Below are 57,671 nucleotides of genomic sequence, written 5' to 3'. Positions count from 1 at the left end.
ACCAGAAAACGGCCAAATCTATTCGGTAAATGAAGGCAATTATTCACATTTTCCGCAAGGCGTTAAAAACTACATTAAATATTGCCAAAAAGAAGAAGAAAACCGCCCATACACCTCTAGATATATAGGCTCCCTAGTTTCCGATTTTCACAGAAACATGATAAAAGGCGGCGTTTATTTATACCCAAATTGTGTAAAAAATAAAGCAGGGAAGTTAAGATTGTTATATGAAGCAAACCCAATTGCCTTCATAGCCGAACAAGCTGGAGGGAAGGCGACCAATGGTCATAAACGTATTCTAGATATTATTCCAACAGAACTCCATCAACGTATTCCATTATTTTGTGGAAGTTCAAATATGGTTGAAAAATTAGAATCCTTTCTTTAATTTCAATACTTACACTTTAACTAAAAAGCTTCTGTAAAACAAACACTTAATTTAATAAGTCATTTGTTTTACAGAAGCTTTTTTATATACTATTTCGAGGTATACTAACTTTATTAATTTTAGTTAAAAGCGCGTTTAATAGCTTCTACTGTTACGCCAAACAAAGCTTCGATAATCGGGTTTAAACTTGCTTCATCACCTTCAAGATGACACGTTAATTGTACATGAGTACCTTTTTCTCCTGCTTTTAAATCTAAAGCAGGCGATGATGTTTCTAATTCGTAAAAAGGTCCTAGAGGTTTTTCTCCAGGTTCGGGAGCCCCATCGTTATAAGCATTGATCACGTCACCTTCAAAAGGTTTATCTTGCATTTCCCACATGGAATTCACATAATCGGTAACCCCTTCTGGTTTATTATATTTTACTATGGTTAAAATACCGTTTTCAGAATCGTAAGACCCTGCTAAGCTTTTAGCTCGCATAGGAGATAATCCTATTTTACTTCGGTATTGTCCATCACCTTTAAAGTAAATTACGCCTTCTTTCACAACTAACCTGTCTGCTGGCACTTTTCCAAAATAATTATCATTAACCACCTCACCTAATTCGGCGTCATCACCCTGAATATAAGGCACTAAAACGGTGGTATGTGGTGAATGATTAAACATCCCAAGCATCCACATAGAAAGCAATCCCGTTTCCTTTTTCCAATCGGCATCACCTCTATTAATCATCGAATTCGTAGTTTGATAGGCCACCGTTTTAACAGCCGACGAAAGTGACGCTAATCCCAATTCCTTTTGAATATTTTCTGAAGACAAAATGGCGATTTCACGTTCGATTCCCATTTTGAATTCGAATCCAGAATAATTCTTCAAAGAAGCTTCCTTTACAAACACTGCTTTTTCTGCAGATACACTTTTCACCTCAAAAGGTTCTAAATCGATAAGCTTAGGCGCATACCAATCATCTAAAGTAAACTCTGCTCCTTTTTTAAAGAAAATTGAATATTGCCCACCTTCTGGCCCCAACCAAAAACGCTCTTCTCCACCAAAAACATTAATATGTTCTTGTATTTTACGAGAAGCAAACAATTCGCGGTTAATCCAACCATAACTTCGCCCCTTGGTCCCAAACGCACTACTCGTCATAACACGGCCCTGCAAAGCTGCAGATAATGCTACTTTCGATTGGTTTGAGGCATCGGTTAATTCGATTAAATCGATATAATCGGCCATGAAATTTACATCGTCGCCGTATGTTACTGGTTGTTCGTTTATTTGCGTGTTATTTATAGCGTCTGCTGAATTGTTTTCTTTTTCCATTTAAGGTTTCTTTTATTGCATGAGGTTCTCGTGTTTATAAAAAAATAAACATGAGCCCAGGTTCCATACAATAATACCAATTCTGCTATCAACTAGTTTTACTCAATTCAAACATAAAAATGTATTATTCTAACATTATGAAAATTCATCTCATAATTTTGAAATTTGTAATAGAAAAATGATTCCACAGCCATTATGCCACTCACCCTCAAACATAAATAAAAAAGTAAAAATTTATAAGGCCATAAAGTGCGCCGTCAGATTAATAAAATTATGGAATATGTATTGTGGGATTAAACTAAATTCAATTTGAAATTTGATTTAAATATTTTTTTCTGAATTGCAGAGGAGAACAACTCATAAATTTTTGAAACTGCTTGTAAAAATATGGTAGGCTTTCAAACCCGCATTCGTAAGCAATTTGACTTACTTGTTTATTAGTTTCTATAAGCTGTTTGGTCGCCACATTAATACGGTATTCATTAATAAAGGTAAATAAGGACTTGTTTAGTGTTTTTTTAAAGAAACGACAAAATGCTTCATCTCCCATAGACACCAATGATGCAACCTCGTGAAGCATTATTTTTTTATTAAAATTACTGTGAATATGATTGTAAATTTTATCTATTCTAGCATTAGCTTTAATATTTAATGAACTTGAAAAATGCTCCGAAGACAGCAATTCACAGTCATCGATTAATGCCAATTTATTTAAAAGTTGAATAAAACCTATTAATTTCTCAAAAGCAGGTTTTTTAATGATATCTTTAAGCACATCGGCATATTTTAAACCTATTTCATCACTAAATTTTAAACCTCTAGTAGACTGCGCTAATAAAGTTTTAATGGGGGCAAATTCAGATTTATTAATCCAATTTTCCCCTAGTACATGTTCATCCCATTGAAAAACTAAAGATTTCACGCCACTAGTTACATCCAGTGAATTTTTCCAACAATGTGGCAAATTACTTCCCAATAACACCAAATCGCCAGCATTAAATTTCTGAACGCTATTAGCTACATACCTAATGCCCTCTCCTTTTTCAATATATGCGAGCTCAAATTCTGGATGAAAATGCCAAGGCGCAGAAAACCTGGCCCCTTCATAAACAAAAGCTTTAAACGAAGAATGAATGGGTGCCGATATTTTTTCAAATTGTGCTTTCAATGGTTGTAAATAACAGGATACTTAATTAAACAACTAAAATTTACAATATTACGAAAAAACACTCTTTTTTAACAAAAAATATCCTATTACAAAATAAACAAATCAAAATAAGCACTCTTTATGCTAAATATGGACACTTTTCCTCTAAAATAATTTCACAATTTTGCTTTTCATTACCAAATATTAAAACAAAACCACTACCAATGGAAAAAAGTAAATTCGACGATCCGTTTAAAGAGGCGCGTCAAGACCAAGGTTTCGGTGAAATGAACGATCAAAATGACCCTGTAAAAATTATTTTGGGACATAAAGATGTTCGCAAATGTGCGCACAACTGGAAAACCTTTCAATCGGGTGGCGAAGAAATTGGTCGAATTGTAGTGCCTTCCGAAGTTCATATTCGCAACACGCGACAAATCCCTTTCGAATTAGATCCACCAAAACATAAAACCTATCGCGATCTTCTTGAATCTTGGTTTAAGCGACCGCTAGAAGCGGAATACCAAGCTGAGCTCACAAAAATCATTAAAGAAATTGTTGATGAAGCTATAGCAGAAGACAGCGTAGAAGTTGTTGAAGCATTTGCCTTAAAACTACAATCTACAGCATTAACTTTATTACTAAATATTCCTTATGAAGCCTCGGAATTATGGATTTCTTGGGGCACTCATGTTTTTAGAAGTGAAAACACGGCTTTAGATAGCGATAAAGCCAATATTTTATACGATTATATTGACGCGCAAATTGATAAAACCATAGCTCACCCCGACGACAGTTTATATGCCTTATTATTGAATTCTGAAATCGACGGTAGAAAACTAACTAAAGAAGAAGTCAAGGGTGTTCTAATATTAACTTTTGCGGGTGGTCGTGATACAGTAATTAATGCAGTAACCAATTCGATTGCCTATTTTGCAGAGCATCAAAATTCTTTACAACGTTTACGAGAACAACCCGAAATTCTAAATACGGCCATTGAAGAATTGATACGTTATTTCTCCCCCTTAACCCAAATGGGACGTGTATCAACAGAAGACACACAAGTTTGTGAACATGCCGTGAAAGCACAAAGTCGAATCTCGATGTGCTGGGCTTCAGCCAACCGCGATGAGCGTGTATTTGAAAAAGCTAACGAAGTCGTTTTAGACCGAAAAGTAAATCCACATGTCGCCTTCGGTTTTGGTACACACAATTGTTTAGGTGCAACACATGCCCGGCAAATCATGAAAATTTTATTAACTACCCTAAGCGACAAGGTAGCTTCTATGGACATAATTGAAGCCAAAGAAAATATTGAAGACTTAGACCAATTTAAACGTAAAGTTGGATTTGATAGCCTTCGAGTTAAATTTAATAGCTTATAAAGCATTACCAACATTTTAAAACAAAACCAATGAAAAAAATAACTTTTATAACAAGTGATAATCAAAGCATTGTAACCGAAGCAAATTCCGGCAATATTATGGAGTTAGCCGTAAAAAATAAAGTAAAAGGTATTGATGGCGATTGTGGAGGCGTTTGCTCTTGTGCAACGTGTCATGTCCATGTAGAACCATCATTTTGGAATGCCATAGGAGCACCCGATGAATTGGAAAACGACATGTTAGAGTTCGACGATCATGTGAGTGAATTTAGCCGACTATCTTGTCAGTTACAAGTCAGTGAAGTTCCTGATGGTTTAGTTTTAAAGGTGGCGAAATAAAATGACCCCAGCAAACAACAAACAAACCTGTGTAATCATTGGTGCCAGTCACGCGGGTATAAACTGTGCTTTTTCCTTACGGAAAGATGGCTGGGAAGGCAACATTATACTTTATGATGGGGATCCGGAGTTTCCGTATCATCGTCCGCCGCTGTCTAAAGCCTACCTCACTAGCGAACCCCATACACCACAGAGTTTATTATTTCCGAAGGAAAATTATATTGATGATGACATCACTTTAAAACTCGGACATCGTGTAAACGCGATCGACCGAAAAGAGCAAAACATCACTTTGGAAGATGGTACGACACAGGCATACGATAAACTGGTAATCGCAACCGGTGCACGACCGTTTATTCCTCCAATACAAGGCATTGAAACAGCAAAAAACTGTTTTGCCATGCGCACCGCTTTAGATGCGGTAAACATCAGAGAAGCTTTTAATCAAACTGCAAAAAAACGTGTGGTAGTCATTGGTGGTGGCTATATCGGACTAGAAACTGCAGCCTCATTAAAAAAACTAGGAGCACAAGTAACCGTAATTGAGCGAGAAAATCGTGTTTTGGCTCGGGTAACAACTCCTGAAATGTCTGCTTTTTTTACTGAATTACATCAAAAAAATGGTGTTCATATTCTCACTTCAAAAACTGTCATTACTGTAGAAAACAAAGGCGATTACAACGTAGTAACCTGTGATGACAATACAACTTTGGAAGCCGATATCATCGTGGTTGGCGTTGGTATTATAGTTAACACTGAATTGGCTCTCGAAGCTGGTTTAACCATAAAAAATGGCATTCAGGTCGATGCATCCATGAAAACCAACGACCCGAATATTTATGCCATTGGTGATTGTTCTTTTCATTATAATCCGCATTACAAAACAAATGTACGTTTAGAATCGGTGCAAAACGCCGTCGACCAAGCCAAAACAGCAGCCCAAGCCATTTGTGGCGATGCCAGTATTATTTACGACAGCATTCCTTGGTTTTGGTCCGACCAGTTTGATATCAAACTACAAATGGTAGGCCTTTCTACAGGATATACCGATATGGTTATCCGTAAGGAAGCCTCTGAAAACAGTTTTTCAGTTTGGTATTTTAAAGACCTAACTCTACTTGCAGTAGACGCTGTAAATTTTGCTAAAGCTTATATTCTAGGAACACGATTTATAAAATCGGGACAAATTCTCGATAAAACCAAAATTGAAGATGCCTCCACTCCTTTTAAGCCTAATAATTTTCTAAAAAACGAAAACTAACGAAACGAACCCTATGTCCATACTTTCTAAAAGTGCTATCGCCACTGGCGATGGAAAATTTATTATAGATACCGTAAAAATTTCAGAACCACAAGCTGACGAAATTATTGTAAAAATTAAGGCTGCAGGCTTATGTCATACCGATCACGATTCTTTAACCTGGGGAAAACCCATTGTTTTAGGTCATGAAGGTGCCGGAATTGTTGAACAAGTAGGTAGCGCCGTTACCGATTTCAAACCAAACGATCGCGTAATTTTAAACTGGGCAACGCCTTGTATGAAGTGTTTTCAGTGCCAGGAAGGGAACCAGCATATTTGCGAAAACAATTCACCTGTTACCGCTGGCGGAAATGGCTACACCCCTGGTCACGCGCATTTAGAAGGTACCCTTTGGAACGATGCGCCCATTGAACGCTCTTTCAACATTGGTACTATTGCCGAATATGCATTGGTAAAAGCTTCTGCCTGCGTGAAAATGGAAAGCGATATGCCTTTTACTTCGGCAAGTATTATCAGTTGTGGCGTGATGACGGGTTATGGTTCTGTGGTAAATTCCGCAAAACTACAAGCAGGGAGTTCCGCTGTAATTCTAGGAACAGGAGGTGTTGGTCTCAACGTTATTCAAGGGGCCAAAATATCGGGAGCTGCTAAAATTATCGCGATAGATATTAACCAAGAACGTTTGGAAATGGCCAAAAAATTTGGGGCAACAGACATTATTTTGGCCGACAAAAATGATGTTGGCTTAAAAAATGCTGCCGAAACCGTAAAACATTTAACCAACGGAAGAGGTGCCGATTATGCTTTTGAATGCACCGCGGTTCCTGCTCTAGGGGCAGCGCCATTGGCTATGATACGAAATGCTGGAACTGCAGTTCAAGTGAGTGGTATTGAAGAAGAAATTACCATAGACATGAATTTGTTTGAATGGGATAAAATTTACATCAATCCGCTTTACGGAAAATGCCGTCCGCAAATTGATTTTCCGAAATTAGTATCACTGTACGACAAAGGCGATTTGATGCTGGATGAAATGATAACCAGAACCTATCCTTTAGAAAATTTACAACAGGCTTTTGATGATATGCTGGCCGGAAAAAATGCTAAAGGCGTAATTGTTTTTGATTAATATTAACCAAACCGAACCCCATGGATTCCAAATTTAAAACCACTGAAATTTCCAACCCTGAATTTGAAAGTAATAACCTGAAGTTCATTACTGTAAAAACACCAAATTTAAAGGGGCGTGGAGACATTTGTGTGTTTGTCCCCCCGTTTAAGAATCTAAAAAACATTCCAATAGTTACTTTACTTCATGGGGTTTATGGTAGTGCTTGGATTTGGGCGCATAAAGCAGGTGTTCACTTTACGGCTTTAAAAATGATGGAAGCTGGATTGATAAAACCCATGGTTATCGCGATGCCTTCCGATGGCCTTTGGGGTGATGGCTCGGGCTATCTACCGCATCAAAATGCCAATTATGAATCTTGGATTGTAAACGATGTTTTTGATGCCGTTACCGAAAATATAGATTGTACCAGTAAAGCTTCTCCCCTTTTCATTTCAGGCTTATCCATGGGAGGCTATGGCGCTTTGAGATTGGGTGCAAAATATGCCGAAAAATACAGCGGAATTTCAGCACATTCTTCCATAACCAACAGCAATCAAATGCATTTATTTGTAGAGGAAGACGACTCCAATTATCAGCTAAATAATAGAAGCTTAGAAGATGTTTTCCAAGTGATCCTTCAGAATAAAAAAAAACTACCTCCCCTTCGGTTTGACTGCGGAAAAAATGATTTATTAATTGAATATAACCGTAGTCTACATCAAAATTTAGTATCTAAAAACATTCCGCATAGCTATGAAGAGTTTAATGGCGCTCATGAATGGCCTTATTGGCAAGAGCACGTGAAAGATTCGCTTTTATTTTTCAACAAATGTATTTCGAAACAAACCTAAAAACCGTATTGTTTTTAAGCAGTTACGGCATCATAACCCCTGATTTTACTGTCTTGTTTAGTTTTAGTCTAGTCTAGTTTTTTATTTGGTTCTCGTTTTTTTTCAACCTTTAAACTTTACCAATCTATTTAAATTTAACCATGACTAAATTAAACTATTTAACAAAACTATTATTTTTATTTGTGTTAAGCACACAAGCTCAAGACTGGTCGGGAATTCCGGTACCAGCAAACGCAGGATCAGGAAACATCTGGGAGCTCCAAGACAATGTTTCCGATGATTTCAATTACAACTTTAATGCTTCCTCTTGGTCGAATTTTGGCGACAATAACAAATGGTATAACTTTTACCACAATGGTTGGGATGGCCCTGGCTACACTTATTGGAAAAATGGAAACGTTACCGTTGATGGTAGCGATTTGGTAATTAACGTTGGGTATACAACCGAAAACAGTAAAGGTGGCAGCTACGGCGTTGCTTCTGGATGTGTTACTTCCAGCAATAAAGTGCAGTACCCTGTATATGTAGAATCGGCTATTAGTGTGGCCAATATTTCTTTGGCTTCCTGTTTTTGGCTGTTAAGTCCAGACGATACCGAAGAAATTGACATTATTGAAAACTATGGTGGTGTTGCCAATTGGAAACATTTAACACACATTAGCCATCACTCTTTTGTCCGTAGTCCTTTTACCGATTACCAACCAAGAGACAGGAATTCTTGGTATCCAGACAGTAGAGTGTCTACAAGTTACGGATGGGGAGACTGGTGTTACAATAATGGCGGAGATCGTCGTTATATGCGCATGGGCGTAAATTGGATTAGCCCTAAACACTTTGAATATTATATAGACGGCGAACTCGTTCGTGTTATGTACTACAACGCCATCGCTACAAATTATAATGGCACTTGGCAGTACACCTATTTCAATTCTATGAATTGGGATGTAAACGGTTATAAGTTACCGACAAACAATGGTTCTGGATATACCGATGTTACAGTACATACAACATCTAGTACGTATAATTTTGACACATTAAAAGCAACATCAAACGCGTCTAACGGCTATAATGTAATTGACCCTGCTTGGTTTCAAGGCGGTGATGATAATGATGAAGACGGAAATGGTGTTACTGTGGAAGCAAGAGGTTTTACCAAAGAAATGGACATTATCATCAACATGGAATCTCAAAGTTGGTTGACTGGTTCTACACCTACTCAAGCAGATTTAAACAACCCTGCAAAAAACCAAATGAAAGTAGACTGGGTACGTGTGTATAAACCAGTAAGCGACCCTGCATCAGGTGGTGGATCTGGAGGTTCTAACTCCCACTCTTTAATTATAGAAGCAGAAGATTTTCATAATACCGGAGGAACTTTTGATGATGGTTTTGTTCCTTTTGGAGTAAACAATAACACAACCACTATTAACTATGTAAACAAGGAAGATTACGCCGAATACAAATTAGATGTTACCACAGCAGAAGCTGGAGAATATGAAATTAATTACCAAATTTCTACTCCTGCAGATAACGCTGCTGTTTCTATATATTTAAACGGCGTATTAATTAGTGAAGATGCCGTACCTAATAACGGTGGATGGGACAGCTACCAAGAACTCACCGCAAGCACAACCATAACGCTCCCGGCTGGAACCCACGACATAAAGATCGTTGCTTCCGGATCAAACGATTGGCAATGGAATATGGACAAAATTGAGTTTGGATCTTTAAACTCTTTAAGTGCAGATCATGCAGAAATAAAACAAGTAAAAATATTTCCTAACCCTGCTAATAATGTAATACATATTCAAAGTGAGACAGCATTGACAAGGATTGAGATTTACAATATTTTAGGGGCTAAAGTTTTAGAACAACAGAACAACATGAAAACGGTTTCTATTGAACATTTAAAAAGTGGTAGTTATTTTATGAAATTAATTGCTCAAAACAGTAGTATCACTAAGCACATCATAGTGAAACATTAAAAAACTGAATATCCGTAAACACCTCAAAGGTGTTTACGGATATTCAAAAAAATAATTACTGTTCGCCAATGAGCGATTTTATCGCATTTGAAGCTTCGAATAATTTATCTACGAAATTAGCTCCAGATTTGTTTTTTTCATTGATAGAAGTTAACGATGAAATTGCTAAAGCGCAGTAAGTAACTAAATCTGGATTACCAACAGGAACCGCTATATCGGTCACTCCCATAGTGAGATCACTTTCGGAAATTTCATGACCAGTTTTTTTTATGGTTTCTAATTGCATCAAAAATAGCTTCTGATCCTTTTTGGATAAAGCAGAAAATTCAGCGTCACTCTTTAAAAGATGCTGGGTTTTATCCGAATCCAAAAAAGCTAACAACACCCGGCCAGAAGCCGTTTTTGTTAGAGGGAATAAACTTCCTTCTTCTATAGATAAAGAAACAGGACCAGGACTTCTCATTTGAGAAATCACCATGAGTTTACCATGGTAAATCATACTTAAATGACACGATTGGTTGGTCACATTGGCCAATTCTTCAATTACAGGTTTGGCCGATTTTAATAAACCATCAATAGGACTGTGCCTATGAGACAATTGATATAATTTTAAAGATAAAGCATATTTACCCGAGCTCAGACTTTTAATTAAATAACCTCTTTGCTCTAAACAAACCAGCATACGGTACAATTCGTTAGGCGACTTATTAAGTCCTTGTGCGATTTCCCCTTGGGATTGTGGAATTTTTATCTCAGATAAATATTCTAAAATATCCAATCCTTTATCTAAGGCCGGTGCTACATATTTGCTCATAGTATCTTTTTAATTGGTGGCTAAATTAAGATTCTTGAAGTAAAGATACTATTTTTAACAAATTAATTCAAATATAAATATTATATTTACCAATGAATAACAATTAAACTAACTATGAATACAAAACTCTTAAAAGTTATATGGTGCTGTTTATGCCTCTTCGGGAGCTCCATGATAACATTCGCCCAACCAAACACGACATTTTCTCACGACGAAAACAGTCAATCGGTTAGAGACTTTAGTGGTATGAAGTGGCGCTTTAAAATGATGCTTCCTGGCGAAGGCGTGAAACGTGGCTTACACAAACTCCCTTCAGAAGACATTGAAACATTAGTATGGAACAACGCACAAGTACCGGGCGACGTGTACACCGATTTATGGAAAGCCGGCGTAATTGAAGACCCGTATTTTGGAAGAAACAGCGTCAAAGCTCAATGGGTACAACAGTACGAATGGTGGTATGCTTATCAGTTTCAAGTCAAAGAAGGTGTAGAAAACCAATTGGTAGACCTCGTTTTTGAAGGCGTTGATTACAGCTGTGAAGTTTGGCTAAACGGCCATTATTTAGGTAAAAACGAAGGAGCCTTTTCAGGCTTCTCATTCAATGTTAATGAATTTTTACGTGTTAGTGGGCACGATTACCTTAAGGCTCAAAACATGCTAATTGTTAAGATTAACCCTGCTCCACAGGTCAATGCATTCGTGGCTGGTAAGAAAACACCATGGTTTGGTGATTACTGGCGTGATGTAGCCCCTATGGGCATCTGGCGTCCTGTAAAAATGGTACGCAGCGGCAAAGTGCGTTTTGATGATGTGTATGCCAACAATAAAATAAACGACGATGGTTCGGCAGACGTGAACTTAGAATTAACGGTTGAAAACAAATCGGGAGCAACCAAAAACATGGACTTTGTAGTGTCTTTAGAAGGTAAAAACTTCGAATCTAAAAAGATAAACATGAAGTTTTCTAAAAATGTTGCCCCTGGAAAACACCTTGTAAAACATACCATTCATTTAGATGAACCAAAATTATGGTGGCCTTGGGACTTAGGTGATCCTAATTTATACCAAATGAAAATCTCCTTAAAAGATGGTGATGTTAATCAAGATGTTAACGAAACTACTTTTGGTATTCGTGAAGTGACCTCTAAATGGAATCCTGGCTTTAAAAAAGATGTTGATGTGACCTTCCCGCGTTCAACTTATATCAACGGGAAATTTCACTTTATCCGTTCGGCGTGTTGGGGTGGCCCACCAGATATTTTCACAGGAAGAACGAGTAAAGAAGAATACTTTGAGCTGATTCGTTTAGCGAAAGAAATGAACATGAATAACATCCGAATTTTTGGATGGCACCCACCAGAAATCCCAGAATTCTATCAGTATGCTGATGAAATGGGAATGACCATCTGGCAAGATATGATTCCGTTAGGAACAGGAAATATTCCTATGGAAGAAGAAAACGTTTCAGCCATTTTTAATGAAGGTGTTAAAGTGATAAAAGAACGTCGTAACCACCCATCGCTTATCATGATGGAAGGTGGTGAAGAAATGATGTTCCGTACACGTGACCCTATTGCTGGTAGAGAATTCCTTGAGCGTTTAGGTGATTCTTTACAGGCTTATGCACCACTTCCTTATGTGCCTGATTCACCAATGACCGACCATGTGGCTCAAGAAGCTGGTTTTAAACCTAGAGAAGCGGTTCATGCCTTACGTTATTTCTACGATATGGGCGAATGGCTACACGAAGACTGGTACCAAACCAAAGCCGATGGCTACCCTATTGTTCCGGAGTTTGCTATTACCTCGGTGCCTTCCGTAGAAAGTTTAAAGAAATTTATTCCTGAAGAAGAACTATGGACACCAGGTTTAAGTTGGGGACACCACTGGGCCGATTTAACCCGTTTACGTATGCAGAACTGGGATGTATTTGGTAGTGAAATGAAAGGTTCGTTAGAAGAATTTGTGAACGCTACTCAAGATGCCCAAGGAATTATTTTCCAAAATGGTATTGAGCATTTCCGAAGAGATAAACCAAGTTTAAGCGCCATCGCTTTATGTCACTACATCACCTACTGGCCTGATATGAAATGGGGTATTGTTGATAATTACCAAAAACCTAAAAACTCCTACTATTTTGTTCAAAAAGCCTACCAACCTTTATTGGTCAACTTTGAATTCAAAAAGCGTAGATGGCATACCGATGAACCTTTTACAGGAAACATTTGGGTGGTTAACGATTTCTATGAAACTTATAAAAACTGTAAAATCAATTTTAAAATCTTAAATGATTCTAAAAAGGTTTTATTCAAGGAAAGCTACAAAGTTTCTGAAATTGAAGAAAATAGCGCCAAACAATTCTTCGCTATTAACGAAGATGTTTTAGGTAAAGTTGATGAAAAATTCTATGTAGAATTAGAGTTACTAGACAAAAAAGGCAATCAGATTTCGCATAACGACTACTTCTTTTTAATTGGTGATCAAGCTGAAGCCACAGCACATTTCCAAGCATGGAAAGAGAAACGCTTAGAGCAAGAAAATGCTGAAGGCCGTGGCGGATACGGTTCGTATTACTTCTTCTTTGATGAATTTACCGGACAGAACGGCAAAAAGTACGAAAGTGGTACCCAAACGCCTAGAGCTAGAGGATTTGAAGAATAAAAATGTATTAATTTAAAAACTATGAAACGGTCTCAAAAACAAACCTGTCGTCAACCTGAACTTGATTCAGGTTCTCACAACTACTAAAAATCAGTTTGATGAGATTCTGAAACAAGTTCAGAATGACGTATCGAAGCGTTTTTGAGACCGCTTCTATCATATAAACATGTCACAAAAAAATATTCAATTAAAAGGCATTACTTGGGATCACAGTCGCGGATTTACCTCTGCGGTGGCAACTGCTCAACGCTTCCACGAATTAAACCCACACGTAGAAATCACTTGGGAAAAACGTTCGCTACAGGCTTTTGCTGATGAACCGATTGACCAATTAGCTAAACGTTACGATTTATTAATTATAGACCACCCTTGGGCGGGTTTTGCAGCACGTACAGGTGTTATCATTCCTCTAAACGAGCACCTGCCTAAAGCTTTTTTAGACAACCAAGCGGCGAATTCAGTGGGAAAATCACACGAGAGCTACTGCTTTGACGGTTATCAAAGTGCTTTGGCTATTGATGCGGCTACGCCTGTTGCTGCATCTCGTCCAGATTTATTAGAAAAAATTGGAAGAGAAACACCAAAAACCTGGGAAGACGTGATGGATTTAGCCAAACAAGGTTTGGTTGCTATTCCTGGAATTCCGCAAGATACTTTAATGAGTTTTTATATGATTTGCTCTACTTTAGGTGAAGATGTGGCTTTAACAAAACAATATTTTGTTTCTGAAAAAATCGGGTTAAAATCTTTAGAAATTCTCGGTGAACTAGGAAAGTATATCGATCCATCATGCTACGACATGAACCCCATTAAAGTTTATGAAGCCATGACACGTACCGATAAGTTCGCCTACTCCCCTTTTGCTTACGGTTATACCAATTATTCAAAACGTGGTTATGCCAATCATATCTTGAAATTTCACGATACGGTAACTTTAGAGAGGCAACACTTAATCACAACTTTAGGTGGTACAGGCTTGGCCATTTCTTCGAGTTCAGAAAACAAAGACATGGCATTACAATATGCTGAATACGTCGCCTCTCCAGAAGTACAAAAAACCGTATTTTTTGATTATGGCGGACAACCAGGGCACCGAGAAGCTTGGTTAGACACCACAAATAATTTTGTGGCGCTAGATTACTTTAAGGACACCCTACCTACTTTAGACAGAGCTTTTTTAAGACCGCGTTATCACGGGCATATGTTTTTCCAAGATCGTGCTGGAGCACCAATTCGTGCCTTTATGAAAGATGGAGGTAATGCAAAACACGTTTTAGAAGGTTTAAATAGCTTATACATGGAATCTCTTCAAAAATAAACTAAATCGATGTAAGTATACCAGTTGCTACTGTGATTGTCATTCAGAAGGAAGTGAAGAATCTTTTAATTATCATAGAGGTTCGTCGTTTCCTTGGGGTGACATAAAATATTAAACACTATACAGTGAATCAGAAAAACAATAATAAAACACTATAAATGTTACCATTAGAAGGAATAACAGTTCTTGAATTTGCGCAGTTTATGGCAGGGCCTTCAGCAGGCTTAAAAATGGCCGATTTAGGGGCACGTGTCATCAAAATTGAACGCCCAGGAACTGGTGAAGCTGGCCGAGGCATTGCGCTTAAAAATATTTTTATTGACGAAAGCAGTATGGTTTTTCATACCGCCAATAGAAACAAACAATCGTATGCAGCGAACCTTAAAGACCCCAAAGATTTAGAGCGTATCAAAAAATTGATTGCTCAGGCCGATGTGATGACGCATAACTTCCGCCCTGGCGTTATGGAAAAAATTGGCTTAGACTATAACACCGTAGCGGCTATCAACCCGAAATTAATTTATGGCGTGGTATCCGGTTACGGCCCTGTAGGACCTTGGGCTAAAAAACCAGGACAAGATTTGTTAATTCAGTCCTTGTCAGGTTTTGTAAACCTCAGCGGAAATGAAGCAGACGAACCTACAGCTTCGGGCTTAGCAACATCTGATATTTTTACAGGTGTCCATTTGGTACAAGGCATTTTAGCCGCCCTTATCGAAAGAAACAAAACCGGCAAAGGCGCTAAAATTGAAGTCAGTTTATTAGAATCGACCTTAGATATTCAATTTGAAATGCTCACCGCCTTTTTAAATAATGGTAAACAATTACCTAAACGAGCAAAACAAGGAAATGCTCATGCTTACATTGATGCACCATACGGCGTTTACAAAACCAAGGACCGTTACATCTCAATAGCTTTAACGCCTTTAGACCAATTAGCCAAAGCCATTGGTGTTTCGTTACCAGCTGAATTTGTAGACCAAACAACTTGGTTTGACAAGCGTGATGACATCATGAATTTCTTAGCTGCTGAATTAGTCAAAGAAACCACAGCACATTGGTTATCGATTTTTGAGCCTATGGATTTTAGAGTTTCCGATGTTTATAATTACAAAGAATTTTTAGCTCACGAAGGCTATCAAGCCCTTCAAATGGACCAAGACGTCCTTACTTCTGATGGTATCACCATGAAAACGACACGTTGCCCGATTCGTATTGACGGCAAACGAATTTTTAATAAAAAATCGGCGCCAAAAGTAGGAGAAGATAATCGAAGTATTGATAATGAATTTAATCTAAACGCGTTATGAGTAAACCATTGGAAGGCATATTAGTTGTCGATTTTAGTCAGTATTTATCTGGTCCTTCAGCAAGTTTAAGATTGGCTGATTTAGGAGCCCGGGTTATAAAAATAGAAAAACCAGAAACGGGTGATTTGTGTCGAGACTTATATTTCTCAAATCTTGTTTTAGATGACGAATCGTCTATGTTTCATGCGATCAATAGAAATAAAGAAAGTTATGCTGCTGACTTGAAGAATGATGTTGAACGGCAAAAAGTTTATAAAATCATTGAAAAAGCAGATGTTTTAATTCATAATTTCAGACCTGGTGTTGCAAATCGGTTAGGTATTGATTATGATAAAATAAAAGCACTTAACCCCCAAATTATCTACGCTGAACTAACGGGCTATGGTAAAGAAGGGGTTTGGAAAGACAAACCAGGTTTAGACTTACTCATTCAATCGCTAACAGGCTTAACCACTTTAAACGGAAACGATGGTGCTGGCCCCGTCCCTATTGGATTGGCCGTTGTTGATATTTTATCAGGTGCGCATCTCGCACAAGGCATTTTGGCAAGTCTGTATCAAAAACAATCACAGCATGTTGGGGCTAAAGTAGAAGTGAGTATGCTAGAATCTGCTATTGAATATCAGTTTGAATCGATTACCTGTTTCTTTAGAGATGGTGGGCAGCCAACACTTAGACCTAAAAGTAATTCGGCACACGCTTATTTAGGCGCACCTTACGGGATTTATGCTACCAAAAATGGCGCGATTGCCTTGGCTATGGGGTCTATTCCATTTATTGGAGAATTAATTGGCTGTGAAGCTTTAAGTAATTACCCAGAACCAGAAAGTTGGTTTACTAAGCGTGATGAAATAAAAGGCATTTTAGCACAACACCTGAAAACAAAAAAGACTAAAGATTGGTTGGCGGTTTTAGAGCTTGCTGATATTTGGTGTGCCGAAGTCATGGATTGGAAAACATTGTTTGACCAAGAAGCCTTTAAAATCTTAGAAATGGTTCAAGAAGTAAATAGAACCAACGGCTATACATATAAAACCACCCGCTGCCCGATTCAAATTAATGGTGACTGGTTAACTTCAGAAATTGGCAGTCCTATTTTAGGAGAACACACCGAAGCGATTAACGAAGAATTGGTAAATTAAACAATACGCACATGAGCAGTAATCCATCATATTTAATTGTAAAAAAAACACTTGGTTTAGTCACGATTAGTCTAAATAGACCTAAAGCCAATAGTTATTACAAAGGCTTTTTAGAGCAAATTAGCGCAACAGTGAACCGAGCCAGTGCAGACGATGCTGTTAAAGTGATATTGATAAACAGTACTTCGGAAAAATTCTTCTGCGCGGGTGCAGACATCAAAATATTTAGTCAAAACACTACGGAAGAAAATGCCGAAATGGTATTAGCTGCACGAGCCGTCTCTGAAGCCATTTCCAGGAGTCCGAAAATTGTCATTGCAGCGGTGAGCGGACATTGTTTAGGCGGTGGTTTAGAACTTATTATGGCTTGCGATATACGTTTGGGTGCCGAAGGCAACTACCTCATCGGATTACCAGAAGTGAAACTAGGCCTGATGCCTGGAAACGGCGGAACACCAAGAATGATTGATTTACTTGGCGCTAGTAGAGCCATGGAATTATTGGTAACCGGGAATAACATATCTCCTCAAAAAGCTTACGACTTTGGTTTATTCAATCAATTATATCCAGCAAATGCCTTTGAAGCAAAAGTGGCTGAATATATTCATGAATTAACACTTGGAGCCGGAGAAGCCATGGCGGCAATAAAAAAATATGTGCAAATGCATAAAGGCATGACCTTGCAAGAGTCGTTAGATTTTGAAACCGACTCTGTCCATGCGCTTTACGATACGCATGACGCCAAAGAAGGCTTTTTAGCCTTTGTTGAAAAAAGAAAACCGAACTATAAATAATACCATTTTAACCGTACAATGTCGCATATAATTTGTTTCCTTTTCGCTCATATTTCAATATAAAATAAAACCGTAGCTATAGCTATGCTTGAATTTTCTATTTCATCTGAACAAAAATTAATTCAAATTAAAAACACAACATTATACAATTAAATTGGTATAACTAAAAAAACACATCCATTATGGCACAAGACATGACACATTACCCGGTTTATATAAATGGCGAATGGTTAGATGCTTCTAAAAGAGAACGTTTTGAAGTGCAAGACCCCGCTAATAATGAAACCTATGCCACGGTTACGGCCTGTACAGCCGATGACGTGCAATACGCATTAGAAACTTCAGAAAAAGCACAGTTTGCTTGGCATTTAACTCCAGCACAAACTCGAGCCAATTACATTTTTGCTTTATGTGATAAACTAAAGGAACAAAAAGAACACTTTGCTACCCTTTTAGTAAAAGAACAAGGAAAAACCTATGCCGAAGCCCTAGCGGAGGTTGATGATACCGTGCGTTACATGCAGTATGCTGCAGAAGCAGGACGCCGTATTCAAGGTGCTATTTTTCCTTCTGAAAATCCTAACGAAAGACTAGAAATTCACAAAGTGCCTTTTGGCGTGACTGTAGCCTTATGCGCTTACAATTACCCTCTAGCTTTAATCGGAAGAAAACTCGGCCCTGCTTTAGTGACCGGAAATACGGTTATTTTAAAACCACACGAACTCACCCCTACAACCTGCTCTGAATTCTGTAAACTCGTAGAAGCCGTAGGGATTCCAAACGGGGTTGTAAACATGGTAGCTACGACCAATGCTCAAGCCGCAAGTTTATTGGTTGAGAGTCCGATAACGAGATTAATTAGCTTAACGGGAAGTACCAATGCCGGAAGAGCCATGTACCGAGCTGCGGCAAATAATATCACGGGGTTGATTTTAGAATTAGGAGGCAAAGCGCCTTTTATCGTCTTAGAAGATGCCGATATTGATAAAGCCGTAGAAGCTGCTGCAATCTCTAGATATGCCAATTGCGGACAAGTATGTATTTGCAACGAAATGGTGTTTGTTGATGGTAAAATTGCTGATGAGTTCACCGAAAAATTAATTAAACGTGTTCAACAAATTAAAGTAGGTAATCCCTTTGATACCTCGGTGAATATGGGGCCAAATGTAAGTGCACCAGGTTTAGACCGTGTTGATAGTTTGGTAAAACAAGATATCGCAAACGGAGCTGAATTGGTTATGGGTGGTCGCCGTCCAGAAGGCGCTGCTTTTGAAAAAGGAAACTGGTATGCTCCAACCATTTTAACTAACGTAAAACATGATGGCGCAACAACGACTCAAGAGTTATTTGCCCCGGTACTCCCTATTGTTAAGATTGATGGTTTTGATGAAGCCTTAGCGATTAATAACAGTCGTGAAGAAGCTTTATCGGCTTATTTATTTACCAATGATTATAAAATTCACCAAAAAGCAATTGATCAATTACAAATAGGAACCATCTTTATTAATAAACAAATTACTGGCTATATTCAAGGCTATCATTCTGGACACAAAACCGCTGGTCTTGGTGGCGAAGATGGTGTATACGGTATAGACCAACATTTACAAAAGAAGACCATTTACTTAGATTATTAATCTACTTTAAAGGCCTTCAACAGCAAAAAAAACGCGCCATCTTAAATTTAATAAACGCCTACTTATTCTATTTAAAGTCGCGTTTTATTAGCTTCATAAAAAGCTAACAAGACCTTACCTTGATTTTCGGTAAGGTCTTGTGTTTTTAAAAAATAATACACTTCACGTGCTTTTAAAAAATCATTCTGATGTAATAGTTGTACTAATTGTTCCATCGCAACGCTGTCAATCTCTATTTTGCTGCGGAACACTTCTAACAGTAAATGAATTTCCTGAAAAGATAAATCAGACACCTTTATTTTAACGACACTAAAAAAATCAGCAGGATAAACCTGTTCAGATTGAATCATCGATTTAAAAAACTCCAAATGATTACATTCTGGCAAACCTTGGTAAAAGCGTTTAATCGCTGTATCAAAGTCTTGTTTTGGTAGGGTTTCTAGATAAGCTAAACTGGTTCTTAAAAGTTCTGGCCGTACTTGGTTTACCTCAATAATAGCATTCAATAAACCTTCATTATAAACGTGACGGCGTGATAGCTGTTCTATAGCAAACTTTTGATAACCCTCTTGTTCTAATAGTTGTTCTAAGGCTAAATTAGAATAGTCATCACCAGTTATAATCCGAATGATGTCGTTAATATCATTATGAGCCCAATGCCAAAGGGTATAACAGGTCCAAACAGCACCTTCCACATAAGCTGATTTTTCTATAAACACAGTTGCTCCAGACAAGGCATCTACGCCTTCTCCTCCAACGGTACTAACTAATTCATGCTTATAAAAATCCTTTAATCCTGAATTTTCATCTTTTAAAATCATCTCTAATTTTAAATAATCTGCTGTAGAAAACTGAAGGCCCTGAGCCTTTTCTAAATGTACCCCGTGAGGCAATTCTATACGATTAAAACGACCTAAATCATCCCAATACATTCTAACGCGGTCTACACGACACTGACTATCACCACAGGTCACTGACTCTACATCCATATAATAAGAAAGGGCGTGATTTTTAGCATCTTTAACTTCAACCAACACTGTGTTTACTGGTTGGGTTAAACTAATGCCCTTATGAATAATATTCACGGCGTGGGTTTTGGTCTTTTGTACTGCTTTAAAATCGTGATACCACAGCACCAAAACACTTAATAACATCGCGTGACAAACAATATTTATAGGCCTAGCTAGCATAGCACCTCAGCTCAAATAATTTCACGTTTTCAGCACCGTAAGTTTCCTTCAAATTTAATCGAATAGCTGTAGCTTGTACAGGGTCAAAATCAAATTTAATTAATCGTGTTCGGTTTTTGTCCAAACTACCAACCTTCTGCCAAGTCCCTTTAACACGTACTTCTACATCTAAAGCCTTCAACAATTCTTTAGGAATGCCAGTGGTATAAAAATCATTTTCTAAACTATCACGACGTAGCATGATATTTCGCTTAACATTGGTATCACATTTTATTTCAATTTTAGAAATTTTCACGTTCTCATTCCATTCCATTTGCACTTTAGCTGGTAAGCCCTCCGATTCCCAGTGATGAACAGTGTTATTATAATCTCTTGACCAACCATCGGTCAATAAATTTGCTGCTCCAGACGATGTACTCGAAGCAAAAATAAGTTGTGCTTGTTTAGCTATATCTGTATTATCGACTGCTGGTCGATTAGGAATAAAAGCATCATCTCGTAAAAGCTGTTCTTGTAAATCATTAATATAATTTTCACCTAAAGTTCGAGGTAGAACATTGTGTTTCACACACAGGGCAGTTGCAGTTCCAACAGCTTGCCCTTCTAAGGCACAGGTTGCCATAATACGTGACGAAGACAAAGCCATGTGCGTCTGGCTGATATTTCTACCTGCAAAAAGTAAGTTGGAAACATTTTTAGAATACAAACTACGAAACGGAATCTGGTAAGGTTCCTCAAAATCTTCATGAAAATAACTTGGCGGTTCACTTAAATTCTCAATACCTCCAGGGTTGTGTTCATCTAAAGACCATCCACCAAAAGCCACCGCATCAGGAAACTGTTTATTAGACAGCAAATCGGGCTCACTTAAAATATAATCCCCTATAAAACGGCGACTTTCACGCTTTCCGGGTAAAGAAGACACCCAGTCTAAAGCATAATTTTCGGTTTCAGGAAATTTTCCTGAGTTTTTCAAATAATCCCAAACACCATAGGCATGGCCCATAAGTGTTTCTTTTATGTCTTCATATTCCCCAATAATATCATCATCACTTCCCATTTCAACCCACCAAAAGCCTAATTCAAAAGGGATTAAATTACGCCCCTTATGCGATTTTTCAGCATCATATTTAATAGTAAAATGTGGCGGTTCAAAGGGCATTGGGCGCCCCATATCTTTAGCCCCCAATAACACGGTAGATCCCATTTGCCAACCATCGGCTTCTTTTGGCGCAAACTTCTCATTAAATTCTGATGCTGCTTCCCGGCCTGTTCTGTATAAAGCCCCAGCAGTAGCTGCTAATAAACCATCTCCAGAACAATCGATAAATTGTTTGGCCTTAATGGTAAATTCAGTTTCGGTAGTCATTTGCCAACAGTAAGCTGCTTCTATAGTATCACCATTCATAATGGCGCGCATGGCCGAGGTGTTTAACTTCAAGTCAATATTGGTTTCACGCGTAATAAAATCAAAAAGCACATGATCCCAAACCGGGTAAGCGTCTTGCGGATTATGAAAACGGTTATGCAATAACATTTCTTCTATAATCCCTGTTTCACGTTCTGGCAAACCATCTTTTAATTGATTAACCCCATTTAAATGCACTCTGATTTCACTAGACGAATTACCTCCCAAAACAGGTCGGTCTTGTATAAGAACCACCTGCATACCATTACGCGCAGCTGCAACAGCAGCGCACATACCCGCTGCCCCACCACCTATTACTGCAACATCGTAGGTGAGCGTTGTTGCTCGATTAGGACGCCGTTTTTTACCCGTGCCCATTTGATGCCATTGTTCAGGATTGGTGTTGCCATAGGGTTTCTCTTGTTCAGAATTAGGTAGGACACTAGCGGTACTTGAAGATGAACAAGACAAATTAGTCATTGGAATTAATGTCGCCCCCAAAGCACCTTTTACAGTGTTTTTAAAAAAATTTCTTCGTTTCATGACTATATTATTTTTAATTATTTGGATTTCTCACCAAACCTTATTCAACAATATCTAAAGGATACAAGTTATCATCATAGGTGACACCATCACTAGTAGTAAAGGATGCTCTTATCATATAGAACTGACCTTCAGGTAAGTCTTTAGTTGGCGTATAGCCTTTTAGAGAAAATGTTTTCTTAATTGTTCCTGAGGTTTTGTAAAGTGCGGTTTCATCTACCAAAATGGCATCTTTTATAGGAATCCATTCGTTTTTAAAATGACGTATCCAAATGCGCACACCACCTTCATCTGCACTAATCACTTTATTACCAGACCCCGCTTGATAGGCTGCAGAAACGCTCAAGTTCTCGCCTACTTTTAAAGTTTTGAATTTGTTTTTATTCAAAATTGTAATAGATGGCATTATAAAAGCCTTTACCTCTAAAACCAACTGGTCTGAAGCCTTAGGGTTAGACTCTGACACAACAGTAATGGTGGTTTTTCCAGCCTTTAAAGCCTTAACTACTCCATTTTTATTGACCTGAGCCACCTGCGGTTGACTGCTACGCCATAACAGTGCTGTATCATCAGCAAGGCGAGGCGATTGTTTCACCTGCAAAGTGATGCTGTCGCTTTCAAACAATGACATGGCATCTTCTACGATTTGAACCGTTTCTATAGGAATTGCATGCCAATCAACGATTTCAATTTCTTTAGAAACCAACACACCATTAGCCTGACTAGACGCTGTAATACGTGCTTTTTCGCCTGGTTTACCGACTGCGGATACAACACCGTCTTTATCAACCTTTAAAATATGGCTATCACTAGATTCCCAGGTCACGTTTTTATTAGCATTTTTTGGTTGCGTTTCAATTGAAAGCGCTATGGAAGACTTGGCTCTTATGGTTTTAACATCGGAAGTTAAACGCATAGATTCTGGATCAAGCTTATTGGTATCTAAAAGCCTATTGGTTAATTTATTTTTAAACACCACCTGCTCCCCATTTCTCCAACGCACCACAACCTCTTGAACTGTTTTTGTATCACCTAAACCAAAATGCAGCATATGCATCAAACTTTGAGAAAACACTTCACCGGCAGATCCTACACGCTTTCTATAGGTTTGATTTTCGGTTTTAACAAAAACCTCAGCCGAGATAGCATCTACATGAGATTTAGGCGCATATCCTACACGCACCGTTAGGAAATTCCCTTGACTTGAGGCGTTGTTTGCATACAAATACCATTGTCCGCCCTCACTACCATTAAGCAAATCGAGATCCCCGTCGTTATCAAAATCAAAAGCCTGCCCCATATCACCATTCCCGGGTCCGTCAACATCATTAGCCCCGTGCATGGTTAAGGTTTCAAAATGCCCGTTACCTGTGTTTAGCAACATATAATCTGAAGTTCTAGAATCAATAAAACCCCAGCGGTATACAAAAATATCTTGATGACTGTCATTGTTAAAATCGCCAACAGTAACCCCTAACGCATTACCACCTTTTGGAATATTCCAAGCTTCAGAAGCATCAACAAACACACCGTTATCGTTTTTCAACAATACATCTTGTTCGTTTCTATTTAAGGGCACAAATTCAGGAAACACCTCGGTGACACCTGATAAACTGAATTTATAGGACCAAAACAAATCATTATCTCGAACCAATACGGCTTTCCAGCGATTTTTTCCAATAGCTCCAATATAGAGTCCGTTTTCTGAAATATCTTCAGGCCATCCTTGCGCATTATCAGCTTCAAACTGAAAATCTTCCCCCGAAGCCACCAAATGTTTTTCTTTATTTTTTCCTAAGAAAATAGGATAGGTTTTTCCGCGGTAAGCGCCTTGAGCTAAGTAATAATATTCCTGCAGTTTAATGGTATCTTCACCAATAAACTCAAAGGTATCAACCCCTTCAAAGCCTCTAGATTTTACGGCTATTTTTTTATTATTAGGATCACTATCAAGCATTGGTGCCTCCCCTTTTCCGCCTTCAAAAGCCTTTCCTCTAGCTAGGTATAAATCCAAATCGCCATCATTATCAATATCAACATCGGCTATGGCCATGACCTGCATATATTCAGGGAGATCTTTAAGCATTTTATCTGTTACATTGGTAAAAGTAAAATCACCATGCCCTTGCCAAATAGATAAAGGCCCGTAAAGAATGATATCATCAATTTGATCGCCATTAATATCGGTTACCAAGGCTCTTGAAGGGTGTACATCTTGAATTCCGGGAACGGTTTTAAACTGAAAAGTGCCATCACCTAAATTTTCATAAAAGAAATGTTGAGGTTTCTCTTTTTTTAAGCCTTCTTCGTTGACCAGCATGAGATCTAAATCACCATCTAAATCGAAATCACCCCAACGGGCTCCGCGACCTCTACCACCACGATTGATGCCCACATCACCAGTATATCTTATAAATTTTGAATCGTCATTTTTATAGAAATTGGCTTTGGAAGGATTGGCACCATTACCACCACCTTGGGTAACTACCAAATCTAAATCACCATCGTTGTCGTAATCGCCCAAGGCCGTACCGTGCAAATCATGCATGTACCATCTTGCGAGATCCTGACTGTGTTTTGCGACCGTACCATCGCCATTATTCCAATATAATTTACTGGATTCTATGTTATGATTGTTTACTATGAAATCATAATAACCATCCTGATTGATATCTGCGATGGTAGGCCCACCGTACTTAATAGAATTTACCTTATCTAATCCCGCTTTAACGCTAATATCTTCAAAATGAGGTACCGATAAAGCTTCTACATCTTGAAGGGTGATCGTATTTAGAGTAATTTCGGCATCACGAACAGCCACTTTAAAATCTAACGCTCCTAAGGCTTTAAAATTAACCAGCACGGCTATCTTTTGAGGACCTTGCTTAGGGATATTTAAATTATCAGCCAGTAATTGATTGTTAGCCAATAAACTGATGCTTCCGTAGGTGTTTTTATTTTCTAAATCGAAAATCACCTTTTTTACCCTGCTTCCTTTTATTTCCGAAGAAAAATTAAGCGGTTTTAAATCTGTAACCACATGTGAGTCACTTAATAGCAAAACACGCGCTTCTGTATTTTGCTCCTGACAGGATTGTATAAAAACAATGCTAATAAGGACTATTAGCATGGTTTTAAATGTATTGCAAAATTGATTTTTGTTAAACATACAAGTGTTGAATTATTCTGGTTTATAAACACGAATCCAATCGACCCGCATAATAGTACGCTCGGTTTTTGTTACCGATGGATCGGTTAAGAAATCAATACCGCTATTACCTTCTCTCCAAGATTGAGCCGCCGCTGAAATAATCATGTGCATAGGTTTTACTAAACCTGTACCACCGGTATAACCTTCAGGGTCAATTTCATCTACAGGTGTTTCACGAACCAGTTCTCCGTCAACATAGTATTTTAAAGTCCAAGGATCTAACCAAAGCACCCCATAATTATGATAATCGTCTCCCCATTGTGTGCCTTTACCATCAGTATACCAGGTTTCTTGGCCTAGCGGTTGATAATCTTGAAAAGGTTCACGAATAAACACGTGATGGCTTAGGTGCAATCGTTTAGAGAAATACTCATTCTCCTTTTCTCCAAAAGCTTCGAGGTTATCAATTTCCTGTGTAGAATCCTCACTTAGCATCCAAACGGCAGAAGATAACACGGAGTTACTCAGTTTTACTTTAACCTCCATATACAAAGGGTACACCGCTTTTTCTTTAGAAGTCACACAACCTGTTTGAATGGTGTTCCCCACCACATTAGCTTGATAAATAAGTTCGCCGTTTTCAATTTTAGATTGTTCTGGCGTGTAACGTGTTATGCCAGGACCTGTCCAACCATTGAAAAATACATCTTGCCAATCGTTGGCGAATTCTGGAGCGTCCTTCCCGCCTTCAAAGTCAAACTCATTAGAGACTTTTGGCTGAATCGTCCAAGATTTCCCCGCTCCAGGGTCTGGTAAAAAAGGCAGGTCATTTTCTACTTCAGGTGGCTCCGGGTTTTCGGGAGTTTCAGGGTTTTCAGGAGTCTCTGGAGTTTCAACTCCCATATCATCATCAGAATTTGAATCTGAATCACATCCTGATATTGAAGTCATTACAAACACTAAAAAACATAGTGGTATTAATTTCATACCAACTCTTAATCTGGTGTACTTCATGCTATTAATTTTTAGATTTTTCATTATATACTATTTTTTATAAAACTCAGTTAATCAACTGAATATATTGTTCAAAAGAGCAGTTTCAGCTTAAAATAGATTGTAAAAAAACCCCAAAGATTTGACATCATATGGGGTTTTAAAACAAACCGTCTTAATAAACTAAACTAAATTAAGGTCTTAAATTCGCTTCTAATAGCGTTAAATTATCCATGTAAAACTTAAGTGCTTCTGGATTGTTTTGGTTATCTGCTCGAATGCTAATCGTTGTTGGTCCTGATTCAGCAAAGGTTACAATTTGAGAACTGTACACCCACTCTCCAACAGGGTAAGCCGTATCAAAGGTTGGATTACCTGAAACCCCCCAATTAGTAGCTGGAGCCCAAAAAAAACGTACATCTGGCGGATTCACTCCTGGTAAAATTTGTCCTAAAGATTCCACATAAATCCAAACACCTAATTCGTAAGATTGTCCTGCAACAACTTGAAAAGTAGCTGCATTACCAGCATCATCTACCTGACCTACAATCATTCCTCCTCCTGGGTTAACAACTACATAACCACTATAGTCTCCTTCATAAGCTTGCGTTGAAGAAACACTAAAGGTATAATCATCCCATGGTGCTCCCCACCATTGGTAGGCCCAATTACTATCCATAGAGTTTTCAAATCCGAAATCATAGGTACCATTATCGAAGAAATTATCACCAACAAATACCATTGGCGCATCTGTAATCTGACCTACAGCCACTTGATCTAATGTTTTTAAAGTACCTGGTGTATAAGTTATAGTCACTAGATCATCATTGTAAACAACACCTGCTAATTCTAAAATAACAATGTTACCTTCATTTGAATCTACACTAGCAGAAGCTATTGTAGACGTATAAACAGTGCCACCATTGGTTGCTGTCACAGTAAAAGCTGAAGCATTTAAAGTTGCTGCATCAATTTCTCTACTAAATTCTACATTTAATACACCTCCTGAACTATCACGATTATAAGCCGCATCTAAAGTCACTGGATCTGTAGAAGCGATAACGGTAACTAAATTTTCAAAAGCTATCATATCTTCACCAAAAGGGCGATCACGTCCAGCTAATAACTCCACCCCATAGGTCCCCATTCTACTATATTTCACATCAACGATTTCTGTGTTATCAATCGTACCTGGCTTACCTCCTTCAAAAGTCCAAGTCGAATTGGCAGGTTCTCCTGCTACCGCATAAGAATATCTAATAGAACGCCCTGCTTGTAATTCATTTTGGGCGTTATCAGCTAAATTTAAATCAGCCCCTAACGTACCATCTGGGTTAATATACTGCGCTGAAACCGATAATTTAACAGGACCCAAAACACGAACCGCAATGGTTGTATCTAATTCCTTACCCCTTAATTGGTCGTCAACATAAGCATCACCTTTAAAGACTTGGTGTAATTTTACATCATAGTCCCCAGGTGTATTGAAGTAAGCCTTAACGACACCATCACTTGACTGATTGCCTTCAACACTGGTTACATTTTCAGGAAAGCTCCATGTTCTAGCGGTTACCCCTGGAGACACATCTCCGAAAGTGATGTAGTTCCCTACTTCAATTTGATTTTCAAAATCCATCTGACTCGTATAGATTACTCGATGACTAGGTTCTACAAGTTGCAAATCATTGTCATCGCTACACGCCGTAAACGTTAAGGCGGCTATACACAGATATTTAACTATGTTTTTATATGTATTCATTGGTCTTTTTTTTAGTTGTTTAACTGATCGTTAGTCTGTTGCTCTTGCACAGGAATTGGTAAATAATCATGCGCTGCAGATTGGTAATTGGCACTAGATAAATTAAAATCTGGTCGTACACGTTCCTTAATAAACAATGGGGCTATACCATCACCTGATATTTCTAAAACATCTTGATTGTTTTCTCTCCAAACTTCATCTGCACGTAATTCATCAAACACTTCTTTTACAATACCCCAACGTACTAAATCTTTCCAACGGTGTCCCTCGAAGGCCAATTCTAAAGGTCGTTCAACACGTTGAATATGAGTCAATACAGATTCTTTACTAGGTGCTACCATTGGATGAGCTCCATGCACTTGTTTACTTACATGTAATTGAGGAAACGATCCGCCGTTGTTCGTCATGTATTGGTCTAAAGTTACTACAGCTGCACGCTCACGTACCATATCGATATATTTAATGGCTTCAGACACATTACCAGTACTTTCTAGAACAGCCTCAGCGTACATTAAATAGACATCGGCTAAACGGATGTGACGGAAATTAATTCCGGAACGACTGTTAGCATCTTCCTGCTTCAAATGGTACCAGTTAGAATGCTTTTTAATGTAAGCACTTTGCCCAAAAGCCCAACCTCCACGTTCACCAATTGGTAATAAATAATACTCACTCTCTCCGTTTATTGGTACAATGGTAGCGGTTAAACGCTGTGAGTGTAAATTTCCTTGGTTTATTGAATTTGTTGGATCTATTTCATCACTAGTATACAATTCATGTAAATAATATGAACATAATAAAGTGTTATATCCGCCATAATTTAATTGTCCTACTGCAGTTGCCATAGTGGTTGCTTCTGCACCTGTTTCATTTACATTATCATCTACAATGGCACCGTTAGCTCCAGGATTTACTTCTGCATTATATGCGACTTCAAAAATAGATTCCGAATTAAGTTCATTTTCATCGGTAAAGTTGTCCATAATATTAGGAACCAGACTATACACACCAGAATCGATAACCTCTTTAAATAATTTTGCTGCTTCAGCGTAATTTTCATCAAATAAATAAGCCTTTCCTAACATACTTTTAGCAGCCCCTACTGTAACACGTCCTAAATTATTAGAACTCCAAGATAGTGGTAGGTTTACCTCAGCATACTCTAAATCTGGAATAATAATGGTCGATGTTACCTCATCCATAGAACTAAAAGGTTTAGAAAAATCATCTTTATTTTTTGCGACTGTTGTATGTATTACCGCACCACCATAAGTGTGTACCACTTGGAAATAGAAGAATGCTCTTAAAAAACGAGCTTGCGCTTCAATACTTTCTCTTTCTCCAGCTTCAAAAGTAACTTGTGTTGTTTTTAAGTTTTCGATTACTTGATTGGCCCTAAAGATACCTATGTATAATTCGTTCCATTTATCTGTTACATAATAGGTACCGTCATTATACGTTAAATTTCTGAAAGTTAACGGACGGTACCAAGATTCTGTACCTCCAATATCTCCCATAATCATTTCATAAACAAGCCCGCCACCACTAATATTCTGAAACTGTAAGGCTCCATAAACAGTGTTCAGGCCCGTTTGAAATTGACTTGAAGTATTCCAAAAAGTATCTGTTGTTATCGTATTGGGATTGGTTTGATCTAGAAATGAATCTTCATCACAACCTGTAAGCAAAAAGGCGCCTATAACAGGAAGTATTATATATTTTTTTATTTTATTTTTCATGTTTCTTCTTACTTAATAAATTAGAAATTTAGTTGTACTCCAACAATAAATCGACGCGATACAGGGTAGTTTCCACGATCTACACCACGTGTAAAAATTCCGTCTCCTCCAACCTCTGGATCATAACCATTATAATCTGTAAAAGTGAATGGGTTCATAGCAGTAAAATATAATCTTGCTTTTTTAAGAATTGATGTATCTACCATAGGAATAGTATAACCAAGAGATATGTTTCGAATTCTCAAATAGGTTCCATCTTCTAAGAAATAATCAGAACGTGCTCTAATGCTGTTATCAAAGGCATTTTCTCTAAATGTTGGCACACCAGAATTAGAGTTCTGTGGAGACCACATATAGTATTGTTCCTCATGTCTACCTTGCGTATAAGCATATAAACGTGCTCCATTATAAATTTCGGCACCATGCGAATAATAGGTTTGCACGTATAAATCGAATCCTCGATAGTCTAAATTCAAACTTAAACCTGCTTCATAATCGGCTTGACCAGAACCAGCGTATACACGGTCACTATCATCAATTTTACCATCGTTATTTTCATCAATGTACCTCATATCTCCCATTGCAGCACTTGGTTCAATTAACCTGTAATCATCTAACTCTGCCTGAGTTTTAATAATACCGTCATGTTGAACTAGGAAAAAAGCACCAGCTTCATAACCTTCTGCAAGGAAAGTCGTATAATCAACATTTTCTCCTAAAGACACTACAGGTCGTCCGTTTGCATAACCACGTTCAACACCATTTAGATTAGTAACCTCATTAACATTTTTAGTAAAGGTTCCTGCTAACGAATAATTTAAGTCTTGACCAATTTTACCTTTAAAGGACATGCCAAGTTCTACACCTTTATTGGTCATATTTCCAGCATTGGTAACACGTACATCGTAAACACCGAGTGCTCTTGGATGGTATGTTCCTGAAGAAGCAGGCAAACGCTCTTGAATTAACATATCTTCTTTATCGGTTTGATAAAAATCTGCAGAAAAGTTTAATTTATTTCTAAACATCCCTAAATCAATACCTATATTTTTAGAAATACTTGTTTCCCATTTGATGTTAGGATCGGCATAACGACGTTGGATAGCACCTACGTTTATTTCCTCATTAGGACCAAATGGATAGTTCATACCACTTTCTATTTGAGAAGAAAATGAATATGCTGGAATATTTTGGTTTCCAACCTCTGCCCAACTTGCTCTTAATTTCAAGCTATTGATAGCATCAACATTAAAGAAATTTTCTTCACTAATGTTCCAACCTCCTGAGAACCCTAAGAAATCTCCATATCTGAAATCTTCACCAAAATTAGAAGACCCATCTCGTCTATAACTTGCTGAAAACAGATAACGTTCATCATAGTTATATTGCACTCTAAATAATTTACCAGATAGTGTGTTTACATAATCGTAGCTACTAGGTTTTAAGGCATCTGTACCCGCTCCTAATACAGGTGTGTCATTACTCAATAAACCAATAACGCCTGTGCTTAGTGTTTTTGATGAAAATTCTTCATAAGAAAGCACCCCTAGTAAGTTCAAATTATGCTTACCAAAACTCTTATTATATTTGAATAAGTTTTCTATAATACGACGCTCAGATGAAATAAAATCTTCATTTAACTGCGCATCTACTCTTGAAGCTGTAGGATTAAAATCTCCCTGGTAATCATAAACCAGGTATTGTGGTCTAAAGAATTTTCTAGCATAATCATAAGTATTACGACCTAAGTTTAATTGGTAGCTTAAACCATCTAGAAATTCATACTCTAAGTTAATAGCTACATTTGAAGTATTTACTTCACGATCATCTTCATTTTCTAACTCTCTAGATAAATAACTGTATTGAATTGAATTTCTTACAGGGATTTGAACAGAATTCTCACCATTGCTCTGAATTTGATTAAGCGCAGGTTGCCAAGGGTTTTGAGCAATAGCATACTCATAAAGCGCCCATGGCTCTTGTTGTCTATTTTCTTGTGTTAGCGCAAGACTAGCGAAGGCTCTAAATTTTCCCTTTTTAAACTCACCATTTAAACGCGTACTTAAACGATCGAATCCTGAATTAATTAAAATCCCATCTTGATTGAAATAATTAGCACTTAAGTTTAAGGTTAAGTTTTCAGACCCTCCTGAAATTCCTAAATCATAATTTTGCATGCCCGCGTTGTTATTTTGAACATCACCTACAAAATCGCTATCATAATCTAAAGCATCTGGATTAAAGAAGAAGATTAAAGGATCTCTACCTAAAGCATCCAGTTTCACTTCCTCGGCATACATTTGCTGTTGTGTATTCATTAAAGGCGTTCCAGAGGTAATGTTTTGCACACCACCATAAGTACTAAAGTTCACATTAAATGTTCCTGCTTTACCTTTTTTAGTAGTAATAAGGATAACCCCGTTAGAAGCACGTGTACCATATACAGCAGCTGCCGCACCATCTTTTAAGATGTCAAGTTTTTCAATTTGTTCTGTTGGAATGTTTGGATTCCCTTGAAACGGTATACCATCTACAACATATAAAGGACCTAGTGCACCTGCACTCACAGATCCCAAACCTCTAATTTGAATATTTGCAGCCTCACCTGGTCTACCGCTACTAGACTGTACATTCACACCAGCTACTTGTCCTTGAATAGACTCACCTAAATCGGCTACTGGCGCTTTCGCGATGACATCTGAGGTCACTATCCCTACAGCACCCGTGACTTCTTTCTTCTTTTGAGTACCGTAACCCACAACAACAACCTCCTCAAGGCTTTCTGTATCGGCTTGCAGACTTACATTTAAAAAAGTTTGATCTGCAATTTTAATTGATTGTTTCTGGTAACCTAAAAATGAAAACTCAAGGTTATCTCCAGTTTTAGCTTCAATTGAAAATTCTCCATCAAAATCTGTAACAGATCCCGTACTTGTACCTTTAATCAATATGGAAACTCCTGGCAAAGGGATTCCATTTTCATCTAATACTTTTCCTTTAATGCCCGTTTGAGCATACGCATTAGTCATTGTTAGTAGTAAGAAAGAACAAACCAGTAAAAACCTGTTCCTCCATAATTTTAGCTTTTGTTTCATATTTAATTAATTAGAATAGTTAGTTTAGTCATCTTGAATTAAATCGAAATACAGTAATTATCTATTTGACACTTACAGAAGTAGTTTATTAACAATTCTTCAAGTTAACTGATGCTAATTTATAAATACAACAACACCACACCCCAAATTGATACTAGACTTAAACTAGACACACCTAAAAAACACTGAAATACAAGCAATTACAAACCGCAATTAATCTATTATGTACAGTTAAATTGAGTGAAAATCTATTTATAACAACAGAAAAACTAGAACTTAGTCCAACTTTTCGCGAATACAATCACTATTTCCATACACTTTATTTTTATTGCATTTGCCATTTCGCTTAAAACACAACATAATTTTAACTAAAAAATCAAAATAGAATCTGTTTTTTTATCAATTTAATAAATTCAAGCCATTTAAGTTTGAAATACTGATGATAAATACATGCTACGGAAGAAAAGATGACAGGATGCAACCGTTAAATAGTCACAATGGGGTGTACAGTTAAAAATTATAAGTTATTTTAATAGATTACTCTATTCTTATTGTGATTACTCTTAAAATTCTTACGATTCGTCCCTTTAATAATGGATTATAATGAAATTTCCAAGTGTAACAATAGATTAGGGTAAACCTTAAGTCTATTCCTTAAACAGAAATATTCAAATTTTGAATGCGAACCAACGCTAAACATGAACTTTAAACTTCTAAAAAACGCCAGTTTAAATCTATGATAGTAAATACAAGCTATATTTTGGAATAAAAAGCTAAGAAACAGACAGAAAACGAATACTTTAATAGTGATTCTATCCATTTTTAAAACAAAAAAACCTTCTAAAATTAATTAGAAGGTTTTTTTATAAAGTTGAGAAATGTACTACTGACTATTTTCTCCTTTGGCTACATGTGTTGTTTTCCTGTGTGACTCAAAACGCATAATACTCTGATAATCATAAGAATTATAAATATGTGATAATCCCCAACGTAAAATTTCGGTTGGTTCTTTTTCTACATCAGCCGTTCTATTTAATCCAATCGCGTGAGCGCTAACACCTGGAATTACAGACATAATTTCAAAGTTGACACCATCTGGAGCCCACTGAATCGTATTTTTTTCAGGACCATCGGTAGTGATTAAAGAAGCTACACCACCGTTATACGGCCAAACACAAATTTCATGTCCGCTATTACTTATTGGATTGTATGGTGATTTCACATATGGTCCTTTAGGGCTATCAGCAATAGCAACACCATGACGAATTTGGCGACCACCAAAGGTAATGGCTTCACCCATTTGTTCGCCTTTGTAATACAAGTAAAACTTCCCATTATAAGGAATAATACATGGGTCATGTACCTTATGGCTATCAAAATCGCCTTTCTTTTCGACTTTAAAGCGGTTATCTGAATCGCCTTTCCAAACCCCATTATCAGCAGGACTTAAAATAGGTTCAGCACTTTTAGTCCAAGGTCCGTTTGGTGACTCAGACCAAGCCAAACCTATTTGATTCTTAACACGCACGTTATAAGGTGATTTTACGGTTTGGTAGCTTAAATAATACATGCCGTCATGCTCCATTATTTCAACAGTAAACACCGAGCGGTCATCGTAAGCCCCTTTTTCACCACGAGCTACAGCGATGCCTTCTTCTTTCCATGTCCATCCATCCTCTGAAGTGGCATACCAAATATCACAACGGTCCCATGGGAAAACTTTGTCATTTTCAATATCACCAGCAAACCCATCAGTTTTGCCTACAGATTTAGAGTACCATACGTAGTACTTGCCATCATGTTTAATCATAGCACTTGGGTCACGACGCACAACGCCTTCCTCATAGGCTAAATCTCCTTTTAGTGGTTGCAAATTGGAGAATTCAATAAACCAGTCATTACCTAAATCTGTTGGCCACTCTAAAGCGCGTTTTGATGCAGCACTCAAGTGATTAACATCGGTAATTCCTAAAAAATCAATTTGTTCGGCAGTTGGTGCTTTTTCTTTATTGGAAGTTTCAGAAACCACCGTTTTTTCAGCCTGTTTTTGGCAAGAACTCATAATAAGGAGGATTAATAATGTCGATAAACTAGATATGTATTTCATTGTCTTTATATTTTAATTTGTTGGATTATAATTATAAAAATGCGGTTACTAAAACACCTATAATCATAGATGATAGGCCAAGATACAGCGATGTTTTTGCTTTTATAGGAGCTAGAGTCCATTCGTTGGTAACAATTCCCGCAACAACTGCAACTACAACCGATAGTGTATTAAAGATAGCATAACCTATAGAACCGCCATGCTCACCTAAAACAAAAGACGAATATGCAAAAATTATAGAAGCCGTAAAGTTTAACACCGCCATTAGCAAGGTTAACGATACATTTTTTCCTGCACCTGGCACTTTAAAACTTCCCCATAATTTCTTTTTGGTTAGCATGATGATAAAGTAAGGAATTACAAATAATCCTCCAGACACATAGACGATAAACATAGAAGCTACCGATGACAACCAGCTAGAGTTACCATTATTAACAACCATTTCACCAATAATATTTTTGGCAGCTTGCCCATCAATACTAATCTCTAAAGCCACATTAAAACCTGTTGCAAGAACACCACCGATAACAGCGATTAAGATTCCTGAAACCATTGATGTGTTTTTTGTCGTTTCAGATTTATTCTCTTCCTCTTGGCGTAACATACCAGCTCTACCATTAAAGATAATACCACATAAAATAATGGCAATACCTAATAAAATCGAAGCTAAAGTATTCCACTCAGGTATTCCGTGAAAAAACCATGGCAGCATCGAGCCCACACAGATAATGGTTCCTATAAACAAGGAAAACCCTAAAGACAAGCCAATGTGATCAATGGCTTTACCCCATAACATCATACCTACACCCCATAAAAACCCAGGAATAAGCATACGCATTAACACAGGACTACCTATATCGACCAAAACCTGACCAAAATTATCAATCATTGTAAAAGCTACAATAAAAGGTATTATCCATAGCATAAATAAATAACACAGTCCCCATGCATTCTCGAAAGCATAATTTTTAATATACTTTTCTGGCATGGCCCAAAAACCGAGCATAATCCCTGCCGATACGGCTAAAAGAATTCCTATCATAATTTTATTAGTTTAAGTTAGATTTAGTTTTTTTGTTTTAAAAATTGAATTTAAACACTGTTGTGCTATTAAAAACGTCTTCAGCTTTGGTAATAGACCTTGGTGATCCATCTATATTTGGTCCGTTTGGATATCGGTGTGTTTCACAACAGAATCCGCGAAACTTCCCAAATTTTTGACCATTTTCACGTAGCAGAGCATCAGATGTATATTTACCCGTATATAATAGCATACAAGGCTCTGTGGTGTATACATCTAAACTTCTATTAGTTTTAGGATCGCCAATGGTAGCCACGTGATTTAATTCTGAATTCTCGTTATCGAAAATGTAAAAATGCTCAAAACCGTCGTTCATTTCATTATGAACACTTCTAATTTGTTTTGCTGTTGTTAAATCATCTGCCTTTCCTGCAACATTTAAAACCCTTCCTGTGGCCGCACCAGTTTCATCGGTTTCTAACCGTCGATTTGAATTCACCTTTGCAGTGTGGTCCTCTATAGATTCTGAAAAACCGGATAAGTTAAAATACGTATGATTTGTTAAAGACAAAGGGGTGTCTTGATCTGGCACAGCATTATAGTTAAGGTGTAATTCATTATCATTATCTAAAATGAATTCAACACAAACTTCAACATTACCAGGAAAACCTTCTTCTAAATCTTCACTTAACAATACCATTCCAACGGCTGAAGCATTTTTAATATCAACATCAAAAGATTTCCATATTTTTTTATCGAAACCGTTAACTCCCCCATGCAAATTATTTTCTCCTGCGTTTTTAGACAATTTAAATATCTTTCCGTTTAAAGGAAACTCAGCATTTTTAATTTGTGAAGAATACCGTCCAACGGTACCTCCAAAATAAGGTGAGTTGCTAACATATTCATCAGAAAAATAACCTTCTAGGGTATTAAAACCACAGGTAATTATTTCTGGATTTCCATTGGCATCCGGAATACTAATCGAAGTTATAGTAGCCCCATAATTGGTGATTTTCACTTCAACACCGTTATCATTTGTAAGTGTAAACAGTTCTATACCTTGTCCATCTAACTGACCAAAATTCTTTTTTGTTGTCTTCATAACTTCTGTTTATTGTTGTTCGTACGGACTTAATTTTTCCCAATTGAAAATAACACCTATTCCTGGGCAATCTGGAGCAACTGCCCTGTAATTCTCCACCACTAATGGACGCGTTGTATATTGATCGATAGGAAAACTATGCACCTCTAACCACCCTGAATTGGGTTGAGCAGAGACTAAACTCACATGCAGCTCTTGCATGCCGTGAGAACAAGCTGGGATACCGTGTTTATCGGCTAATCGTGCCGCTGCTAACCAACCAGTCACCCCACCACAATTGGAAGCATCAGGTTGAATAAAAGATAATTTAGACAGCTCAAAAGCATATTCAAATTCATGTATGGTATGTAAATTTTCACCCATTGCTAAAGGAAAACCTGTTGCTTCAACGATTTCAGCATAGCCTTTGTAGTGATCTGGAATTATAGGTTCTTCAAACCAAGTAATGTTTTGGTCTTTGAAGCCTTCAATAGCTTTAATAGCCTGCTCAACAGTCATGGAATAATTAGCATCTACCATAAAGGTCACATCTGGGCCAATATATTCACGAACCGCTTTTATACGTTCTAAGTCTTCTTCCAAATTATCACGGCCTATTTTAATTTTCACAGCGTTAAATCCGCTTTCTAGGTAACCTTTCATATTTCCTAAAAGTTTTTCAATAGGAAACATTAAATCGATACCACCACAATAGGCTTTACAAGTATTTCCTGCGCCTCCAGCCATTTTCCAAAGCGGTTGACCTGCTTTTTTACAACGAATATCCCAAAGGGCAATATCTACCGCTGAAATCGCGAATGAGGCAATTCCACCACGACCTACATAGTGAATATGCCACTCTAGAAAATCATAAATGCCTTCTACATCTGTGCCGTCTTTACCAATTAAAGCTTCAGTAAAGTCGTGCTCTACCATAGCTTTAATGGCAAATCCGCCCTTTCCACCAGTATAAGTATAACCTGTTCCTTCACTACCGTCTTCTAAGGTTATTGTAACCGTAACTAATTCAAAATGATAATGATCACCGTGTTTGGCGTCAGACATCACTTCTGGCAATGGCACGGTAAATAATTGGGTTTTTATGTTTGATATTTTTGTACTCATATTTTTTAATTTTTATTGCAATTTAATAGCCAATTCAGAGGGTTTTGCTGCCCCTAGATCAGCACTACGCTTGCTGGGTAAGGCATTGGATATGGCTAACTTGTAGTTGCCTTTTAGCCACGCTTTTTTTCCTTCTAAATTGGTTTGATAAAAATCTTGATCGGTTAACGTAAATTTTAAATCTTGCGTTTCTCCTGATTTCAGTTGAATTCTTTTAAAGGCTTTTAAAGCGTATTTTGGTAGAAAACCTAAATCATCTTCAGGAATTAAATAAACCTGAATCACATCTTCCAAGTCTATAGCGCTTTCATTTTTTACAGTGACTGAAAAGCTTAAAGCATCGCCTTTTTTAATGTTTTTTGTTGTGGTTTTAGCATTTTTTAATGAAATTTCACCGTAACCCAATCCGAATCCGAAAGGGTACATAGGCACTTCATCCATGTATTTATAAGTGCGTCCTTTCATGCTGTAATCATCAAAAGGAGGCAATTGCGACACGTTTTTAGGAAAAGTAATGGGTAGATGCCCTGAAGGCGAAACGTCTCCAAAAATAACATCGGCAACTGCATTTCCACCTTGCTCTCCTGGATACCACATTAATACAATGCCATCAACATAAGGCTCTATTTCATCTAAGGCCACCGGACTTCCAGTACCAATGACTAAAATTAAAGGGCCGACCTTATTTTCACTAATTTCTTTGATGTAGTCAATCTGACTTTGTGGTAATTTTAAATCTTTGCGATCTCCTTTATGCTCTGATGCAATGGCATCAACCTCTTCGCCTTCAATTTCATTAGAAATTCCGGCTACCAGAATTGTTGCCGTAGTCGTTTTTGCCACCTGAGGGGCCCAGTTTAAAGGGTTTAAGTTCTGCTGAAAAGGTAAAACACCTAAACGGTATTCCACAGAAGTTCCTAAAGACACCTTGTCTATAACCCCCTCAAGGACGGTCACCATATTTGGTGACATACCATAATAATTTGCTATTAATATTTCTGTAGAAGCCGCAAAAGAACCGGTCACATACAGTGATTTTATATCTTTTTTTAAAGGCAATACGTCGCCCTCATTTTTCAATAATACGATAGACTGCTGTGCAGCTTTTCGAGCTATGGCTTGATGTTTCTCAGAATTGATTACATCGGTGCCAATTTTGGTATATGGGTTTTGAGCATCAGCATCAAAGAAGCCCAATTTAAAACGCGTTAGAAATAAGGTCTTTAGGCGCTCATCAATCATTTTTTCTGAAATCAGACCCTGCTCTACTGCTGAGAACAATTTACCATACACCCAACCACAGTTTAAATTAACGCCCGCCATCATGGCTAAGGCAGCAGCTTCTTCTTGTGTTTTGGCTTTTTTATGTCCTTTTAGAATATCTCCTAAAGCACCGCAATCTGAAACGATATAGCCATCAAAGCCCCATTCTTTTTTCAAAATATCATCTAAAAGAAAGGTACTACTCGTTGACGGTTCGCCATACACCGCATTATAAGCGCCCATAACCCCTTGAACTTGGCCTTCTTTAACCAAAGATTCAAAAGCAGGTAAATAGGTTTCGTGAAAATCTAATTTTGACGGACTCGCATTAAAACTATGTCGTAAGGCTTCAGGGCCAGAATGTACCGCAAAATGCTTGGCACAGGCTGTAGATTTAAAATATTTAGGATGGTCACCTTGTAGCCCTTTAACAAAAGCTACTCCAATTTGAGACGTTAAAAAAGGATCTTCACCATAGGTTTCTTGGCCACGACCCCAGCGTGGATCTCTAAAAATATTAACATTAGGCGACCAATAGGTTAACCCTGCGTACATACCTCGATTTCCTATGGATTTAGACACCTCAAATTTAGCGCGTCCTTCATCAGATATGGCATTGGCAACCTCTTGTATTAAGTCTGGGTTAAACGTTGCGCCCATGGCAATACCTTGCGGAAAAATAGTCGCCTTACCATTTCGTGCAATACCATGTAAGGCTTCATTCCACCAGTTATATTCTGGCACTCCTAAGCGATCAATCGCTGGAGAATCAGACATAAACTGACTACATTTTTCCTCCAAGGTCATGGCGTCCAATAGTAAATCTACCCGTTCCTCAAAAGGTAAATCGGTTTGAAACCACGGTTGATTTTGTCCGTTTACAAACTGAATTGTGCACAGCAAACCAAGCCATAAACACTTAAGGCTATATGTGTTTAAATGAACCATTTAATTTTCTATAATTTATTTAAGTTCTAATTCGTCTAAACTTGAATAGGCATCTCCTCGTAACTTTTTAAACTGTGTAATCATATTTTTAAGTTTTGAAGGATGAGATTGGGCTACATTAAATTTTTGTCCTGGGTCTGTTAACAAATTATACAGTTGAAAATCTGTAGACAAACCTATCTCAATTTGCACGTCTTCATAAAAAGAACGCCCTTCATAAGGTGGTATAAGCAACCAATCACCTGAGCGTAAGGCTGTTTTAGTATTGGCTTCAATGATTAAAGCATTTCTACCGTTTTCAGTATTACCCATAAAAACAGGTAACAGGTTCTGACTATCATTTTGATCTGTAACCTCTGCATCAATTAAGTTAGCTAAAGAGGCCAATAAATCAATTTGACTTACAAGAGCTGAAGATGTTTTTGGAGTAATTTTTCCTTTCCAATAGGTAGCAAACGGCACACGGCTTCCAGCTTCATACAAACTGTATTTTCCACCACGTAGACCGCCTTTAGGATCATGGTTTCCTATTTTTTCAACAGCATCATCATTGTAGCCATCGTTTAATACAGGACCATTATCACTAGAAAAAACGATTAAGGTATTTTCTAAAACACCTTCTTCTTTTAAAGTTTTCATGAATTCACCTATGACCCAGTCAGCCTCTAAAATCACATCACCACGAGGCCCCATTCCTGATTTACCCACAAAGCGTGGATGTGGTGTTCTAGGTACGTGTGGTTGCTGTAAAGCGTAGTACAAAAAGAACGGTTCATCCTTGTGATTTTTTACATAATTTTGAGCCTTTACTAAAAAGTGATCGGCCATATCTTCATCGCTCCACTTTGCAGCTTCGCCACCCTTCATATAACCAATTCTTGGAATACCGTTTACAATACTGTTATTATGCCCGTGATGCCAAGTCATTTTCAACAACTCCGGATTAGAAATGGCTGTTGGTTCTCCTTCAAAATTCTTTTGATAATTAACTTCAATAGGATCGTTTGGGTCTAAACCAACCACATTGCCATCTTGAATATATACCGTAGGCACGCGGTCTTGTGTAGCAGCCATGATATAAGAATAATCAAAGCCCACTTCATTAGGTCCAGGAGAAATATGTTCATTCCAATTGGTATGCCCATTACCTAGCCCCAAATGCCATTTACCAACCACAGCCGTTGTATAGCCTTTTGATTTAAAAACTTTTGGTAGCGTTTCTTGATTTGTGGATATAAGTAATGGCGCCGTTCCTGGTAATATTTTGGCATCTTTATTTCGCCATGGGTAACTCCCCGTTAAAATAGCATAGCGACTAGGTGTACAAGTTGCCGAAGTGGCATAGCCATTGGTAAACCGTACCCCGCCGTTTACGATGTTATCAATATTTGGTGTTTGTATTTCAGTAGCTCCGTAGCTACTTAAATCGCCATACCCTAAATCATCTAAATATATAACAACAACATTTGGTTTTGTTTGTGTTTCGTCAGTATTAGCCGCTAACTTAACCGAATTCTTATCATCCTTACAGCTAACAATAAAGACACAAAAAACAACCAGCATCGTGCGCAGTGCTATTTTAATCAAAGGGTTCTCCATAGCAAAAAATTAGGCTTTATGTTTAATATAAAATGTCTTCTTTTCTAAATATTGTTCGAAACCATATTTACCATCTTCACCTCCAGAACCCGATAACTTATATCCGTTATGAAAACCTTGATGCTGCTCACCATGACCTCTATTCACATAGATTTCTCCATATTCTAACTCATCATTACACTTCATGATCGTGTTCATATCGTTAGTAAATACCATAGCGGCTAAACCGTATTCACAGTCATTAGCATATCCTATAACTTCATCAAATGAGCTAAATTTTAATACTGGTAAAATTGGTCCGAAAGATTCTTCATGCACAATAGTCATGTCTTGGGTTACGTTTGTAAGCACCGTTGGTTCAAACCAGTAGCCTTTTTCAAACTGAGCACCTTCTGGACGTTTTCCTCCAGTCGCAACCGTTGCTCCTTCATCAATACTCACTTTCACTAAATGCTCCATGTGTTTTAATTCTGAAGCATTTACCTTTGGCCCCATATCGGTATCCTCTAGCATTGGGTCACCCACTTTAATGGCTTTGGTTGCCGCGATAAACTTCTCCATGAACGTGTCATAAATAGCCTCGTGCACATACATACGCTCGTTACAAGTACAAACTTGTCCGCAATTATCAAAACGAGAATGCAGTGCACTAGCTACAGCCGCATCAATATCAGCATCTTCAAACACAATAAACGGCGCTTTACCCCCTAATTCTAACTGAACATGGGTTAGGTTATCGGCAGCAATTCTTGCAATTTGCTGTCCCACAGGTGTAGAACCTGTCATTGTTACCATTTTGGTTATTGGGCTCTCTACTAAGGTATTCCCCATCACACGGCCTGGCCCTGTAAGGATATTAATAACACCTGCAGGAATTCCTACTTTATTGGCTAAATTTCCTAACTCTAAAGTTGCCAATGGCGTTTCAGAAGTTGGTTTAATTACAATCGTATTACCTGCTACTAAAGCTGGACCTAATTTACGACCGGCTAAAGCTAATGGGAAGTTCCATGCGGTAATAGCCACTACTACACCACGAGGGATTTTTTGAATCCAAATTTGCTCATTCGGATTATCGGAAGGAATAATATCACCTTCAATTCTTCTTGCACCTTCACATGCGTATCTAATAAATGAAGCAGTAACAGCAACCTCAAAACGAGCTACTTTTAATAACTTCCCTTGTTCTTTAGTCAATAATTGAGCTAAATATTCTGTATTTGCTTCAATTTCATCAGCTAATTTATATAACAAATCTGCACGTTCGCGAGCAGGCAATTTCTTCCATTCTTTTTGAGCTTTATCGGCAGCTTCTAAAGCTTCGTTAGCTTCTTCAGCTGTTCCGTTTTGTACACGTGCGACAACTTCTTCTGTAGACGGACTTACGATATCAATGGTTTCTCCCGAAGTTGATGTTCTCCATTCACCATTTATAAATAACTGATAATCTTTTATTTCTGCCATAATAATTAATTTTAATTCGTTGTATTTCTATATCTATCTAATCGTTCTATAGCTTTTCCTTCATAAAGGTGTTTAAGCATCCAGTGTGGGCGTTCTAAAGAAACTTCCCATTCAAAAAAGCGTTTGTATAATTCGTTTACTAATGTAGGATTGGCACTTGCTATGTTGTTCACTTCAGCTTCATCTTCAGCTAAATTGTATAACTCTGCCGGTCTATCAGGATACCGAATTAATTTCAAATCTTTATAACGTATTGCACCACGTACTTCTTTTTTCCAAAACAAGGTTTCGTGTGGTCTTGCTTTATTTTCTCCGCTAATAAATGGCAGCAAGTTTACTCCATCTAAATCGGTCATATTTTTTTCGTCACCACCTGCTATTTGGTAAAACGTTGGTAATAAATCTAATGTACTAATTGGATTAGTATACAGCGTGTTTTTCTTTACTTGTTCCGGTAAGGACATTAAAAATGGAACACGAATACCGCCTTCAAGATGATTTGCTTTTGTGCCTCCTAAAGGTTTATTTGACGATGCATTGGTGTCCGTTGGACCGCCATTATCGTTGGTAAAAACAATAAGCGTGTTTTCTCTTAAACCCAGTTCATCCAATTTCTCTAAGACTTTTCCACAGGCACGGTCTAGACCTAGCGCCATAGCTGCTAAGGTTTTTCTTTTCCCTTCTAGATTTGGAAATTGTTTTAAATCGTCACGACGTGCCTCCATAGGAGTATGTACTGCGTTAAAGGATAGGTACACAAAAAAGGGTTGACTTTTATTTTCTTCAATAAAATCGATAGTGGCATCTGCCAAAGCATCTGTTAAATATAATTTTGATTCTTCGTATTTGCCAAAACCGTGCTCCATGCGATCTTCTTTTCGGTTATTGGTGTTATTTTTATCAAATTCATAATAACTTCTAGCACCACCTCTAAAACCATAAAAAGTATCAAAACCACGCTTTGTTGGGTGAAATTTATCTGCATTTCCCATGTGCCATTTCCCGAATATAGCAGTTTTATAACCTTGTTCTTTTAAATATTCGGACATTAGTTTCTGATCAAGAGGTAGCCCCATATCGTCTCCAGTGGTACCAGAAGCACTCATATAACCAGGGACATTATTTTCCTCATAACCAAAACGTTGTTGATATTTTCCTGTTAAAATACCTGCACGAGAAGGCCCGCATACTGCTGCCGACACATATGCTTGAGTAAAGCGAATACTCTGTGAAGCTAATTTATCTAATTGCGGAGTTTTAAACGCTTTACTGCCTTGAAACCCAAAATCGGCATAACCAGCATCATCAGCCAAAATAAATACAATATTAGGTTGCTTTTGAGCATAAACCTTATGGCACACACCCAAAAGCATAAAACACATTACAAGTATCGATACTTTTATGTTATTCATTTTTTAACCTAAATTATAATTATTGATTCTGAATTATCTTCCCATCCAGCCACCGTCTACTAAAACGATAGAACCGTGCATATAAGCAGCCGCTTCTGAAGCAAGGAATACTGTTGGTCCAGCAAAATCTTTTGCCTCACCCCAACGTCCTGCTGGAATACGTGATAAAATAGACTCTGATCTTACTGCATCATTTCTTAATGCTTCTGTATTATCTGTTGCAATATACCCTGGAGCAATAGCATTTACATTAACACCTTTACCAGCCCATTCGTTAGCAAAAGCCATGGTTAATTGACCTATAGCTCCTTTACTTGCTGCATATCCTGGTACAGTAATACCTCCTTGAAAAGTTAATAATGAGGCTGTGAAAATCACCTTACCTGATCCCCTTGCCACCATATCTCTACCAAACTCACGCGTTAAGATAAACTGTGCATTTTGATTGACTTCAATTACTTTATCCCACATTTCATCTGGATGTTCCGCTGCAGGAGTTCTTAAAATTGTTCCTGCATTGTTTACTAAAATGTCAATTTGTGGATGATCATTTTTAACGGCTTCAATAAAAGTGTATAATGATTTTCTGTCTGAAAAATCACACTGGTATGCGCTGAAATTTTTACCTACCGCTTGAACCTCTTTTTCAACTTGGCTACCGTTTAACTCTAAAGAAGCCGAAACACCAATAATGTTAGCTCCAGCCTCAGCCAAACCAATAGCCATAGCTTTACCAATTCCTCTTTTACAACCGGTAACTAAAGCTGTTTTTCCTTCTAAACTGAATGTTTTTAAAATACTCATGTCTTTAATTTTTTTTGTTATTACAATTGACAATCCATTAAGACTTTCAAGCCATCGGGGTTATTGTCTATATTTTCAAATACCTGTTGAATGTTACTTAGTGGTTGTACATCGGTAATCATATCTTCGAATGGCAATTCGTTTGCAGTTATCAATTCAATCGACTTTTCATAATCTACTTTTTCGTAAACTCTCGCACCGATTAATGATAATTCTTTCCAGAAAAATTTAAATAGATCAACCTCTTTTTTAACACCATGAATAGCGACCATAACAATACGCCCCCTAATTCCAGCTACTTCACACATAATATCCAAGGCAGGTTGTACCCCGGCAACTTCAAAAACCACATCGGCTCTACGGTTGTCCGTTTTGCCTTTTACATATTCAACTAAATCTACATCAATTGGGCTAACAGCGTCAAAGCCTAAGGCTTTTGCCTTCTCAATACGTTTAGGGTTAACTTCAGAAATAATTACCTGAGCCCCAACTTCTTTGGCAACCATCGCTACTAATAAACCAATTGGTCCTCCACCCAATACGACAGCGGTTTCTCCTTTTTTCAATCCACTTCTACGCACATCATGAGTTGCAACCGATAGTGGCTCAATTAATGCAGCCAACTTTAAGTCGGTTGTTTCCTTTAATTTATGAAGAGTAAATGTTGGGACATTCCAATATTGTTGCATCGCACCTTCACTATCAATGCCAATAAATTTTAATTCTTCGCAAATATGATTAAATCCTTTATCTGAAGCTTTTACTTTTCTATCATCCAATGGACGTACGACTACTTTATCACCTACAGCATAATTCGTTACATCTGCTCCAACAGCATCAATAACACCAGACATTTCGTGTCCGATTGTTACAGGAATGTTTACTCTTTTATCCATCATTCCATGATATATATGAACATCTGTACCACAAACACCAACATAAGCCACTTTAATTCGTACTTCGCCAGCAGCTGGCTCTACAATTTGTTTTTCAATTACAGTGAAGGTTTTATTCCCCTCATAATGTGTTGCTTTCATACTTTTTATTTTTTTAATTGCTTTTTATTGAAATCAATTCTGTTTTCAAGCCTTTTCCTTTAGCTTTAAGTTTAATCGTTCCAGAATCTCCTGTTGCTTGAAGAACCACTAATGTTTTTCCGTTAAACGTGGTATTTACATGAGATTGAAAAGGTTGCACACTCTTGTTCCATCCATTATCAACACCTAATAATTTCGCTGGACCAGTAACTTCAAACGTAATCTCACGATCATCGGTAACAACTGGGTTGCCTTGATTGTCTTTTAATTGTATTACAATATTTGAAACGTCGTAGTGATTTGCTTCCAGAGTAAGGTCATCGGCTGTTAATTGTATTTCAGAAGATTTAGTAGCCGTGACCAGCCTAGATTCCGTTTGAACCCCATTTTTTGATCCTTTAGCTAATAAGGTTCCTGAAGCAAATGGAACACCCCATTTATAAATATGATCTTGAAAATCTTTTAAGTACTTTACCCCTAAAGATTTATCATTTAAAAACAATTCAATCTCATCACAGTTGGAATACATTTCAATAGCAATTATCTCGTTTTCTTTATAATTCCAATGCGTATTAACATCCTGCCATTCCCATAAAGCATTTTGCCACTTTTTAGGGTTTTTGGCTACAATCTCACCTTTTTCATTAATTTTATTAAGTGATTTCTCAATGTTTTGAGTAGCAATATGTATCATAGGTTTTTCTGTCCAAAGAGACTGCATCATAAAATAGGAACCCTTTCTAAAACCTGCGGTATTTAGCAAACCAGAAGGCTGCACTCGCATTGGCCAAGGGGCTCTAATTTCACCCATATAATCAATACCTGTCCAAAGGAAAGTTCCAGAAATAAACGGACGCTCCATTATGGCTTTCCATTCGTGGTATTGGGCCAGATTTTCAGTTCCCATGATGGGCTTTTCGGGGTAATTTTCATGACCGTAATCGTATAATACACGACGGTAGCTATAACCTATAACATCTAAAGCATCTGCATAACCAGATAAATGACTTACCGAAGGCAAAATCATGTTTGCTGTCACTGGGCGTGTTGTATCTAAGGCTTTAGTCCATTTTGATAATTTTGCTGCAGTTTCACCTATATCATACTTACCTTTAGGCAAGGTTTTGAGCTGTTCTTTTATTTTATCTATTGAATATGGTGGTGCAGACCAAAAGTAATTACCATCCCAATTCATGTTTCCAAAAAAACCAGTAGCATCCGCATTTCTCGGGTAAGTCCACTCTATTTCATTCCCAATACTCCACTGAAAAATTGAAGGATGGTTACGATGGCTTAACATTACATTTGTTAAATCTTTTTCTGCCCATTCTTGGAAATGTTCCTGATAACCTCTGGTCACATAATCTACACTCTTCTCATTCGTATTTAAACGCTTATCTTTTGGGTTATCCCATTCATCAAAAAACTCATCTTGAACTAGAAACCCCATTTCGTCACACAAGTCTAAAAATTCATTAGACCCTGGGTTATGTGAGATTCTAACGGCATTTACGCCACCCTCTTTTAAAATTTTAAGACGTCTTTCCCAAACACCTTCTGGTACGGCCGATCCAACTAACCCACCGTCATGATGTAAACAAACCCCCTTTATTTTCATGTTTTTACCATTTAGAAAAAAACCAGTATTCGCATCGAATTTTATAGATCGAATTCCAAGTTTACTTCTGGTCTGATCTATAACTTTATTTTCTTGAACAATTGAATGAACTATAGTATATAAATAAGGAGAATCAACACTCCAAAGTTTAGGGTTACTAACCTGTAATGTTTTTGAGATTTCTAAAGATGATCCACCTTTCAGTTTTATACTAGATAAACTTTCGGCAATCAACTTTCCAGATGCATTGAATATTTCTATTTTTAAATCTCCTTTTTTTAAAGATTGAAAATCATTTTTAATTTTAACTTTTGAATTAACTGTAGCCTTTTTTTCTGATATTTCGGGTGTTGTAACAAAAGTTCCCCAAACTGGTATATGCAATTTATTTGTTGTGATTAAAGCAACATTTCTATAAATACCTGCACCGGTATACCAACGACTATCGGCAAACCTACTATGATCCACCTTAACTAGAATTTCATTACTTCCATTTTCAGTATTTAAATAAGCTGTGATGTCATAGTAAAATGGAGAATAACCATAAGGATGGAATCCTAATTTATGTCCGTTTAAATAAGTTTCAGAATTATTATAAACACCATCAAAAAGAATATAGGTTTTCGTATTTGTAGAAGGAACAAGGTTAAACGTTTTCTTATAATAGCCATAACCTGCACTCGGAATAAAACCAGTGGCTTTAGCATCATTACCTAAAGATTCATCAAAATCATGCTCAACAACCCAGTCGTGGGGCAGATTAACTTTTTTATAACTTGATGCCTTTATACGTTTTTCATCTACATCTTCGTCACTTAAATAGAATCTCCAATCCAAATTAAAATCCAATTCTCTTTCAATTTTCTCTAGGTTTTGAGAATAACACAAAAATTGAGCGGATAAAATAAAAACAACACAGAAAACATTCTTCATTTTTAATAATTTATTAGATTACAAATTTGGCTGAATATGGCTCAACATCAATGTATAAAGACTAGACTATAACTGTACAAATTAAATTTCACCTCGATTTTATCTGCAAAAACACTCAACATAACAAAAACGTCAGATGTTTTTTCCATAAAAAGAATAACCAAAAACTTTCAATATTTCATTTTGAAGAATCTCAAAAATTCGTGAATCTTATTTTTAGGCAGACAATGACATAGAAATTATTATAGGCAGAACCAACCTTCAGCGAATAATGGAAATAAAACAATGAATTGAAAAATTTACTTAAAAATAGATCAAGCGGTTAGCCACAAACGAAATACCTATCACTAAAACATTATAGTAATTGAAGGCGCATGATTGACATAACCACCACTGAAGTGAATACCACCCCAATGATATGGATACCACATAAAGGAGCAGTAGCATTTACAACGCTAGAAAATAAATAAGTATAGATTGTCCAGTATTAAGAATGCTAGACAGCACCTGTTTAATTATTACAGTTAACGCTACCCATTAATGACAGACAAGAGATCAAGAAATAAATTCCCGATTATATATTAAATCTAGATTTACTTTTGTAATACGCAATTAGAAAAAAGCCTTCACGACATTAAAATAATATATTCAATTCCTTTAACCCAAAAAGCAACTGAACATGACAAACAATAGTGTACTATAAAGACATTTATCAAGATTGAATAATCAATAGTTTTCATGATTAAAATTGAGAATTCCACTTTCTCTTCTATTAAATTATAGGAATTCCCTGCTTGCTAATAAGCTAAAAATCATGATACACACTAGACAACAACTGAACATTTATAAAAAACAACTTACTCAACAACACAACGACACAGCGAAACAAAAAAAACAACTAACAAACTTATTTACAGGTCATTATAGTCTATTTTAAGAAAAAACACAACCAACATTAACTAGACACAACTAGACCTCAGAACATAACTACCTAGATAATCACATGTATTACAGTCGTTTTTTTACATAAATTTGAAAAAACGAGTCCCCACCACAAATTTACGAGACAAACTAACTAACAACTAAACCTTATGAAACCATTAAAATTTATCTTGTGCATTGCATTATCATATTTTCATGTTCAGGAAATATTTAGTCAAACGGAAATAGAAAATGACTCCTTTTACCTAAAAGCTGAAATTTTAAAATATGACCAGCCTAATAAAGCTGCGGGGTATTTTGAAAAGAGTGTAAATTTTCAACTTCAGAAAAAAGACACCTTATCAGCCATAAAAAGCTTGAAAGAATTATCATTTTTATACGCACACAACGTAAATTATGGTAAATCATACGATGGCTACTGGAATGCCTTGCTTTTAGCAGACAAATCTCAAGATTCGATATCCATTGCTAGTATATATAATCAATTGGGGTGGTTATACAGTTACTATAAGAGAGAAAATGAGGCTTTAAAATACTTCAACAAATCGATAGCGATTGATAAAAAATTAAAAATTGATCCTGTTGATTATAATACCAATTTAAGGAGTGATTATTTTTCTATCGCCGTTTTCTATCGAAATAAAGAAAACTACAAACTAGCTCGTAAATATCTTGACAGCAGTAATCTATATCATGAAAAAATAACCGATAAACCCCCCTATTTTGCACAATCTGAATTGGGTTTTATACAAAGCAAAGAAGGAAATTCTATTGAAGGCATAGGTAAATTAAAGGATGCTGAAGCTTATTTTGAAGAAACGGACCCTTCATACCTTACCATTATTTATTATTTGTTAGGCGAGGTATATCGCGATATGAATAACTTTAAATTGAGTGAAGCTTATTTACAAAAATCGCTAATCTATGGAGACAAATACCATACGCACAGTAATTATGCCCCAAGAAACTACCAGGCTTTATCAGATCTATATCAATCTAACCACAAATACAAGGAAGCTTATCAAGCGCTTTTAAAAGCTAACGAATTAAATAATAATATTTTTGGAGGTCGCAGTGAAAACAATCAACACTTGCTAGAAATCAAAGATGATTTTAGGGTCGAAAAGCAAAAACAAGATGCGTTGATTAAAGAAAAACGATTGGCTGAATTGGAGCATGAAGATAAAGTTTGGTTACTTAAAACCATACTTTTATTTGTCGTAGTCTTATTTGTTTCACTTTTCGCTTTACTTTTTATTAGAAACCTTAGGATAAAACATAAATCGGAAAAACTTAATTTAAAAAAGCAACAAGAAATTGAACGTAAAACTCAAAGTGATATTATAGAGTTGAAAAACAAACAACTGGCATCTTCTGCTTTACAACTTATTGAAAAGGACGAGTTTTTAGAAGCGATAAACTCAAAATTATCAAAGCAAAATAGTCAAATAGACACTAATGTTATTAAACGTATGGTAAAAAGCATACAAGGAAACACAAGTAGTAACTGGAAAGAGTTTGAAGCACGCTTTACCAATATAAATCAAAGCTTCTATGCCAATATCACTGAAAAATTTCCAAAACTAAGCCAAACTGATCAAAAATTATGTGCTTTAATTAAACTTAACTTTTCAAGTAAAGAAATGGCTTCTATCCTTGGTATTAGTGTAGAAAGTGTACATACCTCCCGTTATCGTTTGCGTAAAAAACTAGGCTTAGAACGTAATGATAATTTAACTGATTTTATAAATGAATTTTAATTAATAATAAAGAGGCTGTGTAAAAAGTATAATTTTTGTCAACCCGAACTTGATTTAGGGCTCATAAAAACTGGTTATCAATATGATGCGATTCTAAAATAAATTCAAAATGACGTAACTTTAATACTTTTTCTGCAGCCTCTTGATGTAATAATACCGCACTATAATATGTATGCTTAAAAAACACTTATTTATTTAAAAACAGGAATTAAGTACCATGACTTATTAAAGGAAAACATTTCGAGTCCAATTTCAGCTAGTCTAATTGTATTGTACCCCCTACTTCTTAACTAACTTCCAGGTTCTAACCCAGTCAATTTTCATTGTATTTATCGAATCGTCCTTCAGGTCTGTTTTAGGAGGAAGACCTCCTAACCAATTATCATCCGAGGTCCATAAATCAAAAATAATTTCTAGGTCCCTTGTAAATTCACGATCTGGATATTCGCCACCAGAACGATCATGTCCAACAACAACCTGCCCTGCTGGTTCACCATCGAGATAAAACTGAATGTGTTTAGAATCTTTCCACCACACCCCAAAAGTATGATAATTTTCATGCCATTTTACGCCTTTATTTGGGTTAACATCTAATAAGTTACTCTGATTATAATTATCTTCATCTCTAATAACCACTGGGTTCAAATTTGCATCTGCATGAAAATATTGAGAGTTCATTTGCAAAGGAAAGTCAGGTTGACAACCACAAGATGGCTTAGCATTATTTTCGATTATATCAATTTCATCTCGGTCGGTAGAATTCCCATTATTTAACCAATAGGTGTTATAAGCTGATATAAAAGAAGCTTTTATTCTTGCTTCAGTGTACATCGGGTAGCTCGTTTCAGCTTTAGAATGAATTCTAGCAGTTTGAAACCATCGTCCTTCAGGGTTATTCTCGTTTAAAGTTGCTCTTATCCACAAATTACCGTCGGCCACACCCGAATTTGATGCAGAAGTAGACATATAAACTGGTACTCCATAATTCCAAATAGATTTAAACCATTTACTAGAATCCCAAGCATCGAATTCATCGGACATCGACTCTAATTTAACCCAATTGTGATCATCTGGAGTCGTATTTTCTAAAGAAACGAACGAGGGGAAATTGGGATCTATATTTTTAAAATCTTCTGCTGTTGGTCCATCCTGTTCAATAACAGTCACAACAACATCTGCTATGGCTTTATTACCTTCAACATCTTCTAGTATGTAAGAGAATTTATCCGAACCAAAAAAATCAAGTTTTGGGATATATTGAAAAACACCATCTTTGATTTCAGTAACAACACCGTTTTCGGCCTTTGTAAATAAGCTATAATTATCATTATCCCCTCCATTGGCACCTATATTATCATTTTGAGATACATCTACCTGATTTTCTTCTCCCGCTTTACTATCTTGTAATACTACCAAGGTGTTATCTAAGGCCAACAGGGTGCTATCTGTAGTATCGGAATCACTACAGCTGTATAAACTAATACAAAAAATAAATAATAAAGTTAATCGTGTAAGTTCGCTTAATTTCTTTGTTTGTCGCATTTTATTAAATAAAATTATAAATTGAATTAATTTCAAATTTAAAAATACCGCTCTATAAATTAATATATGAGAACTAGATAATAACTAAACATCGCCTTTTAACTTATAAAAAAACTTGAATAGAAAGTTAACTAACACCAATGAATTCGGTTAATAAAGTTACCAAGTAAACACCTAGTAAAATTAAAATTCGTTAGTCAGGTATCCTTGTTACTTTTCTAATTAAATTTACTTATCTTCATAAAACACACCGAACAGTGTACAAGCCTGTTTTCTATTTCAATTTATAAACTCATGACTATGAAAAAGTTAATGACACTACTATTAGTTTTTCTTTTACCAGCTATTTCCAGTGCACAGGAAGACATAAAACAGGTCGCCGTCGATTTTGAAATTAGAAACCTAGGTTTTACTGTAAATGGCACCTTTAATAAGACAGTTGTAAAAATTGTAAAAGATACTAAGGCATCACATGTTTCATTGTCTGGTCAGGCATTTACTAAAAGTATAAATACAGGAAACCATCAGAGAGACTCCGATTTACAGGAAGACAAATATTTTAACGAAACTGAATATCCTCAAATAACTGTCGAAACCAGCGCATTTGAATTAAGTGGAAACTATCAAAAAGACATTTCATTACGTGTAACCATAAAAGGTGTTCTAAAAAATATACCTGGTACATTACAATTAAAATCGACAGCTACTACTAAAAAAATCCAGATTAATTTCAAATTAAACCGACAGGACTTTAATGTTGGAGGCAGCAGTTTTCTTATGTCGAAAGATGTAACAGTACAAGTTTCTGCAATGGTTAACAATTAATGTCTAATTATATCAACAATATTTCAATTCTACACAAACCAAAACATTCCTATTTATCTACAAATATACAATCAACGATTGCTTTTCATATCATAAAACCAATTATCAATCAACATGTTACATAATTGTTAATAATGCTATATTTATAAAACTTCTCGCTTGTATTGCAATTAATGAATAGAGTTAATCCTACCTTTGTTAAGCAATTGATATTTAAAATTTCCACTATAAAAGAAGGATGATATGAGCCAATTATTTACAGATTCCAGTTTTCAAAACATTACCAATGTAGCAAATCGTTACAATATAAGTGTTGAAACAACAACAGAATTAACGCACACATTGATGACTACAAATGGTACTATGGCTCAATTTTATCTTCCCGAACTTGGTGGTGGAGGCCAATGGATGCAAGGTGGTATGACTATGGTTGGAGACATGTTTAATAATCAACTAAAATCACTTGTAGATGGAATTTGTTATGATTTATCAAATCTAATAGGGCAAGGTGCTATACAATATAAACCTTTACCAAAATTCAAAAATCCAGATGGGTCGCTGTCTCAGGGAACAAATTGGTGGGGCGATCTAGGTTTTCCCAATTCTACGGGAAGCCAAAACGGCACAAGTTATGCGATTTTTAACGGTATTAACCGTTTGGCAATTCAAGAAAATGGAAAAGTAACAATTTTTGATACCCTAGATCATCAAATAGGAGGTGTTGGTCAACAACAAGGCGGCAATTACTCTGTCAGTTTTAGTAGCCAATATGGTCCAGTAAATTTAGGAGTCCTTCCTATTGTTTCAGCCAACCCCAATAATCAAAGTATTTTAAATAACGTGACGGAATCCGCTCAGCCAGAAGAAATACAGAATTTCGATCAGCCTTCATTTCATGAAGTAAACCAAGAACAAGAGCTACAAACCGATACGCATACAGATTTAGAAGAGGATATTTTTTCTAAAATTGAGAAATTAGCCAGCTTAAAAGATAAAGGCATTCTTTCTGATGATGAATTTACCAATAAAAAAACGGAACTATTAAGTCGATTATAGTAATTTTTTTAATTAAAAATTCAATGAAATAAGGCGTACAAATAGTTTGTCTGGTAAATACTAAAAGGCATGAAAAAATGACTTCCAATGGCTTCTTAAAAATTTATTAAAATTTTAAACAACTACAAATCAATTAAAACCATAAACATTTTGTCCAGAAACTAATTAAAATAGCCTATATAGATTAATGCATATGAAATGAACCTTTTAAAGGAGATTTTCTTTACTAGAATTCTTGATTTATGGGCATACCTTAAGGGGCATTGCTTCTCTTTTTATTTTAAAAAAGTAGTTTAGAACTGAAATTTAATATATCTTTAATTATATTTACTTTAAAACCCTTAACAATGAAATTATTCAAAAAAACATTTTTAGTAATCGCATCTATATTTTTAGGTTCTTTAACTATGCAGGCACAGGACAATACAAGAGAGTTATCTAGTCTGCTCAACATGAAATCTAATTATTTAGAACAAGAAATGCAAAAGCATGGTTACAAGCACATCAAAACTGAAAAAAGCGGTACGAGCGCTTATGCATACTGGTGGAATAGTAACAGAAATAAGTGTGTAACATCACGAGTTACAGATGCGAAAGTAAAATCTATAGTAAACACTATGCCTTTTGATTGTGGAAAAACATCTGATAATTCACATTCAAGCAACAACCACAGTAACGATAGCCAAGATGAAGCCTATAAAAGAGGTGTAAAAGATGCAAAACGTGGTTTCAAGACTCCAAATGCTTATAGTTCTCAAGTATTAATTAACGCTTACGATAGAGGATTCAATTCAAGTAATAATAGCCATGGTAATCACCATAATAACGGTCACCATAGTAAAACACCAAAGTATACAGATTTAAATGGATGGGTTGCAACCTCTGCTTATGCTGTATTAAAGGAACGTGGGTTTAAAGAAGTTAAAAAATTCTCTGAAGGAGATACGACTTACAGATTGTGGTATCATAATGGTTCTGATTTATGTATCAAAACTGAAAGCAAACACAAGAAAATCGCTAAAATTTTCAAATCTAATTCTGAAAATTGTCCTAATTAATTTTAGTGCAACAATTTAAATAATATTCTTTTGTGAGGGGCTATATAGCCCCTCTTTTTTTTACAGCTTATCATTTTTTTCAATTACTAAGGATTTGATTATTAACCTAAAAGAGCCCACTTAAGGTTTAGATCATTAAAAACATACTTCGAATTTCTAGGAAAACCATGCTATACTTGACAGAACCAATTCGATAGTCTTGCAATTCAAACTTAACTACAATTTCACCATTTTTTTATTTCGCTTATTTACCATATAAACTTTTAGAGGTGAGTATTTAGTTATATATTTTTAAGTTGATTTTTATCCGAATGTCAAATCGAGCGCAGTCGCGATCCGATTTTTAACACAGATAAGTTCCCAATTGCGATTGAAGGGACAATAGTACTACATGCTGCTTTCTAATATTCAAATTTTTCCTGAGCTTAAATTAAAAGTATTTATCTACTGAGCTCTAATTTAAAAAATTAAAATCTAGAAATTAAGATAAACACATTATAGAACAGGAAACGATGTGACTTATAGCACATTGGATACATCGGATCGTTTTGTGCCACTGATTTCGGTTTGTTAGTGCCAAGCATTTCGGTTCGTTTTGTGCCACAAGACAGATTGAACTGATTTGAAAGATTAAGTTAATAATACCTTGTCGCTTAAAAACTAGCGATATGGCCAATACACTTGATCCAATGGACTTAAAACAAACTATCACTCTTCATCTTGATGGG

The 57,671-nt window shown here is 36.6% G+C and carries 39 protein-coding genes (1 of these 39 running past the window's edge); 17 read left to right on the top strand and 22 right to left on the bottom strand.

Annotation, left to right across the window (positions count from 1 at the left end):
* On the top strand, positions 1-388 hold the final stretch of the coding sequence (gene fbp, locus KO493_RS09105) for a class 1 fructose-bisphosphatase (RefSeq protein WP_216067644.1). Its footprint begins 605 nt before the window's first position; 388 of the gene's 993 nt are visible here — the last part of the coding sequence; its start codon lies beyond the left edge, outside the window; it ends in the stop codon at positions 386-388.
* A gap of 119 nt (positions 389-507) precedes the next feature.
* Here the strand turns inward: fbp and KO493_RS09100 are convergent, their stop codons facing one another.
* Together KO493_RS09100 and KO493_RS09095 are read right to left on the bottom strand one after the other, a co-directional pair.
* Positions 508-1,713 carry a DUF6786 family protein gene (locus KO493_RS09100; protein ID WP_216067643.1) on the bottom strand — a complete coding sequence of 402 codons (1,206 nt, stop codon included), beginning with the start codon at positions 1,711-1,713 and terminating at the stop codon, positions 508-510.
* Positions 1,714-2,017: 304 nt separating this feature from the next.
* A complete protein-coding gene (locus KO493_RS09095; protein WP_216067642.1) occupies positions 2,018-2,881 on the bottom strand; it encodes an AraC family transcriptional regulator in 864 nt (287 codons plus the stop codon).
* Between the two features lie 203 nt (positions 2,882-3,084).
* On the opposite strand from KO493_RS09095, the gene KO493_RS09090 reads away from it, so the two are divergent.
* The 6 genes from KO493_RS09090 (at position 3,085) to KO493_RS09065 (ending at position 9,791) form a co-directional block, all read left to right on the top strand.
* Positions 3,085-4,245, top strand: coding sequence for a cytochrome P450 (locus KO493_RS09090; RefSeq protein WP_216067641.1), 1,161 nt, complete (start codon positions 3,085-3,087; stop codon positions 4,243-4,245).
* A gap of 29 nt (positions 4,246-4,274) precedes the next feature.
* Entirely contained in the window at positions 4,275-4,583 is a 309-nt protein-coding gene (locus KO493_RS09085; RefSeq protein WP_216067640.1) for a 2Fe-2S iron-sulfur cluster-binding protein, read from the top strand.
* A gap of 1 nt (position 4,584) precedes the next feature.
* The gene (locus tag KO493_RS09080) at positions 4,585-5,844 is read left to right on the top strand and encodes an NAD(P)/FAD-dependent oxidoreductase (RefSeq protein ID WP_216067639.1); all 1,260 of its coding nucleotides are present in this window, start codon (positions 4,585-4,587) and stop codon (positions 5,842-5,844) included.
* Positions 5,845-5,857: 13 nt separating this feature from the next.
* Positions 5,858-6,973, top strand: coding sequence for a Zn-dependent alcohol dehydrogenase (locus tag KO493_RS09075; protein WP_216067638.1), 1,116 nt, complete (start codon positions 5,858-5,860; stop codon positions 6,971-6,973).
* Between the two features lie 20 nt (positions 6,974-6,993).
* Positions 6,994-7,806: an alpha/beta hydrolase gene (locus KO493_RS09070; protein WP_216067637.1), complete on the top strand. Its 813-nt coding sequence runs from the start codon at positions 6,994-6,996 to the stop codon at positions 7,804-7,806.
* A gap of 140 nt (positions 7,807-7,946) precedes the next feature.
* Positions 7,947-9,791, top strand: a complete 1,845-nt coding sequence (locus tag KO493_RS09065) for a carbohydrate-binding protein (RefSeq protein ID WP_216067636.1) — start codon at positions 7,947-7,949, stop codon at positions 9,789-9,791.
* Positions 9,792-9,846: 55 nt separating this feature from the next.
* On the opposite strand, the gene KO493_RS09060 is transcribed toward KO493_RS09065, so the two are convergent.
* Positions 9,847-10,605 carry an IclR family transcriptional regulator gene (locus KO493_RS09060; RefSeq protein ID WP_216067635.1) on the bottom strand — a complete coding sequence of 253 codons (759 nt, stop codon included), beginning with the start codon at positions 10,603-10,605 and terminating at the stop codon, positions 9,847-9,849.
* A 171-nt stretch (positions 10,606-10,776) separates the two neighbouring features.
* Between KO493_RS09060 and KO493_RS09055 the strand changes: the two genes are divergently transcribed.
* From KO493_RS09055 to KO493_RS09030, 6 genes are all read left to right on the top strand, one after another.
* On the top strand, positions 10,777-13,269 hold the full coding sequence (locus KO493_RS09055) for a glycoside hydrolase family 2 protein (RefSeq protein WP_252723199.1): 2,493 nt from the start codon (positions 10,777-10,779) through the stop codon (positions 13,267-13,269).
* A 166-nt stretch (positions 13,270-13,435) separates the two neighbouring features.
* Positions 13,436-14,587: an ABC transporter substrate-binding protein gene (locus KO493_RS09050; RefSeq protein ID WP_216067633.1), complete on the top strand. Its 1,152-nt coding sequence runs from the start codon at positions 13,436-13,438 to the stop codon at positions 14,585-14,587.
* Positions 14,588-14,745: 158 nt separating this feature from the next.
* Positions 14,746-15,897: a CaiB/BaiF CoA transferase family protein gene (locus KO493_RS09045; RefSeq protein WP_216067632.1), complete on the top strand. Its 1,152-nt coding sequence runs from the start codon at positions 14,746-14,748 to the stop codon at positions 15,895-15,897.
* Positions 15,894-17,039 carry a CaiB/BaiF CoA transferase family protein gene (locus KO493_RS09040; protein ID WP_216067631.1) on the top strand — a complete coding sequence of 382 codons (1,146 nt, stop codon included), beginning with the start codon at positions 15,894-15,896 and terminating at the stop codon, positions 17,037-17,039. The genes KO493_RS09045 and KO493_RS09040 overlap by 4 nt, the downstream gene beginning before the upstream one ends.
* 11 nt (positions 17,040-17,050) lie before the next feature.
* Positions 17,051-17,833 carry an enoyl-CoA hydratase/isomerase family protein gene (locus KO493_RS09035; protein WP_216067630.1) on the top strand — a complete coding sequence of 261 codons (783 nt, stop codon included), beginning with the start codon at positions 17,051-17,053 and terminating at the stop codon, positions 17,831-17,833.
* Between the two features lie 182 nt (positions 17,834-18,015).
* The gene (locus KO493_RS09030) at positions 18,016-19,467 is read left to right on the top strand and encodes an aldehyde dehydrogenase family protein (protein WP_216067629.1); all 1,452 of its coding nucleotides are present in this window, start codon (positions 18,016-18,018) and stop codon (positions 19,465-19,467) included.
* Between the two features lie 71 nt (positions 19,468-19,538).
* On the opposite strand, the gene KO493_RS09025 is transcribed toward KO493_RS09030, so the two are convergent.
* From KO493_RS09025 to KO493_RS08940, 18 genes are all read right to left on the bottom strand, one after another.
* Positions 19,539-20,621, bottom strand: coding sequence for a hypothetical protein (locus tag KO493_RS09025; protein ID WP_216067628.1), 1,083 nt, complete (start codon positions 20,619-20,621; stop codon positions 19,539-19,541).
* A gap of 25 nt (positions 20,622-20,646) precedes the next feature.
* A complete protein-coding gene (locus tag KO493_RS09020) occupies positions 20,647-22,608 on the bottom strand; it encodes an FAD-dependent oxidoreductase (RefSeq protein ID WP_216067627.1) in 1,962 nt (653 codons plus the stop codon).
* A gap of 40 nt (positions 22,609-22,648) precedes the next feature.
* Complete coding sequence (locus tag KO493_RS09015) at positions 22,649-25,738, bottom strand: FG-GAP-like repeat-containing protein (protein ID WP_216067626.1); 3,090 nt, start codon at positions 25,736-25,738, stop codon at positions 22,649-22,651.
* Between the two features lie 51 nt (positions 25,739-25,789).
* The gene (locus KO493_RS09010) at positions 25,790-26,773 is read right to left on the bottom strand and encodes a family 16 glycosylhydrolase (protein ID WP_216067625.1); all 984 of its coding nucleotides are present in this window, start codon (positions 26,771-26,773) and stop codon (positions 25,790-25,792) included.
* A gap of 172 nt (positions 26,774-26,945) precedes the next feature.
* A complete protein-coding gene (locus KO493_RS09005; protein ID WP_216067624.1) occupies positions 26,946-28,511 on the bottom strand; it encodes a hypothetical protein in 1,566 nt (521 codons plus the stop codon).
* An 11-nt stretch (positions 28,512-28,522) separates the two neighbouring features.
* The gene (locus tag KO493_RS09000) at positions 28,523-30,250 is read right to left on the bottom strand and encodes a RagB/SusD family nutrient uptake outer membrane protein (protein ID WP_216067623.1); all 1,728 of its coding nucleotides are present in this window, start codon (positions 30,248-30,250) and stop codon (positions 28,523-28,525) included.
* 20 nt (positions 30,251-30,270) lie between these two features.
* On the bottom strand, positions 30,271-33,345 hold the full coding sequence (locus KO493_RS08995; RefSeq protein ID WP_216067622.1) for a SusC/RagA family TonB-linked outer membrane protein: 3,075 nt from the start codon (positions 33,343-33,345) through the stop codon (positions 30,271-30,273).
* A gap of 883 nt (positions 33,346-34,228) precedes the next feature.
* Positions 34,229-35,452 carry a glycoside hydrolase family 117 protein gene (locus tag KO493_RS08990; RefSeq protein WP_216067621.1) on the bottom strand — a complete coding sequence of 408 codons (1,224 nt, stop codon included), beginning with the start codon at positions 35,450-35,452 and terminating at the stop codon, positions 34,229-34,231.
* 31 nt (positions 35,453-35,483) lie between these two features.
* On the bottom strand, positions 35,484-36,494 hold the full coding sequence (locus KO493_RS08985; protein WP_216067620.1) for an L-rhamnose/proton symporter RhaT: 1,011 nt from the start codon (positions 36,492-36,494) through the stop codon (positions 35,484-35,486).
* A 37-nt stretch (positions 36,495-36,531) separates the two neighbouring features.
* A complete protein-coding gene (locus tag KO493_RS08980) occupies positions 36,532-37,578 on the bottom strand; it encodes an aldose epimerase family protein (RefSeq protein ID WP_216067619.1) in 1,047 nt (348 codons plus the stop codon).
* A 9-nt stretch (positions 37,579-37,587) separates the two neighbouring features.
* Complete coding sequence (locus tag KO493_RS08975; RefSeq protein ID WP_216067618.1) at positions 37,588-38,682, bottom strand: mandelate racemase/muconate lactonizing enzyme family protein; 1,095 nt, start codon at positions 38,680-38,682, stop codon at positions 37,588-37,590.
* A 12-nt stretch (positions 38,683-38,694) separates the two neighbouring features.
* The gene (locus tag KO493_RS08970; protein ID WP_216067617.1) at positions 38,695-40,893 is read right to left on the bottom strand and encodes a glycoside hydrolase family 3 C-terminal domain-containing protein; all 2,199 of its coding nucleotides are present in this window, start codon (positions 40,891-40,893) and stop codon (positions 38,695-38,697) included.
* A gap of 15 nt (positions 40,894-40,908) precedes the next feature.
* The gene (locus KO493_RS08965) at positions 40,909-42,492 is read right to left on the bottom strand and encodes a sulfatase family protein (protein ID WP_252723198.1); all 1,584 of its coding nucleotides are present in this window, start codon (positions 42,490-42,492) and stop codon (positions 40,909-40,911) included.
* A 9-nt stretch (positions 42,493-42,501) separates the two neighbouring features.
* Positions 42,502-43,956, bottom strand: a complete 1,455-nt coding sequence (gene aldA, locus KO493_RS08960) for an aldehyde dehydrogenase (protein ID WP_252723197.1) — start codon at positions 43,954-43,956, stop codon at positions 42,502-42,504.
* Between the two features lie 11 nt (positions 43,957-43,967).
* Complete coding sequence (locus KO493_RS08955; protein WP_216067616.1) at positions 43,968-45,368, bottom strand: sulfatase; 1,401 nt, start codon at positions 45,366-45,368, stop codon at positions 43,968-43,970.
* A gap of 33 nt (positions 45,369-45,401) precedes the next feature.
* Positions 45,402-46,166, bottom strand: coding sequence for an SDR family NAD(P)-dependent oxidoreductase (locus tag KO493_RS08950; protein WP_216067813.1), 765 nt, complete (start codon positions 46,164-46,166; stop codon positions 45,402-45,404).
* A 26-nt stretch (positions 46,167-46,192) separates the two neighbouring features.
* A complete protein-coding gene (locus tag KO493_RS08945; RefSeq protein ID WP_216067615.1) occupies positions 46,193-47,209 on the bottom strand; it encodes a zinc-dependent alcohol dehydrogenase in 1,017 nt (338 codons plus the stop codon).
* A gap of 13 nt (positions 47,210-47,222) precedes the next feature.
* The gene (locus KO493_RS08940) at positions 47,223-49,760 is read right to left on the bottom strand and encodes a glycoside hydrolase family 2 TIM barrel-domain containing protein (RefSeq protein WP_216067614.1); all 2,538 of its coding nucleotides are present in this window, start codon (positions 49,758-49,760) and stop codon (positions 47,223-47,225) included.
* A 1,091-nt stretch (positions 49,761-50,851) separates the two neighbouring features.
* Here KO493_RS08940 and KO493_RS08935 point away from each other — a divergent pair.
* On the top strand, positions 50,852-52,462 hold the full coding sequence (locus tag KO493_RS08935) for a hypothetical protein (RefSeq protein WP_216067613.1): 1,611 nt from the start codon (positions 50,852-50,854) through the stop codon (positions 52,460-52,462).
* Positions 52,463-52,741: 279 nt separating this feature from the next.
* Here the strand turns inward: KO493_RS08935 and KO493_RS08930 are convergent, their stop codons facing one another.
* On the bottom strand, positions 52,742-54,004 hold the full coding sequence (locus KO493_RS08930) for an Ig-like domain-containing protein (RefSeq protein WP_216067612.1): 1,263 nt from the start codon (positions 54,002-54,004) through the stop codon (positions 52,742-52,744).
* 300 nt (positions 54,005-54,304) lie between these two features.
* On the opposite strand from KO493_RS08930, the gene KO493_RS08925 reads away from it, so the two are divergent.
* The 3 genes from KO493_RS08925 (at position 54,305) to KO493_RS08915 (ending at position 56,943) form a co-directional block, all read left to right on the top strand.
* A complete protein-coding gene (locus tag KO493_RS08925; protein ID WP_216067611.1) occupies positions 54,305-54,829 on the top strand; it encodes a YceI family protein in 525 nt (174 codons plus the stop codon).
* Positions 54,830-55,072: 243 nt separating this feature from the next.
* A complete protein-coding gene (locus KO493_RS08920; protein WP_216067610.1) occupies positions 55,073-55,885 on the top strand; it encodes an SHOCT domain-containing protein in 813 nt (270 codons plus the stop codon).
* 347 nt (positions 55,886-56,232) lie between these two features.
* Complete coding sequence (locus KO493_RS08915; protein ID WP_216067609.1) at positions 56,233-56,943, top strand: hypothetical protein; 711 nt, start codon at positions 56,233-56,235, stop codon at positions 56,941-56,943.
* Positions 56,944-57,671: the final 728 nt, after the last annotated feature.

Source organism: Pseudotamlana agarivorans (assembly GCF_018860245.1).
GTDB classification, from domain to species: domain Bacteria; phylum Bacteroidota; class Bacteroidia; order Flavobacteriales; family Flavobacteriaceae; genus Pseudotamlana; species Pseudotamlana agarivorans_A.
Note: the sequence above shows the minus strand (reverse complement) of the source record. Positions and strands in the feature narration are given on the sequence as shown.

Coding starts and splice junctions, on each gene's coding strand:
- KO493_RS09100 (WP_216067643.1), bottom strand. CDS start 1,713: ATGGAAAAAGAAAACAATTCAGCAGACGCTATAAATAACACGCAAATA.
- KO493_RS09090 (WP_216067641.1), top strand. CDS start 3,085: ATGGAAAAAAGTAAATTCGACGATCCGTTTAAAGAGGCGCGTCAAGAC.
- KO493_RS09085 (WP_216067640.1), top strand. CDS start 4,275: ATGAAAAAAATAACTTTTATAACAAGTGATAATCAAAGCATTGTAACC.
- KO493_RS09080 (WP_216067639.1), top strand. CDS start 4,585: ATGACCCCAGCAAACAACAAACAAACCTGTGTAATCATTGGTGCCAGT.
- KO493_RS09075 (WP_216067638.1), top strand. CDS start 5,858: ATGTCCATACTTTCTAAAAGTGCTATCGCCACTGGCGATGGAAAATTT.
- KO493_RS09070 (WP_216067637.1), top strand. CDS start 6,994: ATGGATTCCAAATTTAAAACCACTGAAATTTCCAACCCTGAATTTGAA.
- KO493_RS09065 (WP_216067636.1), top strand. CDS start 7,947: ATGACTAAATTAAACTATTTAACAAAACTATTATTTTTATTTGTGTTA.
- KO493_RS09060 (WP_216067635.1), bottom strand. CDS start 10,605: ATGAGCAAATATGTAGCACCGGCCTTAGATAAAGGATTGGATATTTTA.
- KO493_RS09055 (WP_252723199.1), top strand. CDS start 10,777: ATGATAACATTCGCCCAACCAAACACGACATTTTCTCACGACGAAAAC.
- KO493_RS09050 (WP_216067633.1), top strand. CDS start 13,436: ATGTCACAAAAAAATATTCAATTAAAAGGCATTACTTGGGATCACAGT.
- KO493_RS09045 (WP_216067632.1), top strand. CDS start 14,746: ATGTTACCATTAGAAGGAATAACAGTTCTTGAATTTGCGCAGTTTATG.
- KO493_RS09040 (WP_216067631.1), top strand. CDS start 15,894: ATGAGTAAACCATTGGAAGGCATATTAGTTGTCGATTTTAGTCAGTAT.
- KO493_RS09035 (WP_216067630.1), top strand. CDS start 17,051: ATGAGCAGTAATCCATCATATTTAATTGTAAAAAAAACACTTGGTTTA.
- KO493_RS09030 (WP_216067629.1), top strand. CDS start 18,016: ATGGCACAAGACATGACACATTACCCGGTTTATATAAATGGCGAATGG.
- KO493_RS09025 (WP_216067628.1), bottom strand. CDS start 20,621: ATGTTATTAAGTGTTTTGGTGCTGTGGTATCACGATTTTAAAGCAGTA.
- KO493_RS09020 (WP_216067627.1), bottom strand. CDS start 22,608: ATGAAACGAAGAAATTTTTTTAAAAACACTGTAAAAGGTGCTTTGGGG.
- KO493_RS09015 (WP_216067626.1), bottom strand. CDS start 25,738: ATGCTAATAGTCCTTATTAGCATTGTTTTTATACAATCCTGTCAGGAG.
- KO493_RS09010 (WP_216067625.1), bottom strand. CDS start 26,773: ATGAAGTACACCAGATTAAGAGTTGGTATGAAATTAATACCACTATGT.
- KO493_RS09005 (WP_216067624.1), bottom strand. CDS start 28,511: ATGAATACATATAAAAACATAGTTAAATATCTGTGTATAGCCGCCTTA.
- KO493_RS09000 (WP_216067623.1), bottom strand. CDS start 30,250: ATGAAAAATAAAATAAAAAAATATATAATACTTCCTGTTATAGGCGCC.
- KO493_RS08995 (WP_216067622.1), bottom strand. CDS start 33,345: ATGAAACAAAAGCTAAAATTATGGAGGAACAGGTTTTTACTGGTTTGT.
- KO493_RS08990 (WP_216067621.1), bottom strand. CDS start 35,452: ATGAAATACATATCTAGTTTATCGACATTATTAATCCTCCTTATTATG.
- KO493_RS08985 (WP_216067620.1), bottom strand. CDS start 36,494: ATGATAGGAATTCTTTTAGCCGTATCGGCAGGGATTATGCTCGGTTTT.
- KO493_RS08980 (WP_216067619.1), bottom strand. CDS start 37,578: ATGAAGACAACAAAAAAGAATTTTGGTCAGTTAGATGGACAAGGTATA.
- KO493_RS08975 (WP_216067618.1), bottom strand. CDS start 38,682: ATGAGTACAAAAATATCAAACATAAAAACCCAATTATTTACCGTGCCA.
- KO493_RS08970 (WP_216067617.1), bottom strand. CDS start 40,893: ATGGTTCATTTAAACACATATAGCCTTAAGTGTTTATGGCTTGGTTTG.
- KO493_RS08965 (WP_252723198.1), bottom strand. CDS start 42,492: ATGGAGAACCCTTTGATTAAAATAGCACTGCGCACGATGCTGGTTGTT.
- aldA (WP_252723197.1), bottom strand. CDS start 43,956: ATGGCAGAAATAAAAGATTATCAGTTATTTATAAATGGTGAATGGAGA.
- KO493_RS08955 (WP_216067616.1), bottom strand. CDS start 45,368: ATGAATAACATAAAAGTATCGATACTTGTAATGTGTTTTATGCTTTTG.
- KO493_RS08945 (WP_216067615.1), bottom strand. CDS start 47,209: ATGAAAGCAACACATTATGAGGGGAATAAAACCTTCACTGTAATTGAA.
- KO493_RS08940 (WP_216067614.1), bottom strand. CDS start 49,760: ATGAAGAATGTTTTCTGTGTTGTTTTTATTTTATCCGCTCAATTTTTG.
- KO493_RS08935 (WP_216067613.1), top strand. CDS start 50,852: ATGAAACCATTAAAATTTATCTTGTGCATTGCATTATCATATTTTCAT.
- KO493_RS08930 (WP_216067612.1), bottom strand. CDS start 54,004: ATGCGACAAACAAAGAAATTAAGCGAACTTACACGATTAACTTTATTA.
- KO493_RS08925 (WP_216067611.1), top strand. CDS start 54,305: ATGAAAAAGTTAATGACACTACTATTAGTTTTTCTTTTACCAGCTATT.
- KO493_RS08920 (WP_216067610.1), top strand. CDS start 55,073: ATGAGCCAATTATTTACAGATTCCAGTTTTCAAAACATTACCAATGTA.
- KO493_RS08915 (WP_216067609.1), top strand. CDS start 56,233: ATGAAATTATTCAAAAAAACATTTTTAGTAATCGCATCTATATTTTTA.